Annotated in this window: 33 protein-coding genes, 1 tRNA gene and 1 CRISPR repeat array (1 of these 35 running past the window's edge); of the genes, 14 read left to right on the top strand and 20 right to left on the bottom strand. The window is 40.3% G+C overall.

Annotation, left to right across the window (positions count from 1 at the left end):
- A protein-coding gene (locus R3E32_13110; protein ID MEZ4885665.1) for a hypothetical protein crosses the window boundary here: on the top strand, nucleotides 1-21 show its 3' end. 294 nt of this gene lie to the left of the window's left edge; 21 of the gene's 315 nt are visible here — the last part of the coding sequence; the start codon falls outside the window, past its left edge; its stop codon occupies nucleotides 19-21.
- A gap of 315 nt (nucleotides 22-336) precedes the next feature.
- On the opposite strand, the gene R3E32_13105 is transcribed toward R3E32_13110, so the two are convergent.
- From R3E32_13105 to R3E32_13080, 6 genes are all read right to left on the bottom strand, one after another.
- Nucleotides 337-2,484 carry a xanthine dehydrogenase family protein molybdopterin-binding subunit gene (locus R3E32_13105; GenBank protein ID MEZ4885664.1) on the bottom strand — a complete coding sequence of 716 codons (2,148 nt, stop codon included), beginning with the start codon at nucleotides 2,482-2,484 and terminating at the stop codon, nucleotides 337-339.
- A 114-nt stretch (nucleotides 2,485-2,598) separates the two neighbouring features.
- Nucleotides 2,599-3,051, bottom strand: coding sequence for a (2Fe-2S)-binding protein (locus R3E32_13100; protein ID MEZ4885663.1), 453 nt, complete (start codon nucleotides 3,049-3,051; stop codon nucleotides 2,599-2,601).
- A 445-nt stretch (nucleotides 3,052-3,496) separates the two neighbouring features.
- Entirely contained in the window at nucleotides 3,497-10,678 is a 7,182-nt protein-coding gene (locus tag R3E32_13095; protein ID MEZ4885662.1) for a choice-of-anchor L domain-containing protein, read from the bottom strand.
- Between the two features lie 58 nt (nucleotides 10,679-10,736).
- Entirely contained in the window at nucleotides 10,737-11,753 is a 1,017-nt protein-coding gene (gene murB, locus R3E32_13090; GenBank protein ID MEZ4885661.1) for a UDP-N-acetylmuramate dehydrogenase, read from the bottom strand.
- Between the two features lie 256 nt (nucleotides 11,754-12,009).
- The gene (locus tag R3E32_13085) at nucleotides 12,010-12,459 is read right to left on the bottom strand and encodes a hypothetical protein (GenBank protein ID MEZ4885660.1); all 450 of its coding nucleotides are present in this window, start codon (nucleotides 12,457-12,459) and stop codon (nucleotides 12,010-12,012) included.
- 115 nt (nucleotides 12,460-12,574) lie between these two features.
- Entirely contained in the window at nucleotides 12,575-13,078 is a 504-nt protein-coding gene (locus R3E32_13080; GenBank protein MEZ4885659.1) for a hypothetical protein, read from the bottom strand.
- A gap of 270 nt (nucleotides 13,079-13,348) precedes the next feature.
- Here R3E32_13080 and R3E32_13075 point away from each other — a divergent pair, with 270 nt between their 5' ends.
- Complete coding sequence (locus tag R3E32_13075; GenBank protein MEZ4885658.1) at nucleotides 13,349-14,710, top strand: cytochrome P450; 1,362 nt, start codon at nucleotides 13,349-13,351, stop codon at nucleotides 14,708-14,710.
- Nucleotides 14,711-14,730: 20 nt separating this feature from the next.
- Here R3E32_13075 and R3E32_13070 read toward each other — a convergent pair whose 3' ends face one another.
- The 4 genes from R3E32_13070 to R3E32_13055 all read right to left on the bottom strand — a co-directional run bounded on the left by R3E32_13070 (nucleotide 14,731) and on the right by R3E32_13055 (nucleotide 22,255).
- Nucleotides 14,731-17,634: a glycosyl hydrolase 115 family protein gene (locus R3E32_13070; protein MEZ4885657.1), complete on the bottom strand. Its 2,904-nt coding sequence runs from the start codon at nucleotides 17,632-17,634 to the stop codon at nucleotides 14,731-14,733.
- 11 nt (nucleotides 17,635-17,645) lie between these two features.
- Nucleotides 17,646-19,580 (bottom strand): sialate O-acetylesterase, encoded by a 1,935-nt coding sequence (locus R3E32_13065; GenBank protein ID MEZ4885656.1) that lies wholly within the window; start codon nucleotides 19,578-19,580, stop codon nucleotides 17,646-17,648.
- 99 nt (nucleotides 19,581-19,679) lie between these two features.
- Nucleotides 19,680-20,513 carry a fumarylacetoacetate hydrolase family protein gene (locus R3E32_13060; protein ID MEZ4885655.1) on the bottom strand — a complete coding sequence of 278 codons (834 nt, stop codon included), beginning with the start codon at nucleotides 20,511-20,513 and terminating at the stop codon, nucleotides 19,680-19,682.
- 20 nt (nucleotides 20,514-20,533) lie between these two features.
- Nucleotides 20,534-22,255, bottom strand: coding sequence for an IlvD/Edd family dehydratase (locus R3E32_13055; GenBank protein ID MEZ4885654.1), 1,722 nt, complete (start codon nucleotides 22,253-22,255; stop codon nucleotides 20,534-20,536).
- A 160-nt stretch (nucleotides 22,256-22,415) separates the two neighbouring features.
- Between R3E32_13055 and R3E32_13050 the strand changes: the two genes are divergently transcribed.
- Nucleotides 22,416-23,039, top strand: coding sequence for a hypothetical protein (locus tag R3E32_13050; GenBank protein ID MEZ4885653.1), 624 nt, complete (start codon nucleotides 22,416-22,418; stop codon nucleotides 23,037-23,039).
- Here the strand turns inward: R3E32_13050 and R3E32_13045 are convergent.
- Nucleotides 23,036-25,357 carry a hypothetical protein gene (locus tag R3E32_13045; GenBank protein MEZ4885652.1) on the bottom strand — a complete coding sequence of 774 codons (2,322 nt, stop codon included), beginning with the start codon at nucleotides 25,355-25,357 and terminating at the stop codon, nucleotides 23,036-23,038. The genes R3E32_13050 and R3E32_13045 overlap by 4 nt on opposite strands.
- A 426-nt stretch (nucleotides 25,358-25,783) precedes the next feature.
- Here R3E32_13045 and R3E32_13040 point away from each other — a divergent pair, with 426 nt between their 5' ends.
- From R3E32_13040 to R3E32_13025, 4 genes are all read left to right on the top strand, one after another.
- Nucleotides 25,784-25,954, top strand: coding sequence for a hypothetical protein (locus R3E32_13040; GenBank protein ID MEZ4885651.1), 171 nt, complete (start codon nucleotides 25,784-25,786; stop codon nucleotides 25,952-25,954).
- Nucleotides 25,955-26,677: 723 nt separating this feature from the next.
- Entirely contained in the window at nucleotides 26,678-27,700 is a 1,023-nt protein-coding gene (locus R3E32_13035) for a DUF1028 domain-containing protein (GenBank protein MEZ4885650.1), read from the top strand.
- A 253-nt stretch (nucleotides 27,701-27,953) separates the two neighbouring features.
- Entirely contained in the window at nucleotides 27,954-29,195 is a 1,242-nt protein-coding gene (locus R3E32_13030) for a DUF1015 family protein (GenBank protein MEZ4885649.1), read from the top strand.
- Nucleotides 29,196-29,447: 252 nt separating this feature from the next.
- Nucleotides 29,448-34,499 (top strand): T9SS type A sorting domain-containing protein, encoded by a 5,052-nt coding sequence (locus R3E32_13025; GenBank protein ID MEZ4885648.1) that lies wholly within the window; start codon nucleotides 29,448-29,450, stop codon nucleotides 34,497-34,499.
- Nucleotides 34,500-34,912: 413 nt separating this feature from the next.
- Here R3E32_13025 and R3E32_13020 read toward each other — a convergent pair whose 3' ends face one another.
- The 5 genes from R3E32_13020 to R3E32_13000 all read right to left on the bottom strand — a co-directional run bounded on the left by R3E32_13020 (nucleotide 34,913) and on the right by R3E32_13000 (nucleotide 43,598).
- Nucleotides 34,913-38,386, bottom strand: a complete 3,474-nt coding sequence (locus R3E32_13020) for an FG-GAP-like repeat-containing protein (GenBank protein MEZ4885647.1) — start codon at nucleotides 38,384-38,386, stop codon at nucleotides 34,913-34,915.
- A gap of 105 nt (nucleotides 38,387-38,491) precedes the next feature.
- On the bottom strand, nucleotides 38,492-40,969 hold the full coding sequence (locus R3E32_13015) for an FG-GAP-like repeat-containing protein (protein MEZ4885646.1): 2,478 nt from the start codon (nucleotides 40,967-40,969) through the stop codon (nucleotides 38,492-38,494).
- A gap of 19 nt (nucleotides 40,970-40,988) precedes the next feature.
- Nucleotides 40,989-41,159 carry a T9SS type A sorting domain-containing protein gene (locus R3E32_13010; protein ID MEZ4885645.1) on the bottom strand — a complete coding sequence of 57 codons (171 nt, stop codon included), beginning with the start codon at nucleotides 41,157-41,159 and terminating at the stop codon, nucleotides 40,989-40,991.
- A 167-nt stretch (nucleotides 41,160-41,326) separates the two neighbouring features.
- Complete coding sequence (locus R3E32_13005) at nucleotides 41,327-42,919, bottom strand: carboxyl transferase domain-containing protein (protein ID MEZ4885644.1); 1,593 nt, start codon at nucleotides 42,917-42,919, stop codon at nucleotides 41,327-41,329.
- Between the two features lie 25 nt (nucleotides 42,920-42,944).
- Nucleotides 42,945-43,598, bottom strand: coding sequence for a TetR/AcrR family transcriptional regulator (locus tag R3E32_13000; protein MEZ4885643.1), 654 nt, complete (start codon nucleotides 43,596-43,598; stop codon nucleotides 42,945-42,947).
- A gap of 309 nt (nucleotides 43,599-43,907) precedes the next feature.
- Between R3E32_13000 and R3E32_12995 the strand changes: the two genes are divergently transcribed.
- From R3E32_12995 to R3E32_12970, 6 genes are all read left to right on the top strand, one after another.
- Nucleotides 43,908-44,273 carry a VanZ family protein gene (locus R3E32_12995; GenBank protein ID MEZ4885642.1) on the top strand — a complete coding sequence of 122 codons (366 nt, stop codon included), beginning with the start codon at nucleotides 43,908-43,910 and terminating at the stop codon, nucleotides 44,271-44,273.
- Nucleotides 44,274-44,277: 4 nt separating this feature from the next.
- A complete protein-coding gene (locus tag R3E32_12990) occupies nucleotides 44,278-45,144 on the top strand; it encodes an energy transducer TonB (GenBank protein ID MEZ4885641.1) in 867 nt (288 codons plus the stop codon).
- A 409-nt stretch (nucleotides 45,145-45,553) separates the two neighbouring features.
- Nucleotides 45,554-47,362 carry a tetratricopeptide repeat protein gene (locus R3E32_12985; GenBank protein MEZ4885640.1) on the top strand — a complete coding sequence of 603 codons (1,809 nt, stop codon included), beginning with the start codon at nucleotides 45,554-45,556 and terminating at the stop codon, nucleotides 47,360-47,362.
- A gap of 134 nt (nucleotides 47,363-47,496) precedes the next feature.
- Nucleotides 47,497-47,569: transfer RNA gene (locus R3E32_12980), tRNA-Phe, on the top strand.
- A 328-nt stretch (nucleotides 47,570-47,897) separates the two neighbouring features.
- A complete protein-coding gene (locus R3E32_12975) occupies nucleotides 47,898-48,788 on the top strand; it encodes an SDR family oxidoreductase (protein MEZ4885639.1) in 891 nt (296 codons plus the stop codon).
- A gap of 127 nt (nucleotides 48,789-48,915) precedes the next feature.
- Entirely contained in the window at nucleotides 48,916-49,911 is a 996-nt protein-coding gene (locus R3E32_12970; protein ID MEZ4885638.1) for an endonuclease/exonuclease/phosphatase family protein, read from the top strand.
- 270 nt (nucleotides 49,912-50,181) lie between these two features.
- Here R3E32_12970 and R3E32_12965 read toward each other — a convergent pair whose 3' ends face one another.
- The 4 genes from R3E32_12965 to cas1 form a co-directional block, all read right to left on the bottom strand.
- Nucleotides 50,182-51,192: a hypothetical protein gene (locus tag R3E32_12965; GenBank protein ID MEZ4885637.1), complete on the bottom strand. Its 1,011-nt coding sequence runs from the start codon at nucleotides 51,190-51,192 to the stop codon at nucleotides 50,182-50,184.
- 191 nt (nucleotides 51,193-51,383) lie between these two features.
- Nucleotides 51,384-54,428: a CRISPR direct-repeat array (repeat unit 37 nt; unit sequence GTCGCAATCCTAATTACACTGGAAATGGGGTTACTAC).
- A 157-nt stretch (nucleotides 54,429-54,585) separates the two neighbouring features.
- A complete protein-coding gene (cas2, locus tag R3E32_12960; GenBank protein MEZ4885636.1) occupies nucleotides 54,586-54,888 on the bottom strand; it encodes a CRISPR-associated endonuclease Cas2 in 303 nt (100 codons plus the stop codon).
- Nucleotides 54,889-54,916: 28 nt separating this feature from the next.
- Nucleotides 54,917-55,558 (bottom strand): hypothetical protein, encoded by a 642-nt coding sequence (locus tag R3E32_12955; protein ID MEZ4885635.1) that lies wholly within the window; start codon nucleotides 55,556-55,558, stop codon nucleotides 54,917-54,919.
- 14 nt (nucleotides 55,559-55,572) lie between these two features.
- A complete protein-coding gene (gene cas1, locus R3E32_12950; protein ID MEZ4885634.1) occupies nucleotides 55,573-56,583 on the bottom strand; it encodes a CRISPR-associated endonuclease Cas1 in 1,011 nt (336 codons plus the stop codon).
- A gap of 131 nt (nucleotides 56,584-56,714) precedes the next feature.
- Between cas1 and R3E32_12945 the strand changes: the two genes are divergently transcribed.
- Nucleotides 56,715-57,425 carry a CRISPR-associated endonuclease Cas6 gene (locus tag R3E32_12945; protein ID MEZ4885633.1) on the top strand — a complete coding sequence of 237 codons (711 nt, stop codon included), beginning with the start codon at nucleotides 56,715-56,717 and terminating at the stop codon, nucleotides 57,423-57,425.
- Nucleotides 57,426-57,671: the final 246 nt, after the last annotated feature.

The following is a 57,671-nucleotide window of genomic DNA, read 5'->3' as shown; positions in this document are numbered from 1 at the left end:
AATTTGAGATTAGATAGATGATAAAATGCTGTTTATAAAAGCATTAAGATATATAATTGTACTTTGGGAAATGAAAAAATAGGCACTAAATTTATAGTACCTATTTTTTTTTGAAAAAAAATATAAAAGTTGTTTACAAAAACTTATTCAATGCTATCAACATAAGTATCGTCCAATCGGTACAATCAATACCCTCAAAAATCTTTTTAGAAACCTCAAAAAAAACTAATTTCATAAAGTCACGACCCTCTTTTTAAGTGCTCTCTTTTTACTATTTTAATAGTTTCCCTTACGTACTCGGTCTAAAATAAACTCGTTTGGGAAACTTTTTTTTGTTTATCCCAACAACTCCAAATCCACAAAAGGCTGTGTCCTCATTCTTTTACCAGTAGCTTTGAAAACTGCATTTGCCAAAGCACCCGCAGCAGGTGGCAGTGTCGGTTCACCCAAACCCGTAGGCGATTCGCCATTATCCACAAAAAACATTTCTACCTTTGGTGCCTCACCCATACGAATCAAGCGGTAATTGTTGAAGTTGGTCTGCTGTGCTTCACCCTCTTTGATGGTCAACTTGCCATACATTGCATGACCAATTCCATCAATAATTCCCCCCTCTACTTGATTCTCAGCACCCGTAGGGTTCACCACAATACCGCAATCCACCGCACAATATACCTTTTCTAATTTGGGGCTGCCGTCTATCATTACCACCTCTGCTACTTCTGCCACATACGAATTATGAGAATAATAAGCACTCATACCCAAAAAGACATCATTTGCGCTGTTGTTCCAATTGGATTTTTCGGCAGCCAATTCCACAGTTTTTTTGAAGCGTTGTACATCGTAACCCACTTCTCCAACAGGTTCATTGATAGCTTTGTCAAACAATTGCAACCGAAAAGCCACAGGATCTTTTTCTGCTGCCAATGCTACTTCATCAATGAAACTTTGTTCTGCTGCTGCTAAAAAGTTGGCAACTGGTGCACGCCATGCAGCAGTAGTGACATTGGATTCAAGGTTGTGGGTTTCAGCCAAATAGTTTGGTACAGAAGCTGCGGGGAAATTGTTTTCACGAACCGTATTGTCCATATTGATTCCTGCGCCTCGAATGTGGTAGGCAGTCATATTGCCATTTTCGTCCAAAGCTGCACGAAACAGATATTTACAAGCAGGACGGTACATACCTGCACTCATATCATCCTCTCTTGTCCACTGCAATTTGATGGGGGCTTTGGCCAAACTCGAAATTTCAGCCGCTTCTTTCACAAAGTCAGGATACAATCGCCGTCCAAATCCACCTCCCATTCGTGTCATGTTTACGGTGATTTTGCTTTCGTCTATTTCCAGCATTTTGGCAACATCCCCTCTCGCCCATGAAGGAACTTGATTGGGACCTAACAATTCCACTCCATCTTCTCGGACATGGGCAAAATAGTTCATGGGTTCCAGTGTGTTGTGTGGAAGCAGTGGACATTCGTAAATCGCTTCTACGACTTTTGCCGCTTCTTTGAAGGCCTTGTCCACATTGCCATCCTTGCGTTTGGGTTCTTTTGCTGATTCTTTGAGCAAAGCAAGCATTGCAGCATCCTGACTTTCGCTGCTTTCTAACCCCTCAGCATTTTCCCATTCAACAACCAGAGCATCTCTTCCTTTTTTAACATTCCAAGTAGAATTTCCGACTACGGCAACTTTATCTCCAAAGGTAATCACCTCTTTTACCCCTTCAATTGCTTTTGCAGCCGTATCATCTACGGACTTCAATTTTTTGCCGAAAGGTGGGCGCACAGCCATGGCATATAACATTCCTTCTCGCTGAACGTCAATACCAAAAAGTGGTTTACCTGTCACAATTGCAGCATTGTCCACATTTGGATGCGAATGACCAATGATTTTGAAGTCTTTAGGGTCTTTCAAGGTCGCATCAGTAGGGGCTTCCATCACAGAAGCAGTTGCAGCCAATTCGCCATAACCGATGGATTTATTGGAGCTTGTATGGTGTACAGTTCCGTTTTCGGTAGTACATTCACTTGCAGGGACTTCCCATTGTTTTGCAGCTGTTTCTACGAGCATTTGACGAGCTGTTGCACCTGCTTTTCGGAGGGATTCCCAACCTTGTCGAATGGATTGACTGCCGCCTGCTACTTGACGTTCATACCAATCGGTGTTCAAAGGAGCTTGTTCTATCAATACTTTGAACCAGTCAGCATCCAATTCTTCAGCGACAATCATAGGCATGGAAGTTTTCACACCTTGCCCAATTTCGGGATTGGGTGACATAATCGTGATTGTACCATCTGTTGCGATTTTGATGAATGCATTGATGTCTGACCAATCTTCGGGGAAAAGTTCTTTTTTGGTGATAATAGCTGCCTTTGGATTGGTAGGAGAAGTACAAGCATTGAAGAGGTTGAAGCCTAAAATTAAGCCACTTCCTGCCAAAGTCGACGATTTGAGAAATGAACGGCGGTTGTATATTGTTTGCATTTTTTTGAAGATTATTTTTTTGTTTAAAACCAAGTGTAAAGCTCAAAGTACAACTTCACTGACTGTGAAATTCGATTTAATCGTGTTGAGAAATTAATAGCTATGCACTAAATGTTATTTAGCTGCCGTATGTATTGCCTTCCGTATCCGATTATAAGTGCTACAACGACAAATATTTCCCGCCATAGCTGCGTCAATGTCAGCGTCTGTTGGTTTTGGATTTTTCTTCAATAATGCTGCTGCACTCATTATTTGTCCAGCTTGACAATAGCCACATTGAGGTACATCTATTTCTTGCCAAGCCAATTGCAGAGGATGATCACCGTTTTCGGAAAGTCCTTCAATGGTGGTGACGGTTTTTCCTTCAATTGCAGAAATAGGCAATGAGCAAGAGCGAACAGGAACACCGTTGAGATGTACTGTACAAGCACCACATTGACCGATGCCGCAGCCATATTTAGTTCCCACCAATCCCACTGTATCACGCAGTACCCAAAGCAAGGGTGTGTCTGAACTTACTTCCACTTGGTATTTTTCACCGTTTACTTGAAGCGTAAAAGTTGCCATAAGATTTTGAATTGATTGTTGGTATAATTGATAAGATTAAGATATTTAGACTTTGGACGCAGGAGCAAAGATGCAAGAAGTAAGAGTTTAATTGGCTGACAATCAATCATTTATACTTAGTTGCATTAATTGATTAAGATTTTGATTATCAATTTTTATATCTCACATCTTGCTTCCTACTTCTTTCGTCCAAAGTCTAAAAGATATAGAATTTGTGGGAAAGGAGGAAATATTTAACAAAACTATGGGAATAAATTCCGTTCAAGCTCCAAATATTCCCTTCTTTAACTCCATTCGGGTTGTTTTGTTCTCAAAACTTGCTGTGAATTGAACACCAATAAAAAGAAAAAAGCGATTGAAGTAATGAAACTCCAATCGCTTTTATTTTATCATTCATCAGAAAACAAAAAATAATGCTTTTTTGCTTTCATCTTATACTTGAGGACTATCTAATCAATGTGATAGAACCTGCGAGTATTTCAACACTCTCTCTACCTCCTAAGCGGTATTCTACCACATAAGCATAGACTCCCAGTTCAGATGGTTCACCTTTGAACGTTCCGTCCCATCCTTCACCATCTACATTTGTTTCAAATACTTTCTCTCCCCAACGGCTGTAAATGCTGTAGTTGACCAACTCAAAGTTGAATCCAACAGGGAAAATCAAATCATTGAAATTGTCTCCGTTGGGAGAGAAGGAGTTCGGCATAACAATCGAGCCTGTAGGTTGGATGATTACCTCCACAAAATCCACATCCGAACAACTATCACTACTGGATAACTGATAAGTAGTCGTTTGAGTTGGCGTTACCAAAGGATTTTGCGAGTTAGCTTCTGTTGGGTCTAAGCCTGCTCTTTCTTCATCAAAACCTTCTGCTACTGTCCAAATATAACTGTCAGCAGTCAATCCACCACTACCTTCTAAACGAATACTTTCGCCTTCGGTGATGATAATATTTTGACCTGCATCCATATTGACATTTGGCATAACTGTAACGGTGATTTGCTCACTTGCTGAACCACACTCGTCGTCTGCACTCAAAGTAAGCGTAATTGTTCCTACTTCGGCTTCTGATGGACGATAGACGGTTTCTAAAGCACTATTGAGCGTGAAAGAACCCAAACCACCAGTCCAGTTGATATTGGCAATATCGCCAATACCAATGTTGGAGCCTGACAAAGATATGCTCTCACCAGGACAAACTGCATCTGGTTGTTCAATGAACAACTCGGCAGTAGATTGTTTCACATCCAAGTCGAAACTAGCAGATGGCGAACCACAACCTTCTACACTCATGGTAAGCGTTACTGTTCCTACATCACTTGGATCAGGTTGGTAAGCTGTCAGTAGGCTGGTTGGGTCGGTAAATGTACCATTACCAGAAGTCGTCCACATAATTCCCAAAGCATTCTCTGCTGTGGCAGTGCTGATATCAAACACAGCATTGGAGCAAGTTTCTCCCAATGCAGGAACAACAGCAGTAGCCAAAGGCTCTAAATCTACAAACACCTCAGCGGTAGATTCACAGCCATTTTCGTTGATAACCGTAACAGTGTAGGTAGTTGGTACAGTAGGTGTAGCCACAGGATTGGCAATGTTTGTATTGCTCAAAGTTCCTGTTGGGTCATCCCAAATATACTGAACACCTCCACTTGCAGCGAGAGAGAAATCATCTCCAATACAAATCAAACCAGGTTCACCTGCTGCTGCTTGTGGCAATTCATTCACTACAACAGTCACTTCTGTTTCGCCTGTACAACCTTGAGCATCTGTACCTACAATTGTATAAGTTGTGGTAACAGAAGGAGTAGCAATAACATTGTTTCCAGTCGTTGCACTCAAACTTGCGACATCACCTGTCCAAGTATAGTTTTGCGCACCAGCAACGGTCAACGTCGCACCCGCAGCATCACCAATACAAATCTCTTGGTCTGGAGCATCCAATAAAAGTTCTGTACTTACTGCAATGTTTACCTCAGCAGAAGCTGTACATCCATTGGCACTTGTACCGATAACCGTATAAGTCGTGCCTGCTGCTGGAGAAGCAGTAACTGTTCCTCCTGTAGTAGCACTTAGAGAGCCATCAGGATCAATCCATTCGTAGGTAGCAGCTCCTGTTGCAGTGATGTCCGTAGAACCATCTTGACAAATTTGTAGAAATTGAGGAACAATCACGTTTGGTTCTGCATATACTTCAATATCAATCGAAGCCGTTGCAGGGCAACCGTTGATATCGGTCGTAACGATATAGGTGTAAAGACCAGGGGTAAGAGGTTCAATGGTTACATTTGCACCTGTACCTGTTACACTTTCGCCTTCCCAAGTATAGTTGCCCGTACCTGTTGCAGTTAAAGTTGTATTTTCACCTGTACAGAAACCCAATTGTGCCGCATCTAATGACACCTGAGGCTCAGATACATTGATGGTGATTTGATCTTCAGCCGTACATCCATTCGCACTTGTTGCAATAACAGTGTAAGTAGTTGTTGCGGTTGGAGAAACGGTCAATAGTTCACCATCGCCTGTTACATCAGTTGTAGACCATTCAAAGCTCACCGCACCTGTTGCCATAATAGCTGTGTTTTCACCAAAACAAATGGTATCATCATTGGCCATCACACTCAATTGAATGGGTTCTTCCACTTCTACGGTTACTTGTGAAATATTGGTACAACCGTTGGCATCTGTACCAATTACATCGTAAGTAGTAGTAGTGGCAGGAGATACATTCAAGTTGTTTACAGGATTACCGTTCAAAGTCCATACATAGGTATCACCACCTATTGCAGAGAGTGTATGCGAATCTCCTACACAAAGTGTTGGCGCATCTACTGCTTCAATGGTTGGCAAATCGTTGATGACTACAGAGAAGGTAGTGCTACCAGAACAATCGTTGTTAGTACCTGTAAGCGTATAATTGTAAGTACCAGGTGTATTTACATCTACGACCACACTTCCGCCCGTTGTTGTACTCAAACCGGGGCCATCCCACTCAAATTGTGTAGCACCATTTGCATTTAGAGTAATGGTTTCTCCTACACATAGTGTTGGGTTGGCAGGATTTACAGAAATGTTCAAATCTGCTTGGATACTCAAAGTAGCTTGTGCTTGACCTGAACAACCTGCGGCTGTTGTACCTGTCACAGTGAAGTTTACAGGGTTACCATCTACTGGCGTAACTGTTACTTGGTCGCAAGAAGGCGAGTTGCAAGTAACAATATTGCTTGGATTCCATTGGTAAGTAGCTCCTACACCTGCTCCTGAAACAGACATATTGGTACTTCCTCCTGGACAAGCTGTTCCATCTTGCACTTGAAGTACAGGGTCTTGATTGAAGGAAACAGTAGCTACTGCTTCGTCCATACAGCCAAGAGGTGTTTCTACGGTTACAGAGTAGGTCATATCAATAGTAGGAGTGACGGTAGTTTGCCCTGTGTTGTTTTGTGCAATCTGATTGCCATTGCCATCATAGAAAGTGTAGGTGTTATTTGTATTTGTACCTGCTTGAAGTGTAACGGGAGTACCTGGACAAATAGCGTTAGGTGTTGCACTAAGTTGAGCTGTTGGCGGTTGAGCAACTTGAATAAAAACGCTTTCAAAAGCGGTACATCCATTGCTATCGGTAATCATTACGGTATAAACCGTTGTTTGATCTGGACTTGCATTCGGTGTTGCACTTGTTGCATCATCTAAGGTTTCAGCATTATCCCATTGATAAGTGGCACCTGCTCCACCGTCTGCAAACAAAGGCGTTTCTTCCCCTTCACAAATATCGGTATCCCCACTCGCATCAGTAATGGGTTGGTTTATTTGTAGTTCAGCAGTGGTTTCGGCTGTACAGCCATTTACATCTGTTCCTACAATATTGAAGGAAGCATTGGCATTTGCACTGATTTGAACTTGTCCGTTAGCGTTGCTGATAATTTGGAAAGCTCCTCCACTGATTTCTTCAAAGGTATAATTAGCTGCACCTACCAAGTTGTAAGTAGCTATCTCACCAGGACAAACAGAAGCCAATGGCGGATCAATGACAATGTTGATTTGAGGGAATACATTCACTGTCACGAATGCTTCATCTTCACAACCTTGTGCATTGACAATGTTTACAGAATAGGTAGTCGTAACCGCAGGGCTGGCAGTCACTGTACCCAATGTAGTAGAAGATAATCCTGTTGGTGGATCCCAAAGATAGGTTGCACCTGCACCACCGTCAACAGTTAATGTTGCAGGGTCGTCTGCTCCACAAGTAAACGGATCTGGTGGAAGTTGAACTTGAATAGTTGCTACTTCAACGGTAACACTTGAAGTAGCCGAACAATTACCGCTTGCATCATAACCCGTTACGATATAGGTAGTTGTTGCAGTTGGAGTAGCTGTTTGGTTGGCACCATTTGTTCCTTGAAGACCATTTGCTTGGGTCCATTCAAATGTAGCTATACCTTCGCCAGTTGCGTTTAACTGTACTTCATCTCCATCGCAAATTTGGGCAGCACTTGCATCTGCAGTTATATCTACTTCAATAACTTCAATGGTTGTTTGCAGTTCTACTGGACAATCCGTTCCAACTGTAAGTGTATAAGTAGTAGTAGCGGCAGGAGTAACAGTAAGAGATGTGCCATTTGATACAACTCCACCACTTCCATCTGTCCAAATCGTTGCAAAACCATCTCCTCCTTCAACTGTTACAGTCACTTCGTCGCCACTACAAGCGGCTACTTCTGGAACGAGATCTACTTCTGGGTATGGATTGACTTCAACGGTTACATCTTGCTGTACTTCACATCCTCCAATCACATCTCTTGCAATCAAAGTATATACAGTAGGCTCATCAATTGAAACCTCTGTGGTGCTGCTGTTAGGATTGGATAGACCTGTTGAAGGAATCCATTCGTATTCAAAATCACCACTACCTGCGCTTATGCTTGCAGTCAATGTTCCTGATTCTCCCGCACAAATGACAGGTGCTTCAATGGATAAATCAGGCTCTTGAATTACTTGTACAGTAAAGGTCGTTTCGCCTGTACAAATACCCGCTTCATCTGTACCAAATACAGTATAGGTGATTCCGTTGTTGACAGGATTTGGAATGAAAAGAGCTGAACTTGCTCCTGAATTAGCAATAAGAGATCCTCCTGATGGTGTCCAGGTGTATTTCGATGCACCAAAAGCATTGATAGTAAATGGGGTTAGATTAGCTAAATCAATACACAAAATTTCGGGAGCGTCAACTGTGAGTTCTAAATTTTCTCCAACTGCTACCGAGATAGTTTGCGGTGGAGTACAGCCTAATGGTGTTACTGCTGTCACTGTATAAGTAAATCCGTCACTTGGAGGAGTAGCAGTAACCACAGAACCATCGGCACTGTTCATTGTGAAAGCACCTGCTGGTTGCCAAGTAAATGTCACACCAGGAATTGGCTCAATTGCCAAATCAATTGAAGTGATATCACCACAGATAACAGGGTTTTCGGTAATGAATTCAATTTCACGAATAGGCTCTACGGGAGCCAATACGGAAATGGTATCAAAACAATTATTGGTTTGAGCAACTAGTTGGAAAGTAGTATTTGCGTCAATTACAGGGTTATAGGTTTGATTGGTACTCAATACATTGCCATCCATGTCTAACCATTGGAATTGTTGTCCACCTTGACCTACTAAGGTCGTTGTTTCACCTGCACAAACCGTTTGTACTGGATTGAAGGCAGCATCTACTTGATCTACTACTAAGGTGATTGTTTTGGGGTTAGGGCAGGCTACTCCCAATGCTGTTACGGTGTAGGTAGTCGTGACACTTGGGCTTACTTGAATGCTTGTGCCTGTTCCTGCGGACAAACCATTTGGACGTTTCCAGAGGAACGTAGTACCATCACCAGATGCAACAGATAATGTAGCAACATCGCCTGGGCATATTGGAGGATGTGGTTCTAGGTTCAATTCTGCTAAATCTACAGTTACTTCAACAGGGAAGGTTTCGGTACAGCCTGGTCCAGAGCTTATGATTACTTCATAGGTATAGGTTGCTCCATTGCTATTTGGCGGGGTAAATGTTGGACTAGCGCAATCTGTACAGCTTAAATTGTTTGCAACACCGCCACCGGGTGCTTGCCAATCATACGTAAGTCCGCCAGTAGCACTCAATTTTACGGTTTGATTGGCGCATATACTATATTCTGGAACTGCTGCAAAGTTGGCTGTATTTGGGTCGACATTGATGGTCGTAGATTCTTGATCTGTACAAATTGTACCCTCATAGCCAATAATAAAGGTATAAGTCGTTGTAGTATTAACAGTTGCAATAGGATCTAAACAGTCTGTACAACTTAATCCTGCGGCAGGTTCCCATCGAATAAAGAAACGATCTTGTTCCAAGTTGATACCATTGGATTCTTCTCCATGTAATTGTACTGGAGTACCTGGGTCGCAAATATCAATTGGTTCATTGACTACTGCTCTGATTTCATCATAAATCCAGAAGGTGTCCACTTGATAAGGGATAGGGCTACAAGAAGCGTAGAAAGCAAAGGTGATAAACTCATCGCCTTCGAGTGCGCCATCCACAATTGGGAAAATGTCTAACTGTGCTTCAGTTCCATTAGGTGGTATCATAACAGCACCTGCCGACAAGGTATAGTCACTAAAAAGTGTAGCTGTTCCTCCAAGAACTACGGCATCTGGATTATTAGGGTCTTGGTTTGTTACCAATTGAAGGGTGTAACCGTCTTCACTGGGGAAATCGGTGGAGAAAGTAACCGTACCCTTTCCACAGTTTTCTACTACAAAGTCCAATTCTTCGGTGGAAGAAATATTGGATACAGGAGGTTCTACGGCAAAGGCATTACTAATAAAACTTCCTTCTTCTAAGAATACACCTGAATCGAAAATCGGATCACTTACATCTGCAATAGCTAAAGTTAGGTGGTAGGTATTACAGGGAGTCACTTTGGCTTTTGCAGTCAATGTAGTGGTAAAACCATCGTATTGAATGAAACCATTACTCGGAATGCCAGGGGTGTTGGCAATGTAAAATTGACTATAAGCAGCAAAGTTTAGAAAGTTGATAGCTACAGGGATTTCAGGTGAGCCAGGAATAATGGCAATGTTTTTCTCAATGACCGATAAATCTTCGGGATATTCGGGAAGTCCTTCAATGAGGAAGGCAAATATATCATTGAATGAAGAACCCACATACTCAGGATATTCTTCTGAGCCGAATACGTAGTTGAATTTTATGCTATCTCCTTGTGGGACAAAATCAAATTCCAATACACAGGCATTGAATGTTCCATTGTAAGCTTGTGGAAATTCTTCAAGAGGCGCATATCCTGGGCCTCCATTTGATGATGATGCGCTACCAACAGTATTAGGACTTAGTGCTACGGCGGTTGAACCGCTTGTCAGTAGAATACCTGAATTCATAGAGAACCCAGCAGCAGTAGCTCCATAAAAATAACCTGATGCATTGTTTGGGCAAAGCATCTCTACATTGTCAATCTCCAAACCATAACCCACCAATCGCTGTGCAAGCGTATCGGGAAGGAGAGGAGGAGAATTGATTACCCCAATCTGTGCAAAAATTGGACTACACAACAAAAGGGAGAGTATTAGTGTATAAACTCTTTTCATAAGGAAAAATTTAGTGATATTAACAAATTTATAATATATTATCTTTTTTGATTAACGTTTAAATCATATTTATTTCTTGTTCTAAATCAATATTGAATTTTGATTTGACTGAACATTTAATATTTTTTGCCAAAGCTGCGATTTCTTTTCCTGTTGCATTGCCGTAGTTTACCAACACTAAGGCTTGATTTTTGTAAGATCCTGTTTGTCCTACTTTTTTGCCTTTCCAACCACATTGTTCAATCAGCCAGCCAGCAGGAATTTTTATAGAATGTGCATCTATTTGATAATAGGGCATTGAAGGATATTGATTCAATAACTTTTCAAAGAACGGAAGATAGACTATGGGATTCTTAAAAAAGCTGCCTGCGTTGCCTATTTTTTTTGGATTTGGTAGTTTTTCTTGCCGAATCATACAGATAGCGTCACTTACAGCTTTGATACTCAGTTCTGTAATTTCCATAGCCTCTAATTGCTGTCGTATAACCCCATAATCAAGTTTATATTGCGGTGTTTTGTGTAGTTTCAGCGTCACAGAAAAGACAAAATAGCAATCTTTCAGATCTCTCTTGAAAACACTATCTCGATAATCAAATTGACATTCTTCAGCTGTAAATCGGCGTATCTCGCCTGTTTTAAGGTCAAAAGCTTCTAATTCGCTAAAAACATCTTTTAGCTCTACACCATACGCACCAATGTTTTGAAGAGGAGCTGCGCCAACAGAGCCAGGAATTAAAGAAAGATTTTCGATGCCCGACCAATTTTGATTCACGCAGTAAGTTACGAATTCATGCCAATTTTCACCACCATAAGCCTTGACCCATACATGATCTTCGGTTTCTTTTACCATTTCGATGCCTTTGATGGCATTGTAGAGTAAAATTCCTTCAAAGTTTTGGGTGAACAAAACATTGCTTCCGCCTCCTAAAATTAGTTTAGGCGTTTTTGGATAAATAGGGTTGTTGAATAGGTTTTGAAGGTCAGAAAGTTCTGTGATACGGGTAAAATATTTTGTGGTCGCTGCAACTCCAAATGTATTGAGAGATTGTAGAGGTGCATTGTGTTCAATGGTCATAAGTGGTAATCAGCCAAGTTTAAACAATGATGTCAAACACAACAGTTTCTATAAAATTATCGTGTTTCCAGTTAATAGACTTGCAAATTACAAAATATGCTGCTTTTGGTGTGTATTTTTTACTGAATCTACCAAAATACTGCGCTATCCATGACATTTAGCAGTCACTTTGGTATAGCAGGAAGGTAAAATAAAAAGGCTTTCTTCGTGTTGGAAGAAAGCCTTTTGGTAAATATACTAATTGAAGTAATACTTGTTATTCAACTACTTCAACATCAGTAATGAAATAATTGGTATCACCTTGCCAAGAGAAAGCGTTCATTTTTTCTTTGTAATTTAAGCTAACTCTTTTTCCTTCAAACTCTTGTAGTTTTTTGTAAACTGCATCATCGTTTACCGAAAACTCCCAAATATCATTGCCTACAATGGCTGTCACATCACCTGCTGAGCCAACCCCGCCCAGATTTAACTGTCCTTCGTAGGTTTTGAAAATGAATCCTTTTTTGGAGATTTTGATAAGATATCCTGCTCGAGTGCCTTCGCTGTACGTCATGTTGGAAACACCTACAAAGGTGGCACTACCCAATAAAAGAATGAGTAAAAATACCCATCCCAATTTTTTAAAAAATGATTTCACTCCTCCTTTTTTTGCAGGAGAGGTAGCTTTGGTGTTGGTGGTGTTGCTATTATTTGCCGATGAACTCATTGATTGTCAATTTTTATTTTGAATAAAACACAAAGCAGCACTTTCTGCTTTATGTTTAGACGCTGTTTATCCATTTTGTAACGTAAAACTATTGCAAGTGTTCTGAAACCAACTATCATATAGTGATTTTCAATCTTTCCCCAGTTTCCAAATAATAATTGATGGATTCTTCCCAATCCTTCAACTTATATTGATACTTAGCATCCAATGCTTTTTGACCTCGTTTATTGCCTTTTTTGTTCAGTCCAATATATGTATAGGTCACCTCTGCTGCGGTTTTTGTTGGGTCAGTTTCCATGACTTTGCAGTGGACATGAATAGTCCAGACACGGTTTTTTGAAGAAACTGTATAAACTACTTGCTTGCTTTCAAGGTTCAAATAAGAAACTATCCAAAGAAAAGTCGTCTTCACATTTTTGAAGCTGTAGGTTTTGAAAACCATGTTTTCCTCCAAATCACCTGTTTCGCAATACACCATTTCTGGATTCCAGTTATGCGCCCATTTTTTTTCTTCAAATGGACCGAACAATGGAAATACGATATCTGGCAAGGCATGAAGGTAAATGGTTTCGGTTTGGGTGATGCGATTGGGGATAAAAAACTCTTTTTCTTTGCCCATAGTTAATGATTTATAGTATGTTGTGAAAAATTGTATTGATTTGATAATTAGGCAATATAGGCAGTTTTTCTGAAGAATACAAAAATAGAAAAACAAAAGATGGCTCAATAGCATTATCCCACTATGCAATGAATGAAAATTAGAAAAAGAATTGAAATGAAAAAAACGCTTCCCTATCAAACGGTTCGGAATTTTAAATCGGACTATGATTTTTGACCAGTACGCACAAAAAATAAATAGAGTTATTTCACCCTCCAACAAACATCTTCAATGACAACCCAAAAAGCAACTATTCCCATTTCTACCAAAAAATTGCCTGCACCAAAAAAGCACTGGCTTTGGAAAAATATGAAGGATTTTGCTCCAAATCCTTTGGCTTTTATTATGAAAAACGTTGCAGAATTGGGAGATACTTTTGAAGCTGAAATACCATCTCGCAAGTTTATCATGACTGCAAATGCCGATTTGATTAAGTACGTTTTGCAGGGAAACCACCGAAATTACCGCAAAACCAAATCTTATGATCAAATGAGGTTGCTTTTAGGCAATGGATTGGTGACGAGTAGGGGAGATTTTTGGCGAAAACAAAGGCGATTGGCGCAGCCTGCTTTCAACAAAAAGAACCTCGAAAATCTGTTTCAATCAATGGGTGCTGTGGTGACGGATTACATGAAAGAGTTGAACAACAAGCGTGGGCAAACCATAGATATTGCCCACGAAATGATGGCTATTACCGCCAAAATTGCGATTAAATCTTTGTTTAGCGCAGATTTGGACGGTGACTTATTGAAGGTTTATGACAGCATGACAGATATGCAGCGATATGTTGTTTTGCGGATTCACCAACCCATTTTTACACCTTTTTATCGCTTCAATGGTCGGCATAGTCGCTACGAAAAATCTTTTGAAGTGATGGACGGCATCATTCAAAATTTGATAAGAGAACGGCAAGAAAGTGGTGAATCAAAGGACGATTTGCTGCAAATGTTGATGGACGCAAGGTATGAGGATACGGGTGAAAAAATGGAGTACGAACAGCTTCGAGATGAACTACTGACCATCTTCAGTGCGGGACACGAAACTTCTGCCAATGCAATGGCGTGGACTTGGTATTTGCTCGTGCAGCATCCCGAAATTGTCGAAAAATTGAAGGAGGAAGCTCAAGCGATTTTGAATGGGCGATTGGCAACTTTTGAAGATTTGAAACAACTGACCTATACAAGACAGGTATTGGAGGAAGGGATGCGTTTGTATCCGCCTGCGTGGATTGTGGGCAGAGAAGCCATTGAAGCGGATGAATGGGAGGGTTTGGAGATAGAAAAAGACAAAAATATGCAGTGTTGTATTTATGCTTTACACCACAATGCTGCCTATTATCCTGATCCAGAAAAATTTGATCCCGAAAGGTTTACGCCCGAAAAGGTGAAGGCTCGCCCAAGTCATCACTATATGCCTTTTGGGGCTGGACCACGCTTTTGTATTGGCAATCATTTTGCGATGATGGAAATGCAGTTGATTTTGGCGGCAATGGTGCAAAATTTTGATTTTGAATTGATTGAAGGTCAAAAAATAGTTATGGAGCCTTTGATTACCTTGCGTCCTAAGTATGGAATTAAGTTGAAGGTGAAGTAGGTTTGACGAAAGGCAAAAGTTTACTCTACATACATGCTCTCTGGTGGGCCTAAGTAACTTTTGTTTGCTGTCTGATCAGTTGTTTCCAACACAATTTTTTGAAGCACAACACCTGCATCTACCATCCAAATTTTTAAGATATGATTGCCCGCAGTTTCAATTTGATGTTCTGAAACTGAATGGGTAATGGCATTTGCAACGGACTCTCCCCACCAACTTTTTGATACATCACTATGCATATTCACTATTTGTGGCGTTTCTCTATCAATGGAGACGGCATACTTCAAGCCATCGCTGATATTGCTGTGGTAATTCAAAGTAGGTGATAAAAAAGTCTTGACTTTGATTGTACCCGTTGAAGTTAGGTGAATATTATACTCCAAATGTGGAGTATCTTCCCCAATGTTTTGTGTCGGAGTAGTGACTGGAAAAGGAGTCATAGCAGAACCTGTTCTACCTAAATCGGGTATTTCGACCCAAGCAATATCAACTTTCTTTACATTGTTGGAAAAGCTGGAGGCTTCAATAGAAATATATCCATTGCTCTCCACAAAACCTCTGGCATCATTCGTGTTGGGATTGTGAGCGGTGAATAAAATTGGTACTTTTACCTTGTCCTCACTTTCCACATTTACAGCCGCTTGTATTGTTCCTTTTGGAGCTTTATCCCAATCAATGGAAACATAGTTTCGATGTTGGTCATCAACCTCACCCGCCTCTTGTTCGATTTTTATCCAATCTTCATTTGCCTTCATTTCGTAACTGAAAGCTGTTTTGCCTTTGTTGAAAACCTCAACATAGTATTTTTGACGGTGGTATTTGTCAAAATCTGGTAGCCTCAAATCTATGTCGAAAATGGGGTTGGGAAAATGAATAAGTGACCCTTCAACAGCTACGCCCATTTCACCTTTTTCAGGTAGTTCAATATCTGTCACTTTGGGCATATTATTATTGGGGGGTTGCTGCCAATAGGTGTATCCAATGTGGGTTTGGTCCATCATATGGTTCCACTTGCCATCTGCCATTATGTGGTTGTAATGGTGCGAAATCAAAGAGTCCTTCTCAAATAAATCTCTGACTCGCTGTGCTATATCATTGGTCAATGCACGACCTTGTAGAACGTACCACTTGTTTTTTGCAGCTGTTGTGTAGAGTTCGTTCAGATTGGCGCAGGCTTCAATAGGATGCAGCACCAATTGATAAAATGCGTCTTGGTACTCATTCGGCATTTTTTCGTTTAAGGCTTTCGCTCGTTCCGCCAGTTTGTTGTAGTCTGCCACCACAGTTTCTGCCTCATTGAAGTTCACCAAACTATAGGTTTGAGGCGATAACAGTTCGGGTTTTCTTCTAGCATTGTATTTGGTATATGTTGAAATCAAATCCGCAATCTCTGCAGTATGTTCTATTCCAAATTGGCGACCTACCCATGCTTCTGTATAGGCTTGTAGATCATCTTTGCCAATTGCTTCGGGATTCCACGCATAATCCAAGAAAAACTCAATCGGAAATTCCATTGGTTTGATGTCGCCCACATTGACGACCCAAAGACGGTCTGCCCCCATTTCGTAAGCCAAGTGCATTTGTTCCCAAGTTCGTGAAATAGGATTGGTGTTCACCCATTTATAGTTTCGAGGGCCGCCTACATAGTCAAAGTGGTAATAAATGCCATAACCTCCTTTCCGAGGCTTGGTATCTGGAGTAGGTAATTTTCGGATATTGCCCCAATTGTCGTCACACAAAAGCAAAGTCACATCGTCAGGTACACGCATTCCATTGTCGTAATAATCCATTACTTCCTTGTACAAAGCCCACATTTGCGGCGTTTGCTCGGTGGGTTTACCTGTTGCTTCTGCAATAATTTGGCGTTGGTCTTTCACGATGGTTTCTAAGAGTTCTATAGCCGTATTTTCGGTCATGGGTTCATCCCCATCGCCTCTCATACCAATGGATACAATGGTTTCTGTATCCCCCATTCGTTCCATGCCACCTTTCCAAAACTCCCGCAATCTATGTGGATTGGTAGCATAGTTCCAATCCCCTTCCCCAAATTCTTTCCATTCCGCATGGGCACGAGTCAATGGTTCGTGGTGTGAAGTTCCCATCACAATTCCGTATTCATTCGCCAATACTGGATTTTGAGGATCGTTAACATAAAACATTCTGCCCCACATGGAAGGCCACAAATAATTGCCTTTCATCCGTAAAATCAATTCAAAAACATGGTCGTAAAATTGGGCATTGAAGCCATCAAAATTTTCAAATGCCCAACCGGAAAGCGCAGGTGCCTCATCGTTGATAAAAATGCCCCGATACTTCACTTTGGGGGTTCCTTTGGTATGTGAACCACGGATGATATAGACGTTTTGTTTTTTCTTGACAGGAACATCTGCCCAAAAATACAAGGGTGAAACACCCATTTCATAGGAAATATCAAACATTCCGTAAATCGTTCCTCGTTTGTCACTTCCTACAATTACCAAAGCTTCTTCCACTCCTTCAATGGGGTTTTTGACTGTTTCAATCAAAAAGGTTTCCCATTTACCTTCAATGGAACTCACATCTATTTTTTTGTTGAAAATCAATTGGTCAATGATTGAACTTTTGCCAATCGTTCCCACTAAAACTGCTGTACCATTGGAAGGTAAAGTATGGGTAATTAAATCGGGTTTCACAGACGTAACTCGCTCAATATCTTCTTGAAACATTTTTACGACCCGTAATACTCCTTTGTGATCTTCGCTACTCACATAGATTGGGGTGGCGTTTTTGTCTACTAAAAGCGCAAAACCATTGTCGGTAGAAACTATTGAATTGGTTGAAAATGCCATTGAAGTGGGCAGGGACGAATTTTTGCAGGAAAAACCCACCATAAAAAAAAGTAATGCAAGTAATAAAAATCTATGGTTGATTTGCAAGGAGTTCATGTTGTAAAAGTTTATTTTTCAGTGGTGAAAGGCGAAGCAGGGAGACCGTTTTTGTTGTAGAAATTGGCGTATTGTGGGTTGTCTGCCCATGCATATCGGACTGCAATTGGATGAGTAACTTCTTCACTCGAAACAATTACTTTGTCTTTTTTAATCATTGCTTTCGCCCAAACGAATTTCCCATCTTCCCCTGCAATGGCAAACTCCTTCAATCCATTACCACCTTTCGCCATTAAGCCATTGCCAACATGGTCAAAAGACAAGATGACTTTGTTCTTTTTGATTTTCATAGAATGGTAACTTGGACCAGAATACACCACTTTTTTGTTACCGTACGCCACTTTTTGGGCGGCTAATGCCAATCGTTTGCCGACATCTTTTTTGTTCAAGGGGTGAATGTCGTTCCATTCGCCAATATCAATCGTGACGGCCATTGCAGTATTGGGTATTTCCAATGTTTGCAGTTGAGCATTCCTCAAAACCGCCCAATTACTTTCTGAAGGTTGGTCTTTTGCCTCCATAAAATTGGTAAGTTGCACCAGTAAAAAAGGAAAATTCCCTTGTTGCCAATTTTCTCGCCAATCGTGTATCAGTGTAGTAAGTAAGTCTTTGTATTCTGAAGGTTGGCTTGTATTGGATTCTCCTTGGTACCAAATCACCCCTTTGATTCGGTACTTCAATAAGGGATGTAGCATGGCATTGTATAAGCCCACAGGTTTCCATCGAATGAAAGTTTGTGGAGCTTTTGGAGGCATTTCTGCACCCAATCGGTAATTCCATTCTCCTTTCAAATCAACTGCTTGATCTTCAATTCGTATCTTGTACTCTTTGTCTAAAACAAAACCGCCATTTCCGCTTTCGTTGATGATCCGAACAGTCATGGTATTGATGCCTTCTTTCAAAATATCAGCGGGAATTTGGTAGCGTCTTGGTGGATATTGGTACCCTGTTGTTCCTACAAAAACACCATTCACATACACCGAATCCGCATCTACAATTCTGCCAAGTGTCAATTGTGCAGTTTTGCCGAGCATGGATTTGGGTACTTCAAAGTCTTTTCGGAACCAGACTACCCCGTTTTTACTGCCCAATTCGGTATCTTTCCAATAACCTGGCACTTCCATATTCGACCAGTTTTCTGTGTTTACTTCATTTGCGTACCACGGCAAATCAGGGTTTTGATAGCCTTTATCCGATTGGCGAAGTTGTGTGTGCCAATCTGACCAGTTTTTGTTGTCTTGATCTTGGATTTCTTTGATTAATTCATCACTTTTGAATTTTTGGACTTCTTCCCAATGGTGTGGAAATGCTTTGATGGCATCTTCACTGATCCATGCCTGAGCAGGAGAGCCACCTAAACTTGTGTTAATCAGGCCTATCGGAACATTGTATTCGTGGTATAAATGCTCGGCAAAGAAGTAAGCAACGGCCGAAAATTTCACTATATTTTTTCGATTTACTTCTATCCATTTGCCGCCATTTAGGTCTTTATGAGGCGTTTTGAAGTCGTAGGTTTTGGGAACTTCAAAGTAATGAATGTTGGGATTGTCAGCTTCTGCAATTTCTTTTTCGTAAAGTGGCCTTGCCCTTTCCATCGAAATTTCCATATTGGATTGTCCTGAGCACACCCAAACATCTCCAACCAATATATTTTTGACAATCAGGGTATTGCTGCCTTCAATTTTTATGTCATAAGGTCCTCCTGCCTGCAAATCTGACAAAATCACCTCCCATTCACCCGATTCATTTGCAGTTGTAGTATGTTCAGATTTGTCCCAAGTAAGAGTGATTTTTTCTCCAACATCTGCCCAACCCCAAATGCTGACTTTTGCATTTCGTTGCAATACCATTCCATCGCTTACCAATTGAGGCAAGGTAATATCTCCAAAAAGCGGTAGCGAAAACAGGATTAAAAATACAAAGTTATAAAATGATTTAGTTTTCATATATTTAATTCGTTATTTGTGAAAGAATTCATTTTTTTCTGAAATTCATTATTACACAGCCGAAGGATTTTTCTGCAATAACATTTTATCCTCTCAAATTCATTTTACATAATTGATTAGTGTACCGATTTGGTCAATCGAAATTTGGATTTCATCCGCACTTTTTAAGGTAAATTCACTGGTCGGTACAATACCTGTACCTGTCATCAATAGACTGCCATGCGGAAATGAACATTCTCTATAAAGATATTCCACGAGTTCTTGAGGTGTGCGTTTCATTTGTTGGATTTGAATATTTCCTTCAAAAATAATCTCTTCTATTCGCTTGATTTTCATTTTAATAGAAGTGTCATTAGGCAATGTTTGGTTGGTCACGTAAATACACGGCCCCAATGCTGCACAAGCATCATAGGTTTTGGCTTGTGGCAAATAAAGTGGATTTTCTCCTTCAATGCTTCGGGAACTCATATCGTTGCCGATGGTATATCCTACAATTTTGGCATTGGAGGTGATGACTAATGTGAGTTCAGGTTCTGGCACATTCCAAGTTGAATCTTTGCGGATGTGTACTTGGCCACCTGATGGAACTGTTCGGTGGGCGGTAGCTTTGAAGAACAATTCTGGTCTGTCCGCTTCATAAACTCGTGCGTAAAATGTTCCGCCTCCTGCTTCTTTGGCTTCTTCTTGTCGCCCCAATTTGCTGTTGAAGTAGGTTACGCCACTTGCCCACAATTCTTGACTTTGCATCGGAACTAGTAAATAGTTGTCAATGATTTCTTGGGCATTTTTGATTACAGGTGTTATTGCTATTCGTTGATGGATTTTTTGCAGTAAATCGTCATCGTTGATGAAATTATCCCAATTTTCATCAACCAAATAGAAGGAATGGGAGGATTCAATAATTATTCCTTTTTGAGTATTGTAAATCTTCATGGTACTTGTTCTCTTTTTGTTTAATGCAAGTCTCTCTCTACCTTAGAGCCTGAACCACCGACCAATATATCTAAATCTGCTCCTAGGTCTGCTTGTTCTACATGGTCTAAATAAATACGCACATAACCCCTTGTTGCTAAAGGTTCGGGAGCTATCCATGCGGCTTTTCTTTGAGCCAATTCTTCGTTGGAAATATTCAATTGTAGGAGGCGAGTGGGAACGTCTAAGGTGATGGAATCGCCATTTTGGACGACTGCCAATGTACCTCCAATGGAAGATTCAGGTGAAATGTGTAGGACAACTGTTCCGTAAGCTGTTCCACTCATTCTGCCATCCGAAATACGTACCATATCTTTGATACCCTTCAAAATCAGTTTTTCGGGTAAATCTACATTACCAACTTCGGGCATTCCTGGATAACCTTTCGGTCCGACTCCCTTCAATACGATTACACAAGTTTCGTCAATGTCCAACTCAGGCAGGTCAATTCGGGCATGGTAGTCTTCCATGCTTTCAAAAACAACGGCTCGACCTGTATGCTGCATCAATTTTGGAGAAGCTGCGGAGGGTTTTATCACTGCTCCATTTTCACACAAGTTTCCTTTGAGAACAGCAATTCCAGCATTTTTTTGAAAGGGATGGTCAATACTTGAAATGACTTCTTGGTTGTAACATGGGGCTTTGGTGTAATTTTCTCGGAGAGTTTTGCCATTAACAGTCAGAATGTTTTGGTGCAGTAAATCACCTAATTCTTTCATGACCACAGGCAATCCTCCTGCATAAAAAAAGTCTTCCATCAAGTATTTTCCAGAAGGCATCAGATTGACAAGCAAGGGAATACTGCTACCAATAGAATCAAAGTCCTCTAACTTCAACTCCACACCTATTCTTCTCGCAATGGCTATCAAATGGATGATTAAATTGGTAGAACCACCAACGGCTGCATTGGTGACGATGGCATTTTCAAATGCTTTTCTGGTCAATATTTTGGAGAGAATCAAATCTTCTTTGACCATTTCAACGATGCGGCGGCCTGATAGTTGTTGCATTACTTTTTTTCGGGAATCAGCTGCTGGAATAGACGAAAAACCTGGGAGTGTCAGCCCCAATGCTTCAGACATAGCGGCCATTGTTGAAGCCGTTCCCATGGTATTGCAGTGGCCAATGCTTCGTGCGGCACAGACTTCGGCTTCCAACAAATCCGCTTTATCAAAGTTCTCTGTTTTTTGTTTTTCTTTTATCATCCAATTAAATGAACCTGAGCCGATTGTTTCTCCTCGAAAGCGACCATTTAGCATCGGGCCACCTGGTACTACAATGGTGGGCAAATCCACACTGCAAGCCCCCATGATGGTTGAAGGAGTGGTTTTGTCGCATCCTGTTAGCAATACGATTCCATCTAAGGGGTTGGCTCTGATGGATTCTTCTACATCCATACTTGCTAAATTGCGAAACAACATGGTAGTGGGGCGCATAATGGTTTCGCCTAATGACATGACTGGGAATTCAAGTGGAAATCCGCCTGCTTCTACAATGCCTCTTTTGACGATTTCAGCCACATCTCTCAAATGACCATTGCAAGGGGTGAGTTCTGACCATGTATTGCAGATGCCAATGACAGGTTTTCCACGAAAGTAGTCGTCGGGGTAGCCTTGATTGCGTAACCAAGAACGGTGTACGAAGCCCATTTTATCGTTGCCGCCAAACCATTCTTGGCTGCGTAGTTTCTTTTCTTTGTTCATAGAGTTGTAGGAAGCTAAAATTAATGCAATCGATTGCGTGACTAAATGTAAATATATTCATTTTTGGGGAAGGGGCAAAAAAATAAATTAGAAAAGCCTTTGGTTTATTGGTTGAGGAACCAAAATAAGGAGGAGTTGTTTTCTTTAAAAGAGAAGGAAGATGCATAAATTTAGTGGTGGGATGTGGACTATAAAAAAGCAGATAATCACTCCAAATCAGGTACTTCAATACCAAATTCTGCAAGATGGAAATTTGATGTCTTTTGAAGAGGTAATTTATCATTGGGGGAATACGCCGATATTCCGAAGTTTTTACAATACCATTTTGGTAAATGCGCCTTTTGAAGCCTTTTTTTGGGAATTGCCGCCTATGACTGCCCACAAATTGAAGCAAGATTTTGAATTTGTATTGGTCAATAGCGGTACATTGAAGAATATTCGAGCAGATGAAAGGGCGTTTCAAGAATATTTTAAGAAACACTCTCGTAATGAGATTTTAACCTTCCCAAATCTAAGTGGTGATGCACAGCTGATAGTTCCTACTCCTCAAATAGCATTAGAAAATTATGCTCATTTGGCGAAAGTGGTGCGAAATGTGCCTGATAGCCAATTGGATGAGCTTTGGATGAGGATAGGGGAGGAGTACGAAAAGGCATTGAAGAAAAGCCCAAAGCCGAAGTGGTTGAGTACTGCGGGTTTGGGCGTTTCGTGGTTGCACATACGGATTGATTCCAGGCCTAAGTATTACCGATATAAACCTTACAAGGAATGGTCAAAGGATTAGGCTTGCTTTTTTGCTTCCAATATCGGCTGCATCAAATAAAGTGTTCCTAAAGTCATCAGCGACAAGGCCAAAATCAACAATCCCCATTCTGAAAGAGTAGGAACGCCTGTGACAGGACATCCTGTACTGCAAACGGATGGATTGAGAGGGGCAGCAGCAGGAACATCTCCATCGACAGGTGCATTTCCTGTAATTGCACTGCCTGTGAATGCGTAAGAAGACGGGCGAACTTGGCCGTTGTTGGCGAAAGTGCCGTCGTGAGTATTGTTACCTGTAAATGCTGTGGTGAGGACTCCATCGTTGGTAAGCGTACCCGAAGCAGCTATTTCGATTTGGTGTTGGCTGAAGATGTTGATGATTCCACAAGTGCTGTTGTTGAGTTCGCTGTCTATATATATAGCTTGGTCTGTACTCGCTATCGCAAGAGTTATATCTATCATGCTGTTGTTCTCAAAAACTCCATTTGGAATTCCAATACCCAATCCTACTTCTGTTAGAGTCAATGTACAGTTATTGGTGAACTTTCCACCTTTTTGGTCAATACCTATTGCCACATCATCAATAGTGAGGTTGCGGTCATTGGTGAAGCTAGCCCCAGATTGTAGATCCACGCCCGCATCCACCGCAGTGTTTACAGTGATAGAACCATTGTTTAAAAAATCACCGCTATCGTTGTCTATGTCCATGGCATCATCGCCTGTGTTTTCGATTAAAATGCTTGCACCGTTGTAATTCGTAAAACGGGTAGTGATTCCATCATCGTCCTCGTCCAAATGAATGCCATCGTTCAACACATTATTAATTTCAATGCTGTTGTAATTACTAAAAGTGGAGCCACTCAATACGATTCCATCATAGGCATCTTCGTCGGCAGACTCGTCTATTACGATTGTTCCTTGATTGCTAAAAGTAGAAGCAACGTCGTCCAATGAAATCATGCTGATTGCAGCATCATAAGTACCTTTAATGGTTATCATTCCCATATTGACCACTGCCGAACCTTCTAAGTCTATGCCATCATCTACCGAATCAGTGATGGTGACAATGCCTGCTGCTCCAACGGTCATTAGCGAATGAACCGTTAAATCAATGCCATCGTCAAAGGTATCCAAGATTTCCAATGTGCCGTTGATGGTCAAAGAAGCATTTTCCTTCAATTTAATGCCATCCAAACAAAAGCCATTGTCGATAGTCAGTGTTGCGCCATCGTCAATTGTCAAAGAGCTTCCCAATTCGAGAAACACCTCCAATGCTTCTTCACTTCCTCCATCAATCGTTACATCTGCATCAATCGGAATCACTACCCTATCTCCTGCAACGGGTTTGGTATCATCACTCCAATTGGCAGCATCACCCCAAGTAGTGCCGTCGCCATCGCCATCCCAAAGTTTCACAAACATCGAAGTGACTGTACCTGTGCCATCTGCATTTCCAAACACTATCTCGCCATCTTCCAATTCTGTCCAATAAAGTTTTCCACCTGCTGCATCCAAAGCCAAATGACGAGGGCCAAAAACACCATCATCATAATCAAATAAAACGGTGGGTGTAGCTGTTCCGTCCAAACTGCCAACAATGATTTCGTCATGAATTACATCTGTCCAATAAATCAAACCATTGGCAACATCAATGGCAATACCGTGGGGGAAAGTACCTGGCCCCAAATCGTAAATCGGTGTTGGTGAGCCTGTCCCGTCTATGTTCGCTTCAAAAATTCTTCCTGTGGGATTAGGAGGGCTAAAGTCTGCCCAATACATTTTTCCCCCTGCAATATCTATTTCAAGCCCTCGTGGTCCTTCTACCCCATCTCCATTCAAAAATAGAGGATTGAAAGTAGAAGCAGTATTATCGCCCTGCACAATGGCTTGATTGATAACTTCTCCCCAATAAAGTTCGCCAGTTGTGGGATTCACTTCAATGCCGTTTGGAGCAGTCAAACCATCAACAGTAGTGCTGTAAAGAGGATTTGGTGCGCCTGTTCCTGAACCTTGTATGGGGCCAATAAAAATGTAATCATCATCAAAAGGGAAATTGATTTCTGTCCAAAAAATATCGCCATTGACTACATCAATCGCCACATCTCTGGGTTCTCCTACGCCATCAAAGAAGTCAAATAAAATGGTGGGTGTGCCTGTGCCGTCCAGATTTCCACTCCGAATTTGTTGGTTTCCGATTTCTGACCAATAGATTAAATTATTGGTCACATCAATGGCAATTCCGCTGGGCGAATCAAAACACTGAGCTTGAAGCGGTGACAAGTGTAGGCTGCTCAGTACAGTGAAAACAAAAAGAATGGATTTGAAAGAGAGGTGTTTCATAAGATAAAAATTTTTAGAGATAAAAAGTAGGTCATGAGAATAGTCTAAAGAAAAGTAAATGGCTTGATAGCCTAAGTATCTCTACAAAAGGTGGGGGAAGAGAAGAAACCTCAAAAAGGTAAAATTACTTTTCACTATTTCTGCTATTCAAATATACGAAAAACTATTGGATTGGTTATGAATTAAAATAAATGTATAAATAAATATGTAAAAAACTTTGATAAACAAATGGCTATGAAAATATTTGTTCAGTAAGTAATTTTTTAAGCCAGATGGTTATGTGAATAGCTTTGAGTGTTAATAGCAGTTAGTAGGGATTTGTAACAGTTGTGAAGCCATTTTTTGTAGTATAAAAGCGAAAATCACATTATTTCAAGATTTGACCAATCGTTTCTTCATTTCCCCATAAATCCCCACAAAACTTCGATGGTTCAATGGAAACTCCAAAAAGACGTGCATCAAACTGATGAAAATCAAAAAATAAGTCCAGAAGATTCCTCTATCAAAGGAGGGGGATTATTAAGTAGATTGGTCGGTGAATGTCACCATTTCTCCAATTTTTATGGTGGTTTTATTGGCTGTAAAACTGGCAGTTAAATAGGATGGAATTATTCCTCCAAATAAAATATTGGAACTTCCGAAAAACAAAAAGAAAGAATAATGTAAGATAGATTTTTCATAGAATATTGATTTAATGTGATTTTTGAATCAAAAAATTAATCTTTGACTATGTTAGTAACAAACGTACAGATTTTCTATGAATATATACAGTGGGTGGACTATTATATTAGTATTAAAATTTTGAATTGTAGAACTTGAACTAATAAAAACAAAATCAAACAATCTTCTCCAAAAACTTCAAAAGAGATGTAAAATCATGTTCTTGTTGCAATTGCCGATTGTTGAAGTTTGGATTTTCGGTCACTTCAATATCCATCTACTCCAGTTTCTGAAAAGCCATTGTAGTCTCAATTGGCTAAAATTCAACCTCTTACAAAACCAAACCTTGCGGTTTTTCTTCAATTACATCCGCTTCAATCTGCAAATTTTGACTGTCGTTCTAAAGTTGGACAAAATAGGGTTGAAATTTGAATATTGAAAACATCAATATGAAGACTGAGTATTGAAAAAAGTAGTATTTTAGCCAAAAAAAGGACATGCTGAATAGCTGCATAAATGATATAACAAGACAGGAACATTTACCATACTTGTAAGTTTAGTGCAAAATCTGCATCTTACTTATTATAAATAATTTATGTTTAATATATTTTATGGCTTTTCGTTCATTCTAAGAAAATGTTATCACAAAAATTTCCTCCAATGAAATACTTATACCAACTTCTAGCTTTCTTACTCCTTTCGACTTCAATACTTTTCGCACAAGATACTTTTTCGATTGTAGCCGTTGATACTGAGACAGGTGAAGTTGGGAGTGCAGGAGCATCCTGTTTAGACGATATTCAGTTCCCAGGCTCAGGAGGAGTTTCGATTATTTGCAGAGTATATCCAGGGCGAGGAGCCATCAACACACAGGCTCTTTGGAACGCAGCCAACCAAGAAAATGCGGGACAGCAATTATTAGAAGGAAAATCACCTCAAGAAGTTATCACTTGGCTAACTGCCAATGATGTAGAAAACAACCGCCACCAAAGACAATATGGGATTATTGATTTTGACGAAAATGGTGTTCCCAGAACAGCAGGTTTCACAGGACAATTCACCACAGCCTATAAAGGTCATATCCTCGGTGAAAACTATGCCATTCAAGGAAACATACTTTTGGGCAAACAAATCTTGGACTCCATGGAGGTACGGTTTAATCGAGCAGAAGGTAGCTTAGCAGAAAAACTCATGGCAGCCCTTCAAGGTGCAAATGTACCTGGTGCTGATAAGCGTTGTTTAGAAGAAGGCGTATCTTCTTTGTCTGCCTACATTAAAGTCGCCAAGCCTACTGATTCAGAGTCAAACGTTTATTTAGACATTGTTGTACCCTTCACCGATTTTGGAGTCGAACCCATTGACGTGCTACAAGAAGCCTTCAACGAATGGCTAAACCCCACCGATGCCCCCGAACTGCAATTGCCCGAACCCACCATTGTCCGTATTCATCCAAACCCCATTAACAGCCAAACTGTTTTTGAAATAGAAAACCCCAATTCTATTGCACCTTATGTTGTCCAAATTTTTGATGCATCAGGTAAACAACTGCAAAAATTTTACTACAATCCATTAGATACCCAATTGACAGTAAAACAATTGGGCGGCAAAAGTGGTGTATATTTATACCATGTTTGGCAACAAGATAAATTGGTGGCAAAAGCGGAGTTTTTGATAGCAGATTAATTATCAAGCCTTTCTCCTATTGTCAGATAGGCATGTATCAAAATTTTCTCATTCTGGCATAAGATTCTTACAAAACAACCTATTTCAAACTGCAAGTATTTTTAAAAGAATAAATAAATTCTTTTAAATCAGAGTAGTAAGGAAAAAGTTTGTGTTATCACGCAATAAATGAATTTGAAGTTTCCTCAAAGGCGGTCATCATCATTCCCCAATTATTCCCTACCTTTGCAGGTATAATAAAATAGTATTATTTATGGCAACAATTAAGGCATTTAGAGGATATAGGCCTGCAAAAGAATTGGCGGTAAAAGTCGCATCACGTCCTTATGATGTACTCAACAGAGAAGAAGCAGTAGCAGAGTCCAATCCATATTCTTATTTACACATTACCCGTTCAGAAATAGATTTACCAGAAGTGGATAATCCTTACGATAAAATCGTATATAAAACGGCAAAAAAGAACTTTGAGCAGTTTGTAAAAGATGGAGTGTTGAAACAAGATGGAGTAAACTGTTTGTATGTCTATGCCCAAACAATGAATGGCAGACAGCAAATAGGTTTGATGACCTGTACGAGTATTGAAGATTACCAAAACGACATCATCAAAAAGCACGAATTTACCCGCCCTGTCAAAGAGCAAGACCGCATCAATCACATTGCAACTACTAGATTACATTCAGGCCCCGTATTGATGGCTTATCCACAAGTAAACGCTATAGATGCAGTCATGGAACAAGTGACCCGCAGACAAACACCTGAATACGACTTTACAGCGGAGGACGGGATACAGCACACCCTTTGGGTCATTGATGATGTGAGTATTATACAGACTTTGGTAGATTTATTTGATTCCGAAGTTGAAGCCATCTACATTGCAGATGGACACCACCGTGCCGCATCTTCTACCAAAGTAGGATTACAAATGAGAGAAGAAAATGAAAACCATACAGGAAAAGAAGGGTATAACTATTTTCTTTCTGTTTTATTTCCCGACAACCAGCTGCAAATCATAGACTACAATCGTGTGGTGAAAGATCTAAACGGTTTAAGCTCTGATGAATTTTTACAAGAAATCGCCAAAAAATTTGAAGTAACCGAAATGGGCATGGCGCAAGTAAAACCCAAACAACCCTACACTTTTGGAATGTATTTGGAAGGAGAGTGGTACGAATTGAAAGCAAGAAAAGGAACTTACAATACCACAGACCCTATCGAATCTTTGGACATTTCAGTACTTTCCAACAACCTTATTGCACCGATTTTGGGGATCAAAGACCAACGAACAGACGATAGAATTGACTTTGTAGGAGGGATTCGTGGTGTGAAAGAATTGGAAAAACGGGTAAATAGTGGGGAAATGCAAGTGGCTTTTTCGATTTATGCCGTAGGTATTCAACAATTAATTGATGTCGCAAACTCAGGAAATGTAATGCCTCCCAAGACTACTTGGTTTGAACCCAAGCTGAGAAGTGGATTGGTTACACATAAGTTTTAATTTATCTGAATTAAATATATAGTTTAGTATATTTTTTTATGTTTTTTTAATCTGTTAGATATTTTAATGTCTAACAGATTTTTTTTGCTTCAAAAATGTCATTCTTCTTACTATTTGCTTTCGTTTTAGATATTTACCTATATCAAAAGAGTTTTTTTTTTTCATAGGGCATAATCCAAAAATCCAAAAACCTCGTAGCTATCAATCAACGGCAAAACAAACTATTCAATTAATTTCTAAAATCCTTTTCCTATGAATCGAAATTTTATGTCTAAACTTTTATTAACGTCCCTTTTTATGCTTTTGGGGACCTATACGCTGTCCGCAGCATCCTTTGTGGTGACAAGCACAGCCGATAGCGGAGCAGGAACACTCCGACAAGCAGTTATTGACGCTTTAGCCAATGCAGATGTTACGGATGATATCACTTTCGATGCTGCTACAGATGGAGCAGCCATTGTGCTTACTTCAGGTGAAATCGCTATCTCCATACCTTCAACAGAGGATCTAACCATTACAGGTAACGGTCAATTGGTAACACTAATTGATGGAAATGCCAATGGTAGAATATTCAATATTAGTGGTGGGGGTATAGTCGTTCTTGAAAGTATGGATATCTTCAATGGGGCAGTTGCCGATAATGGTGGTGCTATTTTAGTGAGTGGAAGTACTACTAATCTAACTATTGACGATGTAGCTATCCTTGAAAGTACTGCGAGCGGTGCTGCCTCAACAAATGGAGGCGGTGGTATCTACAATGATGGAGCTACTGTAACTATACAGAATTTTTCTGGTGTTTTTGATAATGTGGCAGATGGAGCATCTGGCAGCGGAGGGGGAATTTTTAACGGAGGAACCTTAATCGTTACCACAAGTGACATTATTGGCAATGTTGCCAACCGTGCAGGGGGGGGGATTGAAGCTACAGCAGTATCGTCCACTACTTTAGATGATGTTTTCTTAAACGAAAACAACGCAGGAGTTGCGCCTGCCGTAGCCGCACCAGGAAATGGTGGCGGAATGCACATTACTGGTGCTGGTACTTTAACCATAACAGGAGGAACCGTTAATGACAACACTGCATCTTTAGAAGGTGGTGGATTGTGGAATGGTTCAGGAACAATGACCGTTGATGGCACAACGATTGACGGCAACACCGCAAGCGGTGGAGCAGCAGCCGATGACGGTGGTGGTGGAATCTTTAACAGTGGTGGAACATTGGATGTTGACAATGCAACCATTACCAACAACATAGCAGACGGCGCACTTGGTAGTGGAGGTGGAATCCTCAACTTTGGCGGTACACTAACCGTAGATGATAGCGAAATTTCAGGCAATACATCTGTAAGAGCAGGTGGTGGTATTGAAGCTACTGCTGGTACTACCAATGATTTAACCAACGTAACTTTAGATGGCAACTCAACAGCTATGTCACCAGGTAATGGTGGTGGAATGCACATCACAGGTGCAGGAGATGCAAACATTGTAAGTGGTACAGTAAGCGGAAATACTGCATCTGCCGAAGGTGGTGGATTGTGGAATGGCGCAGGAACAATGACCATTGACGGAACAACGATTGACGGAAACACTGCAAGTGGAGCAGGTTCTGATCAAGGTGGTGGAGGAATCTACAACCTTTCAGGTACTGTCGCAATCTCGAATGGCGCAATGATTACCAACAATATAGCTGATGGTGCTGCTGGTAGTGGTGGAGGAATCTTGAACGATGTTGGTGCAACATTGACGGTAAATGACAGCGAAATATCTGGTAACACATCTGTCAGAGCAGGTGGTGGAATTGAAGACAATTCTGGTGCAGGTTTGGGAGTAGAATTAACGAACGTAACTTTAGATGGCAACTCAACTGCAATGGCCCCAGGTAATGGTGGTGGATTACACATCACAGGCGCAGGAGATGCAACTATTGTAAGTGGAACTGTAAGTGGAAATACCGCATCTGCCGAAGGTGGTGGATTGTGGAATGGTTCAGGAACAATGACCGTTGACGGCACAACAATTGACGGCAACACCGCAAGTGGTGCTGGTGCCGATCAAGGTGGTGGTGGAATCTACAATCTCTCAGGCCTTGTCACAGTTTCAAATGCCATGATTACCAATAATGTAGCAGATGGTGCTGCTGGTAGCGGTGGAGGAATCTTGAACGATGTTGGTGGTGTTGTGGATGTAGATGGCTCAACAATTTCTGGCAACGCATCTGTCAGAGCAGGTGGTGGAATTGAAGACAATTCTGGTGCAGGTTTAGGAATTCTCTTGACCAATGTAAACTTAGATGACAACTCAACTGCAATGGCCCCAGGTAATGGTGGTGGATTACACATCACAGGCGCAGGAGATGCAACTATTGTAAGTGGAACCGTAAGTGGCAATACCGCATCTGCCGAAGGTGGTGGATTGTGGAATGGCGCAGGAACCATGACAATTGACGGAACAACGATTGACGGAAATACTGCAAGTGGTGCTGGTGCTGATCAAGGTGGTGGAGGAATCTACAATCTTTCAGGTACTGTCGCAATTTCGAATGATGCCATGATTACCAATAATGTAGCGGATGGTGCTGCTGGTAGTGGTGGAGGAATCTTGAACGATGTTGGTGCAACATTGACGGTAGATGACAGCGAAATATCTGGCAACACATCTGTCAGAGCAGGTGGTGGAATTGAAGACAATTCTGGTGCAGGTTTGGGAGTAGTATTGACCAACGTAACTTTAGATGGTAACTCAACTGCAATGGCCCCAGGAAATGGTGGCGGAATGCACATCACAGGTGCGGGTGACTCCAACGTAACAGGTGGTACAGTTAGTGGCAATACCGCATCTTTAGAAGGTGGTGGATTGTGGAATGGCGTAGGAACCATGACAGTTGATGGAACAACAATTGACGGAAATACTGCAAGCGGAGCAGCCCTTGACCAAGGCGGTGGCGGTATCTTCAATGCTGGTGGTATTGTAAGTGTTATAAATGCAACGATTAGTAACAATGTAGCGGATGGTGCTGCTGGTAGCGGTGGAGGAATCTTAAACGATGTAGGTGGAATATTGACGGTAGAGGACAGTGAAATTTCAGGCAACAGTTCTGTAAGAGCAGGTGGTGGAATTGAAGACAATTCTTCAGTAACGGCTGGTACTGTTACCCTCAACAATGTAAATTTACTCGGAAACAGTACAGGTTCTTCACCTGGTAATGGTGGTGGATTACACATGACAGGCCCTGGTACTTCAATGGTGACAGGCGGTACAGTAGATGGAAATACAGCTGCTGCCGAAGGTGGCGGACTGTGGAATGGTTCAGGAATGATGACCGTAGATGGCACAACTGTTACCAACAATATAGCAAGTGGTATGGCAGCCGATAATGGTGGTGGCGGTATCTTCAATGCTGGTGGTATGCTAAGTGTTTCGAATGCAACGATAACTGGAAATATGGCAGACATGGGTTCTGGCAGTGGTGGTGGTATCTTTAATGATGCTTCTGGTACATTGACCGTTTCAGATACGGAGATTTCTGGTAACAGTGCATTGCGTGCAGGAGGTGGCATTGAAGCTACAGATGGTACAATGACTTCCTTAACCGATGTTGTTTTGAATGGCAATATGGCAGGTTCTGCACCTGGTAATGGAGGTGGAATGCACATCACGAATGCAGGTAATTTGACGATACTAAGAGGAACTGTGAATGGCAATACTGCTGCAAGAGAAGGCGGTGGATTGTGGAATGGTTCTGGTACAATGACCCTTACGGATGTAACTGTGGATGGGAATACGGCAAGTGGCCCTTCTGGTGATGACGGTGGGGGAGGAATCTTCAACAACGGCGGAACATTGGAAGTTACTACTTCAACGATTTCTAACAACATAGCAGACGGTGCTGCTGGTAATGGTGGTGGTGTTCATGTCAATGGTGGAAGCGCAACGATTCAATACAGTACTATTTCAGGCAACTCTACGCTTGGAAACGGTGGAGGTACTTTTGCCGTAGGCACACTAAGTCTTAAGTCTGTAACAGTTACAAACAATACCGCTACTAACAATGGTGGTGGAGTTGCACAGTCTTCTGGCACAGCTACTTTGAGTAGTACCATTGTTGCAGCTAACACATCTTCAGATGTAGCAGGTATGGGTACATTCAATTCATTGGATTACAACCTTATTGGAGTAGATGGTTCAGGACTATTTACTGCCCAAGCAAATGATTTGGTCGGTACAAGTGGAAGTCCTATTGACCCATTCTTGAATGTATTGGCAGATTATGGTGGATTGACTTTCACCCATGAATTGTTGTGTGCAAGTCCAGCAATTGACGCAGGTGACCCTGCTGACAATTCGCCTGACCAACGTGGTATTGCTGTCACAAGCGGCCAAAGAGATATTGGTTCATTTGAACGAGATATTACACCTCAACCTAATTTGGCTGGTACAGGTCAAGTATCTAACAATAGCGGTACAGGTCAAAGTGTATATGTTGCAGAAGTTTGTGGAGGAGTGATGCCTTACAGTGTAGAATTGATTTTCTCTGGCGGTTTTGCTTCTGTTCAAAGTTATCCATCTGATGATGCAGGTTGTATCAATTACCAAGTTGTGTATGGACAAGGTGTAGAATTTACATTGACGGTGACAGATGCAGAAGGTTGTAGCAACAAAAACGTGGTCTTTACCAACGATGGTGTAGAAACTGATCCGTTGCCACAGATTTCGGACGTGACTACTGTTCCAGAGAATTGTTATCAAGTAGATGCTAGTTTTACGATTACCGTAGAAGGAGGGGACAATAGTTGTGGAATATATACGTACAACTATTCAGGGCCGACAAGTGGTAGTAGTGATTTTACTGCACCAGCTGATGACGCTTCTGCCGATTTTACTATCACAGGAATTCCATCCGGTACTTACGAAGTAATTGTTACAGATTGTGCAGGAACTACTGTAGTTAGAGAATTCTTCGTTGGCCGCAATACTGGCGGTGGCGGTAGAAGAGGTGGATGTAGAGGCAAGATTGCCAAAGCAGATATAGATGGTGAATTGTTTGAAGGAGTGAAAGTTTATCCAAATCCTTTTGCAGCATCAACGACCATCGAATTTAGTTTGGTAGAATCTACAAACATAGTGGCCGCTGTTTATACAATGGACGGACGTGAAGTAGCAAGGGTTTTTGACGGACAAGCCGAGGCGGGTCAAGTGTATCAATTGCCTTTCAGCTCAGAAAGTTTACCTACTGGAATGTATGTACTCCAAATCACAACGGATTCAGGAACGATACATCACGAAAAATTATACATTGCTAAGTAAAACGGCAATGACATAAATATGAGTTATACAGATTGAAGAAATCCTCAGTGGCCACAAGCTACTGGGGATTTTTTATTATCTCCTACGTTCAAGTTTTTTTTAGTGATTTGACAAAATATGTGAAATGAGACTTCGGTAGTTTATCCTTTGAAAAGATTACATCGGGATTTTATGGAGGATTAATTTTTTTTACGAAACCAAACTACCGAAGTCTTTATATACTCCATAAAATTGTTTAGACTTTGGACGAAGGAGCAAAGATGCAAGAAGTAAGAGCTTAATTGATTAATAACCAATTATTTACACTCAATTACGCCGATAGGTTAAGATTTTGATTATCAACTCTTTATATCTTACATCTTACTTCCTACTTCTTTCGTCCAAAGTCTAAAAAATTGTCTAATAATCGTTTTTTATTCCACCATCACCTTCCCACTCCCCAAAATCCTATTCTCATCCGTCAAAATCCGAAACAAATACACCCCACTCGCCAAATTCCCTCTCTCCAAATCCACGTTACCATTCTCCAAATCTAATTCCTTCAATTTTCTGCCGAGAATGTCCATTAGCTGCAATTGGTAATTGCCTTGTGGTAAACCCTCTACTTCAATGGTGGTGTGGGTAGAAAAAGGGTTGGGGAAAATCAATATCGAATATCCATTATCCAATACCTCAATATCCGTTTCGACCTGTTCAATCAAGGTGATTATTGCAGTATTGGTGATGATTGGAGGATTGAAGTCAAAAAAGATAGAAGCGGTATTGTCGACCTTCGTTTTGTCGCCCACATTTGCCAAAGAAGCAATGGCAAAGGTCACAAAACCATGACTTTCTACTTCGTTGGTGGTACTGTCGGGCAGCATAATATCGTCAAAATAGAAAGTCGCTAGGCCTGTTTGACGGTTCAGTACGGTTCGGTAGTCGTGGCTTGCAGTGATGGGACGGAAAGTTGTCCAATCCAGTTTTTTGTCCAATAGGTCTTCTATTCTGATATTGAAGGCGGTGTCGTTTCCTGTGTTTTGGAAGCGGACGGTGTAGTAAATCGTGTCTTTGATGTAGGCAAATTCGGACTGTCCTAATAGGTTGGAGCGAACGAGTTTGTCGTTGGGGTCGTAGGAGCAGAGGAGTTCGGAGTTGTATTCATCGGTGAGAGGGTAGTGACTGAGTTGGTCGTTAATGAAAAAATGTAGCGTTGTTTTGACATTGAGTATTTCTCCGATATGAGATTCGTCAGGTGTCTGAAAGTGAATTTCTATTCTGTCATTTTGACTTGGATAAAGATCTTCAAAATTCCAAATCCATTTACCTTCCTCTATTTCATCGGGTTCTGGATTGGAAGATACAAAAGCCAGCAATTCGTCGACTTCTAAGGAAATAGTTCCTTTGGCAATAGCTGTACCTGTATTTCGATAGTCCAGCCAATAAGAAACTTCGCTGTTGCAGCGAGTGGGATTGCCTAATAAGAATGGGCGTACTTCTGTCTTGTGTCGTTGGGGAGCAAAACCAAAAAGATAAGGATTGGCAGTTTCTTCTTGGAGTAAGTTGATTTCGTAGGATTCATCCGCACTGGTCAGTTTCCAGATTCCAATCGATTCGGTTTGCAGTACATATTCGTCAGGCGATACAATGTAGGTAAAATTGCCATTAGATTTGGAGAAGGTGAGGTTTTCATTGGGAGATAAAAGAATGGGGTGATTAACCAACGGAGGCTCATTGGATTCTCGAAGTCCATTTTCGTTCACATCAAAGTAAGTGAAACCGACAATAGGATGTTTATCTTGGTCTATTGTATTCTCATACCAAACAAGGGTTTTGATAAAATTCCCTGTACTCAATACATCCAAATCGCCATCTAAGTCCAAATCCACACTATGAGCATAATTACTCGTAATGTTGCTAATTTTCAATGGTGTATCAAATACTCCCAATTCTGTTTGAATAGTGATGTACAGGGCAGAGTTAATAGTTGTATTGTACAATATATCGAGAAGCTTATCGCCATTGATGTCGGTAAGACCTACAATCTTGGACGAAGAACCATTTTCAAAAACCGTAACAGGAGCAGACCAATTACCCATTCCATCGTTTTTTGCAACTCGAATTTCTTCAAGAAAACTGCTAGCAAATATTATATCCAAATCACCGTCTAAATCCATGTCAATTACAAAGTCAGTGGAAATAGCTCCAATATCTTCTGCAATGATACCTTTCGCTTCAAATACGCCTTCTCCATTGTTGGAAAACCATTCAATTCTGTCTTCCAAAGTGGTTGTTCCTGCAATGACATCCATCGTTCCATCTTGATTAATATCTGCAAGTTTGAGAGCTTCTATTTGTCTAAAATTCTCTGTTATCAAACGAGATTCTCCAAATGCAGCACCACCTTTATTGGGAAACCAAAGGATTTCATTATCTGTATCATTCACAACCACAATGTCTAAATCTCCATCTTTGTCCAAATCTGCAACGTCCAGACTTTCTACCCAATACAAATCCTCCACAATGATTATTTCTGGATCAAAACCTTGACTGTTTCCTGGAAACCATGAAAGTGTTTCGTAAGAAGATGTAATCAAATCTTCATAACCGTCCGAGTCTAAATCTTTGATGATAACATGAGAAACACTTGTATGATAAATAGGCTTCAATGCACCAAATTGCTTATTCCCTTTATTTTCATGCCAGCTCAAAGGACTGATGTTCAACACATCCAAATCTCCATCCTTGTCCACATCCATAGCAAAAGGTGTTTTGGGATAGGGGGTTTCGGTAGTAATTCTATTTTCTGTACCGAATGCATTGTTGCCATCACCAGCGTTCCATGCAATCGTACTGCTTGAAGCCGAACTCCAAAGAATATCCAGTATTTGATCTTGGTTGAGGTCTGCAGCTAAAAGCCCAGAAGAAAGAAAACTACTTGATGTAATAGGTTCATGCGTGGTAAATGTGCCATTTCCTTCGTTCAAAAAATAGTGAATATTATTTTCAGAATCAGGGCTTACAAATACATCTATATGCCCATCTCCATTCAAATCTGCGGTTGAAACGTATTTAGCCCAAGGTATAGAAGCATTAATAATTTGCTCATTTCCAAAGCTTCCATCACCTTGATTCGATAGCCAAGACACTTTAGTTGCAATAAAATCGGTGAAAACAATATCTGTCCAACCATCTCCATTCAAATCTGCCATAGATGATTTCCCTAAGAAAAAGCCTACATCTATTAATTCTTCGGCTTGAAAAACACTCGCTCCCATATTCTCATATTTTATGAGTTTGTTTTTGCTTAAATCCAACGTAATTACATCCGTGTCTCCATCCTTGTCAAAATCGGTAAGTGCAAAGTCACTCACTCCGCCACTACCACTGATTGTTTTGCGTACAAAACTTTCTGTACCATTGTTTTGGTGCCAGAAAATGCCGTCTCCAGCTATTACAATATCCAAGTCTCCATCACCTTCCATATCTGCCGACATGATTTTTGAAGGATCTTCAAAACTATCAGGAATGACGACCTCCTCTGTGAACACTCCATTGCCATTGTTGACATGCCAAACAATTTTATACCCACCAAGACCTCCAGCTATTACATCTATATCACCATCTTTATCAAAGTCAAGGGTAGTCAATATTCTTGGTTGGATTAAAGAAGATGGTATAACAATTTGAAAATCAAAGACTCCATTTCCTTCATTCGGATACCAAGCCAATTTGTTGTCTTTCGACGAAACAGACAAAACATCTAAGGCTCCATCACCATCTATGTCTCCTACATCAATTCCTTGAACAGTATTGGCACGAAGCGTTAACAAATGCTCTGTATATTGACCATATACCAAAGCTATGTTTAAGAAGAAGGATAGGTTGAAAAGTAAAATATTTTTCATTGAAAAGTTATTAAGGTTAAAAAAAGAGTATTTATTCAAAGGGGGGGAGGTTACTATAAAAGCTGCTATATTAAAGACGACTAAACGGCAAAAAGTAAACACCCATCACTCCACCAACACCTTCCCACTCCCCAAAATCCTATTCTCGTCCGTCAAAATCCGAAACAAATACACCCCACTCGCCAAATTCCCTCTCTCCAAATCCACCTTTCCATTCACCAAATCCAATTCCCGAAGTTTTCTGCCGAGAATGTCCATTAGCTGCAATTGGTAATTGCCTTGTGGAAGTTTGTTGACTTCAATGGTGGTATAGTCTGAAAAAGGATTGGGATAAATCAATATCGAATATTCATTATCCAATACTTCAATATCCGTTTCGACCTGTTCAATCAAGGTGATTATTGCAGTATTGGTGATGATTGGAGGATTGAAGTCAAAGAAATGATAGGATTTGTTGGCTACTTCTGAATTTTCCTCCACTGTTTCCAAGGATTTTACCCCATAAGTAATATACCCACTACCCTCACGTTTATCGGAGTTACTGGCATATAAGTTGATATCATCAAAATGAAAAATTAAAAAACCTGTTTCGGTGTCAAGTGTAGTCCTAAAATTGTGGCTCGCAGATATGATGTGAAAACTATCCCAATCTAAATGTGTATCAAGTGAATCTTCAATGCGAAGATTTGAAGCTAATTCCTCATTGATATTGTAAAATTGAATAGTATAGGAGAGTGCATCTCCAATATAAGCCATGCCTTTATCAGTTTCTAAGTTTGTTGTAACACTCTTAGAATTAGACTCAGTTGTTGAACACAATTCTATAGCCAACTCCGTAGCATCTGAATCAATTATTTGCTGATTTTCATCTAAGATATTTACTTCGCCTTCCATTATTAATGTATCTCCCAAATGTTCAAAGCCCGGAGATAATGTATTTACTTCAATCGTAAATTTTTGATTGGGAGCTAAGTCCGAATAATTCCAGACTAACTTATAATCTTCTGAGATAGTAGGTTCTGGGGCAATATCTAATACTTGTAGAGTTAAAGAATCTATCCGCATGGTCAAAGTACCATTAACCTCTGTAGTTCCTGCATTAAAGGCACTTAACCAGTATTTGACTAATCTATTGCATTGAAAATAAGAACTGCTCAAAGAAGCCACTATTTTATCTTGCGTTTTTTCAGGCTTGAATCCAAAAAAATATGTAGGGAGGTCTGTATCCTTATCCAATGTAATAGAAAAAATAGTAGAATTAGAAGTAAGTTCCCATAATGGATTGGGTTCATAGGTTAGTTCATAATCACCATATTTAGCGTGGAAAAAAGCATTACCAAGATTATCTGATACTGTTGAAGCGACACAGGAGGGACTCACTTTGAAAATTTGATTGGGCAGAGGTTTTTCCTGTAAATCATACACTCCATTTTCATTGTCATCAATAAATGCGAAGCAGTTGATGTATCCATGATTAGCAAGGTTTTCATACCAAACTATTTTTGTATCTCCTGAAGTGTTTGCTAAAATGTCTAAACTTCCATCATTGTCTAAATCAATAGCTTGGACAGAAAAGACTTGGTCGTTCCATTGAGTAATAATTTTTTGAATACTAAAATTTGCTACTCCATCATTTTCATACCAAGCTATTTTTGAATCTTCATACGAGGCGGAAACGATATCTATATACCCATCCTCGTTTAAGTCTCCGAAGGATAAACCAAAAACATCCTCTACTTCCTCTGAAATGACTATCGAGCCACTAAACTCTTCATTGCCCATGTTTTCATACCACTTGATGTCATAACGAGAACCAGAAATAATGTCCAAGTCCCCATCTTGATCAAGATCTTCAGTATAAATAGAGAATATGTTTTCTGTGTTAGACACTAAAAGTTTCTGCTCACTAAAAATTCCACTTCCATCATTTTCATTCCAAACAATTCTGTCATCAAAGGGTGAAGCAGAAATAATGTCTATGTCACCATCTTTATCCAAATCAGTAGATAAAAATGTGATTGGATTCATAGTTCCCAAAGGAAGTCTCATCTCAAGTCCAGTGAAATTTCCATTGCCGTTATTTTCATACCAAACAACATAACTTTGATTGGCCGCAGCTACTACATCTAAGTCTCCATCTTTGTCCACATCTTCTGCTGCTATTTTAGTGATATAGCCTTCTGTGTGTGCCAAAGTGATTCTGCCACTAAAAGTATTATCTCCTTTGTTTTTAAGCCAAACGATTTTTTCGTGATGATTAGAAATAGAAATTATATCAATCCAACCATCGTCATTCAAATCTGCTAAAATAGCATCGGGAATATCATCTAAAGGTGTATTGACAATTTTCTGTTCACCAAATATCCCTTTTCCCAGATTTTCATACCATGAAAGCTTGTAATCAATACTGCTGGCAGAAAAAACATCTAAATCTCCATCCTTGTCAAAATCAACTGCTTGAACAACTCCAGCAAAGGCGGACTTCTTCGAAATAACCTTTCTTAGACTAAATACATCTTGTGCAAACACTTCGTTAATTAACAATAAGAGACAAAGGGGTAAAAATAAATTAATTTTATTCATGTTTATATATAATTATTTTTTAGTTAACAATCATCTTCCCTCTCCCCGAAATCCTATTCTCATCCGTCAAAATCCGAAACAAATACACCCCACTCGTCAAAATCCCTCTCTCCAAATCCACTTTACCGTTCTCCAAATCTAATTCCTTCAATTTTCTGCCGAGAATGTCCATTAGTTGTAATGCTCTCATAACTTCAATATTTAAAAAGACGAATAAATCAAAATAAGCACATCCCTGCAAATGAGCATTTTTCAAAACAAATATATTACAATTTTAATTCATTGCCAAATAAAAAAGCCAACAACACGTTAAATGTTATCGGCTTTAAAAATAAATCAGTCTCAATCACCACCATACTACATCCTCCAAACACCATATCCCTCCGATCCTTTAATGGGCTGATTGTAAAGCACAGCAAGCGAAAAACCCAAATAATTTCTCGTTTCTCGTGGGTCAATAATGCCATCATCCCACAATTCAGAAGTAGAATACCAAGCCGAAGACTTCGATTCAGCCTCTGCAATCAACATTGCCTTAATCATAGCACCCTGTTTTTCATCGTATTCCTTCCCCAACGACTTAGCCGAAGCACGCTGCACAATCTCCATCACCCCCGCCAATTGTTCCGAACCCATCACCCCAATTTTGGAGTTTGGGTAAGCAAACAAAAATCGAGGATTGTAAGAGCGTCCATTCATCCCATAATTACCTGCGCCATAAGATGAGCCAATCATCAAGGTAATCGAAGGCACTTCACTATTCGACACCGCATTGATAAGTTTCGCCCCATTTTTGATAATACCACCCTCCTCATACTCCTTTCCGACCATATACCCTGTTGTGTTTTGCATAAAAATCAAGGGAATATTGTTCTTATTCGAGAGTTGAATAAACTGCGCTGCCTTATTAGCCGATTCCGAAAAAATCACCCCATTGTTGGCAACAATCCCCACTTTGTAGCCATGAATCTTTGCCCAGCCTGTCACCATCGTACTACCATACTCCGCCTTAAACTCCGAAAAACGAGAACCATCGACCACCCTAATAATCAACTCACGAACATCAAAAGGCGTTTTCACATTGTCAGGTACAACCCCCAATATTTCCTCTGCATCATAAAGCGGCTCTTCAATTGGAGCATTAGGAACAAAATGCGGTTTGCCCACATCCACAATCTCCATCAATTCCCTCGCAATCCGAATACCATCCAATTCATCTTCTGCCAAATAATCACTCACCCCCGATATACGACTGTGCATTTCTGCCCCCCCCAATTCTTCATCCGTTGCCACCTCATTCGTCGCCATTTTGACGAGTGGAGGCCCTGCCAAAAACACCTTTGCAGCCTGTTTCTGAAAAATTGCAAAATCCGACATGCCTGGTACATAAGCCCCTCCAGCAGTCGCATTGCCAAATACTACCGAAATAGTAGGAATCCCCATTTTGGAGCGGCGGCTAATTTCTCGAAAAGATTCACCCCCATAATTGAAGATTTTGGCTTGGTCGGGAAGGTTTGCGCCACCACTTTCCACCAAATTGATGGTAGGCAGCCTATTTTCTCTCGCAATTTCTCCCAAGCGGAGGCTCTTAAAAACCGTTGCAGCATCCACCGAACCGCCTTTTCGGGTGCCAACATTGGAGTTAATCATGCACAGTTTACCCGCTACCAATCCAATTCCTGAAACATTCGTTCCTCCCGCACCAAATCCGCCTTTTTGCTTCATTCCTGCAAGGGGCAACAGTTCCAAAAACGGACTATCCTTGTCCAATACCAATTCGAGCCGTTCTCTCGCCAAAAATTTACCTCGTTTTCTGGCTCGTTCAATGTGTTTTTCTTGACCTTGAAAACGGCTTTCTTCCAAGTGTTTTTCGAGTTGTTCGACCAATTGAGTCATGCCTGCAAAATTGGCTTTGAACTGCGAACTGTTGGGGTTGATGTTTGATTTCATAGTATGTATGAGGGGTTAGTAAATTCTAAAACAATAGGTTATTCACTTCAAAGGGTTCTCCCATGCTATTGTAAAAATCTTCTCCAAAAAAGGATTTGAACGATTCAATGCCTTTTAGGGTGAAATGAGGTAGAATCAAACTCCAAACAACCTTCATCACTTCGTCCCTTTTTTTCACCTTTCTGATGGTTTGTTGAGGCAACCCAAAGAGGGCCAATGTCCAGATAGATAGACTCAAATTGTAGTACGCTCCTGCAAATGGTTCGGGACGCATGTTGCCGAGCTTGATGGCAAAAGCAATGGCAGCATGGTTGTCTTTAATAGTAGTCAAACAAAATTCCCTAAATTTTTCCTCCAAGATAGGGTGCGTAATAACGTGTAAGTCATTGAAGATAAAAGCATATTCTTGTTGAAAAGAATAATACAATTTGGTTTCATTGTAAATGTTTTCAAAAGAAGGAAAATCACGCCTTTTTTGGCGTTCTACTTCAATTTTTTGCCACATTTCTGTAGAGATTACCTGCAATAACGCATCTTTGGTAGGAAAGTGATACGTCAAATTACCTCTGCTTATGCTTAGTTGTTGTGCTATTTCGTGAAGCGAAATAGCACCAAATCCTTGCTCATTGAATAGACGAATAGCCGTTTCAATAATTCTATTTTTGGTTTTCTTTTTCATTTCGACAACAAAGGTAAGTGAAATTAGGCGTTTTTGACTAAAAATATTTTTTGAACTTTGATGTTTTGGAGAAAGTTCATTTCGAATTTGTTTTTGTTTCAGAAAAAAAACTATCTTTGGCGAGTAATCTTACTGAAGTATGTAGCGCATGATTTTTTTCGGGTGATTTTCAGGTTCCCCCAAAAAACAATGAGTCCACAAAGAAAAGGTTACATCATTGTCAGTATTACATAAGTATGTTTAATTGTGAGTTAGGAAAAATTGATTTTGTAGAGGACTTCAATAAATAGCTACTATCATTTGATAAATATGAGTGAGAAACTATGGCGCACAGCAGCAATTGTATGGATGATAAGCATATTTATCTTGTCTGTGATGACCGCACCGTCACTACCCCATTCAGAATGGTTGGGTTTTGATAAAATTGCTCACTTTGGATGTTATTTATTGTTGACATGGTTAATATTGGGTGCTTGGCGGAATGATTTTTTTTCTATCCAAAAAAAATACATCATTGTAATTATTTGTGTATCAATGTATGGAGTGGGGATTGAATTTATTCAAGAATTTTTACCTGAAAGATATTTTGAAGTTCCCGATATTATTGCTAATATTATCGGCAGTTTCGCAGGAGTTATTTCTTACCCACTTGTTTCTTTAGTTGTAAAAAGATAAATGTATGTTAGAATTTTTCACCACTAGTCCTATTCTTTTCATGTTGTTCCCAATTGTGGGGACTATATTGGCGTACCTCCTATTCAGTCTAATGTTTAGGAAGTCTCCGGATGCTATAATGGCAGCCAACGAAGCCAATAAGCACAAATCTTATTTGAAGAAGTATCCTGAAGCAGATACCAACAAAATGTCTTCTACTTTTACGCTTGCAGGATTGGCGATTTCTATCATCTTTGTTTTGTATGGCTTTTCTTTGCACGAAAAAGCACAAGAAGTGATGGATTTGGGAGATGTATTTGTTCCCGATGAAATCGAACAATTGCCGCCTCCAAGTCAGCAGCAACCACCACCACCACCTCCTCCTCCGCCACCACCACAGTTAGAAGTTGTAGAAGATGAAGAGGTTTTGGAAGATGAGCCTGAAATCATGGAACAAGAAATCGAAGAAGACACTGAGGTCGAAAACATTCCTGATGAAGTTCCGATGCCTGTTGAAGAGGAAGAAGAAATAATTGTTGAACAGAAGGAAGAAAAACCAGAAGAACCTGAAATCTTTACAATTGTAGAAGACATGCCAGAATTCCCTGGAGGGCAGGCAGAACTCTTCAAATTTATTGGAAAAAATGTCAAGTATCCTCCAATGGCACGTGAAAACGGCATTGAAGGTACAGTATATGTGGGATTCGTAGTGATGGAGGATGGCTCTATCAAACAAGTACAAATCAAACGTGGTTTGGCAGGCGGTGGCGCAGGTTGCGATGCCGAAGCTATTAGAGTGGTGAATGAAATGCCTAAATGGAATCCTGGTAAACAAAGAGGTAAACCTGTACGTGTGGCATTTACTCTTCCAATCCGTTTCAAATTGGAGTAATTATTCAATCAAAATACAACAACTACAAACAATTATGCTTTATTCCAAGGGCTGTGCAGTTTCGCACAGCCCTTTTTTTGTGAACATCTTCAAAAAAACTTCTTAGGTTGCAAAGTATAGGGCTAAAAACAAAACAATCTTTGCTTTATTTACCTTATTGATGATGGTACTACTGTCAATCAATCGCAGAAACTATCTCGGAAAAATAAATAGATGATTCTGAAATCATTTTCGATAACCCAATTGACTACCTACTAACGTTATCCTAAATAACCATCAAAATATCTAACTGAGATAAACGTTGATAGAAAGAACAATATAGTTCCTTAGGCTTTTTAACCTTCATTAAGATAAAATCAGAAATATCATTGCTAAATTACTGCAATGAACAAATAAACGGACAAACTATATGAATCGCATTATTTTTATTGCCGTATGGATGTTGTTGAGCAGCGTTGGAGTATATGCCCAACAAAACAACCAAGATTTTCGATTGGCATTTGAGTACTACAAAAAGGGAGAGTATGATAAAGCTGTTGTGTTGTATGAAAAAATTTATAAAAATGGAGGAAGTGAGGGTGTTTACCGAAATTACTACAACTGTCTGCTGGCATTGAAGAATTTTGAAGAAGCAGAAAAGGTCATCAAAAAACGCCTCAAACGCTACAAAGACAATCCTGGATTGTATGTGGATTTAGGTTTGTTGTACAGGCATCAACAGTTGGAGGACCAAGCCAAACAAGAATTCGAAAAAGCAATTGATGTAGTGACTGTTCAAACAGTTGGGCAATTGTCCAACGTTTTTTCACAAGCAGATGAATATGATTACGCAATCGCTACCTTAAAGAAGGGGCAAAAACTACAAGGTGATGAGAAAGCCTATGCTGCAGTATTGGCGCAATTGTATGCCAAAAAAGGGGATTATGCAAAAGTCATAGACAGTTATTTGGACTATGCCGTATCGGAAGCTAGCAATATTCAAACTGTACAATCCTCACTGCAAAGAATTATCAAGCAGGATGCCTACATGGAAGAACTCCAAACCCAGTTGTATGGTCGAATCCAACAAGATGCCAACGAAGTGATTTATCCTGAATTGCTTACATGGACTTTTATTCAACAGAAAGACTTTGAATCGGCACTCATACAAGCCAAAGCACTGGATCGACGATTCGAAGAAGATGGCGACAGGATTATGGATTTGGCACGAATGGCAATCAAAGAGAAAGACTACAATGCAGCTATTGAAGGATATCAGTATGTGATTGACAAAGAAATCACCAGTCCTATGCAAACCTTGGCTAAAATCGAACTATTGAAAGCAAGAAAAAGCAAAGTGACTGAAACCAATAGCTATACACAAGATGATATTGAACATCTTCGACAAGACTACCACAATTTTTTGGATAAATACGGACGAAATGCTACCACCACACGCACCATGCGTGATTTGGCGCATTTGTATGCTTACTATGTCAATGATTTGGACGAAGCCATAAAAATAGCAGAGGAGATAGTGAATATGTCCGCTGCTGAAAAACGCTTGAAAGCAGAATCTAAATTGGACTTAGGTGATTATTACTTGATGCAAAACGATATATGGGAAGCTACACTGTATTATGCTCAAGTGGACAAGGATTATAAGGAGGATAATTTGGGGGAAGTTGCCCGCTTCAAAAATGCCAAATTGAGCTACTACAATGGTGATTTTCAATGGTCGCAATCTCAACTCAATGTATTGAAGGCTTCAACTTCAGAATTGATTGCCAACGATGCCTTGGAGTTATCCGTTTTCATTACCGACAATATGGGCTTGGACACTTCAACCGTAGCGATGGAAATGTTTGCGAGAGCGGATTTGCTGATTCTCCAAAACAAACAGCGACAGGCGTTTGTCACTTTGGATTCGATTGACCAAGTTTTCAGAGGTCATGCTTTGGCAGACGATGTATTGTTTGCGAGGGCGCGGGTACACATCAAAAAGCGGGAATATGAAGCTGCTGTAGGATATTTGGAAAAGGTATTGGAGGATTTTGGAACAGATATTTTAGCAGATAATGCCCTGTTTACTCTCGCCGACATCTACGAAAATCACCTCAACCAAAAAGAAAAAGCAATGGAATACTACCAAAAAATCTTATTGGAACAACCGGGGAGTCTGTTTATCGTTGAAGCCAGAAAACGGTTTAGAAAACTAAGAGGGGATATGATTAATTGATTTTAGGAATCCTCTAGGAACTATTTTGACCGAAATGTTGGTTATGATTCTAACTTCAAAAAAACTATCGAAAAAAACGCCTTCAATATTGCAAATAATAAAAAAGACCTTATCTTTGCGGTCGCCTAACGGATGGTGCGGTAGCTCAGTTGGTAGAGCAATGGACTGAAAATCCATGTGTCGGCGGTTCAAGCCCGCCCCACACCACAAAGAAAGACAATAACCTCTTACAAATCAATGTTTTGTAAGGGGTTTTTTCTTTTAGGGGTCGGCTTATATACCCCTAATACATCACTTGGTTTGATTACCGCCGATTCGATTGTCTGTTCTTCGTCTATTGATACGAACTATACCGTTTCAATTCCCCTTCATTAGTCAATGCATTTTTCTTCAATATTTGTACTTTCTCCACTATTCTAATCCCAAAGTGAAGGTAATAGTTTCAAAAATGCCAAGTCTGGTTCTTTTTATTTCATTGGAAAATCGCACCAATTTCTAAATTGAAATTTGTACTTTGCACCTGAATTTCAACTATATGACCTACTTCAAAAACAACCATTATTGGGCCATCATCTTAGGTGGCTCTAGCGGTATGGGCTTGGCAACTGCCCAAAAACTTGCTTCGCAAGGCATGAATATCTGCATTTTGCACCGAGACAGACGCAGTCAAATGAAAGCCGTTGAAGAAGCCTTTGCAGAAATAAAAGCAAAAGGGGTGAAACTGCAAAGCTACAATGTAGATGCCACTCGTTTGGATAAAATGGCAGAAACCATCCGAGACTTCAAAGCCCAATTGCAGCCCAACGAAAAAGTGCGTTTGTTGCTACATTCCATCGCAAAAGGCAATTTGAAGCTGATGGTTCCTATCAAAAAAACGGACTCTAATCCTTCAAAAAATACAGATTCTGAAACCGAAAAACTCCTACACCAACTCCAACAAAACATTGAAGCCTCGCATGAACATCATCCCGACGCTCTTTCTCGTCAAGATTTCAACCATACACTCGAAGCTATGGCATTGAGTGTATACGATTGGGTAAAGGTGGTTTGGGAACAAAATTTATTTGCAGAAGATGCCCGAATTATTGGTTTGACCAGCGAAGGAAATCAAAAAGCATGGCGAGCGTATGCCGCAGTTTCGGCTGCAAAAGTAGCCTTAGAGGCAATTTGTCGGTCAATCGCTTTGGAGTTTGCCCCCTATGGGCTTCGCTGCAATGTGGTGCAGGCAGGAGTCACCGATACGCCTTCTTTGCGGATGATTCCTGGGAGTGATGCGATGAAAGCACAATCCAAATTTCGGAATCCTTATGGGCGTTTGACCACCCCCGAAGATGTAGCCAATGTCATTTATTTGCTTTGTAGGAAGGAAGCTGCTTGGATAAATGGTGCGATTATTCCTGTGGATGGAGGAGAGAGGATTTGTTAATTGGAAGTTCAAATCAAAGTCAAAGCACAAATGCAAATGGGAACTGGCAACCCATCAATTCATTGTTGACACAGCACTATACAACGGAAGTTTTCAAAACCTCGGTCATCTTAAAAATCAAGACAAAATGAAATCGAAAATCTTTTTTTGGTGTTGTTTGCTAAGTATTTATGTGCTGTTTTTGGGTCGAAACAATGTCTATCTCGGCAGTGCCTTGTACTTTTTGGAGTATCCGTTGATTTTGGTGGGGGGATGGATGTTTTGGCGACAATGGAAAAGTGGCTGCCCAAAGAAAGGTTTGCAAATTGTTTTGTTACTGGGTGTATTGCTTTTGATGGGAGATGCGGTTTACCTGTTCTTCAATAAGAAAAGCCCTATGACTTCAAAAATACCTCCAACCGAAAAAGTAGTGGTCATCACCTACAACCTACTTTTTACCAATGCCAGTCCCCAAATTTCACTGCAATTACTTCAAAAACAACCTGTTGATGTTCTTGCTTTGCAGGAAATCACGCCCAAATGGGAACAGCTATTGAAGTCCAATTCTTTTATCCAAAAAACCTACCCTTACCAAAAAAACTATGCCGATGAACGGACGCATGGGTATGGCATTTTCTCCAAATACCCTCTCCAAAATGTGGAATACCTCAACAACGATTCAGGGCGACCAATTGCCCAATGTTTTGAAATCCTGCATCCGACCAAAGGAAAAATATATATCTGCAATGCTCATACAGCTTCTCCTGCCATTGCTTTTCACTCACCCGAATCCTTCCCGATTGCCTACTACAAGGTGGCAAATTTGCGAGCGAAACAATGGCAACAAATCACCCAACACATCGACCAAAAAGCGACCGACATTCCGAATCGTATGATTTTGGGCGACCTCAATACACCTGATTTTGAGCCTTTGGGTTATCGCCAAATACAGCAACAGTATGTAGATGTTTTTGCAGAAGTAGGCAGTGGTTTTGGCTTTACTTTTCCGAGAGGACGACTACCTTACCCTGTTTTTCGATTGGATTATATTTTGACACAGGGTTCATTGCAGCCCATTGAAGCGGAAGTTTTGGAGAAAACGGGTTCTGATCATTTTGGGGTGAAAGCAGTTATGGGGTTTTAGGTACTTGAGGTCAATTTTACCGAAGATGTATAGCCAATGTCATTTATTTGCTTTGCAGGGAGGGATAGCGATTAGTCAAATTTGAATTGATGGGTAGATTTTGCACGTTCAATTATCCTGACTTGCAGGTGATAAGGACAATTGAATAGGCGACCCATCAATTCAATGTTGACACAGCACTAGACAACAGAAGTTTTCAAAACTTCCGTTGTCTAATGAAATCTTCAAATTGCCCTCTATCGCTGCAATGATCACTTTTTGTTTTCTGATTTAGATAGTTCTACCGCTGCCAAGATTTTTTGGTAGGAGATGTAGAACACCCATTATCATGAATGATAGAGCCAACACAATCAGTCCCCATTCTCCAATAGTAGGAATAACCATCTCGCAAGGTTCATCAACATCAGCACCATTGTTGTTGCAGTTTCCTGTGTTTCCAGATATATTGGAAATCCCCCCTATTGTTCCTCCATTTAATACCTTAAATAAACCACAACACTCTGCCAATAAGCTATTGTCCTTAACCACCAAGTTATTCCCAACATTGGATAAATTGGATAAACCATCAATGTTTTGAAGCATAGTGTTATCTTTAATACTGAGATTATTACCAACGCTGTTCAAATTTACGAGACCATCGACATTTGTTAAACTTAAATTTTCTTCGATTGCCAACCTACCAGATACACTCACAATTCCATTCAAACCATCTATGTTTGGTAGAGAGGAATTGTCTTCCACAATTAAATTGTTGCCAATTGAAGTGACTCCAGATAGTGCCGTAATATCTATTAAATTTGCATTGTCATTAATGATGAGGTCATTCCCTACAGAATTTAGACCTGATAAGCCATTCAGGTTTGCCAGGTTGCTATTATCATCAATATTCAAGTCTCCTCCAATAGTAGTAAGGTTAGAAAGTCCCATAAGATTCCCCAGATTTGGATTGTCATTTACCAAAAAGGTTCCCGTAATATTTTGTAAACTTGATAATCCACTGACACTATTTAGATTTTGATTTTCTAAAATCTCAAAATTTCCTCCAATGTCAGTTATACTAGCCAAGCCATCCAGATTAACAATATTGTCTAATCCGTTGTCATCATCCTGAATAATTAAATTTCCAACTACATTATCACAAGGCCCATGAGTCGCTTGAAAGTTATCTATTTGATTTTGAGTAGTTAATGTAATGTCGTTTGGAGAGCAGTCTTGTGCGAAAATTGGATTGAAGGTGATAATTACTAATCCAATGAGCATAAGAGAGTGTAATTTTTTCATATTAAAATTATTTACATTGTTTTAAATGGACTAAAATTAGCTATTTTATTCCTTTTATGACGATTTTTCGCTAAAAATTATTTCCATTCGTAGCCCCTGAATGAATTCTATCTGTGCCTTTAAGTTTTTGACAAGTTCTTGGAGTATGAAACTTTCAAGGCTTTCAGCATGAAAGCCAACATATTAGACAAGTCGCAATCCTAATTACACTGGATATGGGGTTACTACTAGAATTAAAAGAGGAGCAGAACGATTCCCTAAGAGGTCGCAATCCTAATTACACTGGAAATGGGGTTACTACACACTATCTACACAGTTAGACAAAAATTCTCTGATGTCGCAATCCTAATTACACTGGAAATGGGGTTACTACGATTTTAAAATTATATACGATTCATTAAGAAAAGCGTCGCAATCCTAATTACACTGGAAATGGGGTTACTACAAGTTAAGTGCTACGTCTCAGAGAGAGGAACGTAGTCGCAATCCTAATTACACTGGAAATGGGGTTACTACTGGATGAATCATAAATCCAGAGGCATTGGCCGTGATAGTCGCAATCCTAATTACACTGGAAATGGGGTTACTACGAAAAACTTTCAAAGGTGGTGAGTCTTCCACAGGAAGTCGCAATCCTAATTACACTGGAAATGGGGTTACTACGTATAAACATAAATGGACATTCATCCTCATAATTATTGTCGCAATCCTAATTACACTGGAAATGGGGTTACTACATGATAACATATTCGTAAACCATGTCGAGTATGTTGTCGCAATCCTAATTACACTGGAAATGGGGTTACTACATGACAAATATGAAAGTATAGCAGTTGTTACCCAAGTAGTCGCAATCCTAATTACACTGGAAATGGGGTTACTACGAAAAGGCTTGAAAATCGAATTTATTTAAAATAAAATGGTCGCAATCCTAATTACACTGGAAATGGGGTTACTACAAGAAATACAAGAATTTTTTTTCAAAATCAAGGATTGTCGCAATCCTAATTACACTGGAAATGGGGTTACTACAACCAATTTAATTTAATAAGATGAAAAATTCAAAGGTCGCAATCCTAATTACACTGGAAATGGGGTTACTACAACCAAATATACGAAGCCGCCAAAAAAATAATAGACAAAAGTCGCAATCCTAATTACACTGGAAATGGGGTTACTACGAAAACGACGTACAAGGAATATGCAATCCAATAGAACGGTCGCAATCCTAATTACACTGGAAATGGGGTTACTACCTGCCCAATTCTTCCTCTCCATTTTCTTTATAAAAGTGTCGCAATCCTAATTACACTGGAAATGGGGTTACTACAAAGTTGAAGAAAGCCCGCTCTTTTATCGGGTTGTTGTCGCAATCCTAATTACACTGGAAATGGGGTTACTACCTGCCACAGAAGCGGGCACTGTAAATCACCTAATAAGCGTCGCAATCCTAATTACACTGGAAATGGGGTTACTACCTTTTTTGGAGGGCTTCGCTGTTTTACCGTTACCATGTCGCAATCCTAATTACACTGGAAATGGGGTTACTACGCATAGAACTTAATTTGGAGTACGAAGACTTCGAAGTCGCAATCCTAATTACACTGGAAATGGGGTTACTACTAGCATTAAGTTTTAATCTTTCTTTCGCTCAATTTGAGTCGCAATCCTAATTACACTGGAAATGGGGTTACTACTGTTTGAAATAATAACAAGGAAATTAGAAGATTGTAAAAAGTCGCAATCCTAATTACACTGGAAATGGGGTTACTACAAACTGCTTGTAAAGTCTTGTATGTGTAGTTAATGTCGCAATCCTAATTACACTGGAAATGGGGTTACTACGTCATTGGTGGATGGTGGAGGTACTAATGTCATTGGTCGCAATCCTAATTACACTGGAAATGGGGTTACTACGTTCCTGTAACCATTGCTGAAGAATTGGTTGAAAAGTGTCGCAATCCTAATTACACTGGAAATGGGGTTACTACTAGATATGTTGTTGGTAAAAGTGCAGTCTGAGATAGTCGCAATCCTAATTACACTGGAAATGGGGTTACTACACAGGAATAATTACACCAACTTTTGAAGCAAACCAAGTCGCAATCCTAATTACACTGGAAATGGGGTTACTACTCAAAGTGATTTTTCGTCATTTGGTAAGGTTTTTCAGTCGCAATCCTAATTACACTGGAAATGGGGTTACTACTGTTCGCAACCGGGGCCAAGACGTCCACTCATTCCAGCGTCGCAATCCTAATTACACTGGAAATGGGGTTACTACCTACTGAATTAAAACTGTGCCATTCCTCCACGAACTCGTCGCAATCCTAATTACACTGGAAATGGGGTTACTACACATTGGCTAAAACCCCTTGGTCAACAATAAAAGGGTCGCAATCCTAATTACACTGGAAATGGGGTTACTACTTATTATCAATAATAAAGCAATAACAAACGGCTTTAAGGTCGCAATCCTAATTACACTGGAAATGGGGTTACTACAAAGAATTAATCTTTAAAGACATTTCATCTCGCTATTTGTCGCAATCCTAATTACACTGGAAATGGGGTTACTACTTATTCCTAATCAAAATTATTTCTTTTTCGTAGTCGTCGCAATCCTAATTACACTGGAAATGGGGTTACTACCAATATTTATAAAGCCGCCAATTATCCACCATACATGTCGCAATCCTAATTACACTGGAAATGGGGTTACTACTGGAACTAATAGAGCAAAATATAAATTACTAATTCTGTCGCAATCCTAATTACACTGGAAATGGGGTTACTACCGTTTGTGACTGAAATAAAAAGCATATACGAAGATTAAGTCGCAATCCTAATTACACTGGAAATGGGGTTACTACAAAAACAGACATTGTTAACTACAGATAACTTACTTACAGTCGCAATCCTAATTACACTGGAAATGGGGTTACTACTTTTATAGCGTTTGGCTATCATTTCGTAATTTTGAGTCGCAATCCTAATTACACTGGAAATGGGGTTACTACATGGAGAAACTTTGTAATCAATACGATTCCAATTGCTTGTCGCAATCCTAATTACACTGGAAATGGGGTTACTACCCAATTATTCCTCCCCAGTAGAGCATAAACATTTGTCGCAATCCTAATTACACTGGAAATGGGGTTACTACATGATATTACCACCAAGTATCTTTCTTTCTTTTGTCGCAATCCTAATTACACTGGAAATGGGGTTACTACCCTGTTGCGATATAATATTTAATAAATTAACCCTTAGCGACTTATGAGAAATATGCAATAAATCACAATATGATGACATTAACTACATATTTCTATAAAATCTAATGATGTCAAAGAGCTATTCAAGCTTTGCAGCCCAACACCACAAATATACTCATTAAAACAATTTATTCAAAGGTTTCTCCAAACTTTTTTTCACACCCACATTCTCCCCCACCCAATGCAGCTTCCCCATGTATTTTTCCTCCACCGCCATACACAACACACTGTCCGTCTGCTCACCCACCCCCTTCATCACCTTCACAAGCGCATCCCTCAGCCGTTCAATCTCCTTAGGAGCAAAATCAGGTGCAAAAAAGACCGAATACTGAACCCTTTTGCACCCAAAACGCTCCAAAGTTTTGCTCACCTTCAGGCGCAGCTTATCCTTGCCAATATCATAGCTAATAAAATAATTCATATACTCCTCCCAAACTAACGGTTAAACACTAAAAAAAGCGATTGCCCTGCATGATTTTTTGAATCGTAAACACCGTCATCACACACACCACAAAAATGGTCATCAACTGATAAAACGTATCCAATCGCAGCAGCCCATTGTTATTCTTCAAGTTCTCCTTCCGTTCCTCATTCACCGCCGCCAAATAACTCATCTCCTCACTGTCCAGCGGGTCAGGATGATCCAAATGCCGCTGCGTAGCAATCCGCTCAATCGTTCCATCCTCCTTCTCATACAGCCAAAAACGCACTCCGCCATGCCCACTACACGCCCCACGACCACCTTCCTCCTGCATCGAATCATCCATACACATAGCCCCCACGCGTCGACCTACACCCTTGAAATTCTGATTCTTGCGTTGATACTGAGTCCCCTTTTCCCCCTTCCCCTCCGAAGTACGGCGCACATCATCCCAGCCATCACCATCCACATCCTCCTTTTTTTTCTCGTCCAGTCCATCATCCAACAAGTCGAAGTCATCAAAACCATGCTTCTCATCAGGAGTCTCAATAACCGTAGGCAAATTGCCATTGTCATCCGTAGTCACAGTAGCATCATTTTGTGCCTGAACCTCAAGAGAAGCCATCCATCCCAAAGCAAGCACCAATAGTAGTTGTAAAGAAAATCTCATAAGGATTAATTTTTTTAAGAAGGTTTAAAATTTTTAAGCAACAGTGCAAATCGCTGTGCATCCAAATCAATATGCGTAATACGTTTTCGCACCTGATTCTTATAACCAATCTTTTGCTGCATAAAGTTCAAAAAAAATGGAATAACAACACTTTTTCCAGCACTTTCCAACCAAACCCCCTTATCCTCCGATTCCGCAAACGCATCCTTCGACAATCTACCCTCCCTACACAAGTCCACCGCCACCTGTTCAGCCCAATGCCGATACACCTCAATCATATCAAACACCATCGTCGTTTTCTGATACTCATCCGCATGCAAAATCCCCATATACGGATCCACCCCCGCCTTCATCAGTGCCAATTCCACCATCGAATACAACATCCCATACAAATAATTCAACAAACTATTGAACGCATCAAAAGCAGGTCGTCGGCTTCGCTTCCGAAACTGATACACAGACGGAAGCGCACACGACAAACACTGAAAATAATGCCTCGAAGCAATTCCCTCCCAACCCCGAAAAGTCGCTGCAATCTTCTCCACCTCATACCCATGTTGCTCAGGATGCCACTCCTCCAAACCCTTCTGCACCTTCCCAAACACATTCGTAGCCGTATAAAAAGCCTTGTGAAACTCCAGCGAACCATTCAACTCCAAAGCCAACTGCTCCAAAAAAAGCTGCTGCTGCAAAATCTTCTGCAAAATATGCTGTTGAACCCACCTCCAACCTTCAATATGCGTTGTAAACAAAGCCTGCTGTTTGCGAATCGTAGCAATCGACCCAAACTGACCACTCCAAACCTGCCCCACCGATCGACCAATTCGGTCAATCAAAACCATCGGAATCTGATGCTCCAAAGCCAACATCATCGCATCCACACTCACACTCACGCCCTTCGTCAAAAAAACCGCATGAACATCCCTCACCGCAATCAGTTCCACCTCACCATGCTTAGGCTTCAACCAAAACATCTTGTTTTTCACCCCCAAAAACGCCCCAAAAGAATCCAAATAAAGCTGCATAAAAGTATCCTTGCATTTTGTTCAAACACCAAAACAAAATACAGATACAAAAAATTCACAAATCTCATTTAATTTCTGCAATTTCGCACCTCAAAACCTCAAAACCTCAAAACCTCAACACAAAAAAAACAATGACCAAACTTCGATACTTCTGCGTCACCTTCAATGCCCAAATCCAACCATGGGAAATCCCCCTATTTCGAGGAGCCATCATCCAAAAAGTAGGCATGGAACACGAATGGTACCACAATCACGACAACAATGCGCCCCAAAAACCCGCCTTTCACTACCGCTACCCCTTGATACAATACAAAACCAACCACAAAAAACAACCCATGATACTCTGCCTACACGAAAGCATCGAAGACATACACGCCTTCTTTCGGCAGCAAGATTGGAGCATCGAACTAAAAGGCAAGCCCATCAAAATGAGCATAGAAGAACTCAACCTCCAAGAATTTGACCTAAGAGTGAATCCCCAAAGCGACACCTATCAAATCCAAAATTGGATAGCCCTCAACCAAGACAACTTCCGAGAATACCACGCCATACGTTCCCTCACCCAAAAAATCCTCTATCTCGAATCCAAACTCACAGGACACATCCTCGCCTTCGCCACAGGCGTAGATTGGAAAATCGAAGACCGATTGCAAGTAGAAATCACCGAATTGCTGGGCATGAGAAACGCCAACTTCAAAGGTCAGCGCATGGAAACCTTCAGCCTCCGCTTCAACTGCAATGCCTTTCTACCCAACTACATCGGCTTAGGCAAAGGCAGCAGCATGGGCTTTGGGGTGGTGAAAAAGCGATACAAAGGAGTCAAAGAGAGTCGATATGAGTGAAAAGCAGTGTAGAATTACAATGAAATAAAGCACCCCGCCCATAAATGCTTAGCCAACTGCCATCATAAAAGAAACAACACTTACTCACCCAACCCCTACACTTACTCATTCATCCTTTTTTGCCCCTCCATCATAGCATATCTTTGGCTTAGAAACAAGAACCCAAAAGTTTTCAAAACTTTTTGGTTCTGTGACAATTTTTGTGGAAGCAATAAAGACTTCGGAAGTTTCATTTTATAAGAGGTT

The organism is Chitinophagales bacterium (genome assembly GCA_041392475.1).
In the GTDB taxonomy this organism is placed as follows: domain Bacteria; phylum Bacteroidota; class Bacteroidia; order Chitinophagales; family UBA2359; genus JAUHXA01.
This window is presented reverse-complemented; position numbering and strand designations above follow the sequence as displayed.

Excerpts from the sequence above, each read along its gene's own strand:
- R3E32_13045 (MEZ4885652.1), bottom strand. The coding sequence starts at position 25,357 with ATGAAACACCTCTCTTTCAAATCCATTCTTTTTGTTTTCACTGTACTG.
- R3E32_13000 (MEZ4885643.1), bottom strand. The coding sequence starts at position 43,598 with ATGAAAAAGAAAACCAAAAATAGAATTATTGAAACGGCTATTCGTCTA.
- R3E32_13015 (MEZ4885646.1), bottom strand. The coding sequence starts at position 40,969 with ATGAATAAAATTAATTTATTTTTACCCCTTTGTCTCTTATTGTTAATT.
- R3E32_12990 (MEZ4885641.1), top strand. The coding sequence starts at position 44,278 with ATGTTAGAATTTTTCACCACTAGTCCTATTCTTTTCATGTTGTTCCCA.
- R3E32_13010 (MEZ4885645.1), bottom strand. The coding sequence starts at position 41,159 with ATGAGAGCATTACAACTAATGGACATTCTCGGCAGAAAATTGAAGGAA.
- R3E32_13075 (MEZ4885658.1), top strand. The coding sequence starts at position 13,349 with ATGACAACCCAAAAAGCAACTATTCCCATTTCTACCAAAAAATTGCCT.
- R3E32_13040 (MEZ4885651.1), top strand. The coding sequence starts at position 25,784 with ATGGTTCAATGGAAACTCCAAAAAGACGTGCATCAAACTGATGAAAAT.
- R3E32_13020 (MEZ4885647.1), bottom strand. The coding sequence starts at position 38,386 with ATGAAAAATATTTTACTTTTCAACCTATCCTTCTTCTTAAACATAGCT.
- R3E32_13105 (MEZ4885664.1), bottom strand. The coding sequence starts at position 2,484 with ATGCAAACAATATACAACCGCCGTTCATTTCTCAAATCGTCGACTTTG.
- R3E32_13025 (MEZ4885648.1), top strand. The coding sequence starts at position 29,448 with ATGAATCGAAATTTTATGTCTAAACTTTTATTAACGTCCCTTTTTATG.
- R3E32_12975 (MEZ4885639.1), top strand. The coding sequence starts at position 47,898 with ATGACCTACTTCAAAAACAACCATTATTGGGCCATCATCTTAGGTGGC.
- murB (MEZ4885661.1), bottom strand. The coding sequence starts at position 11,753 with ATGACCATTGAACACAATGCACCTCTACAATCTCTCAATACATTTGGA.
- R3E32_13070 (MEZ4885657.1), bottom strand. The coding sequence starts at position 17,634 with ATGAACTCCTTGCAAATCAACCATAGATTTTTATTACTTGCATTACTT.
- R3E32_12955 (MEZ4885635.1), bottom strand. The coding sequence starts at position 55,558 with ATGAGATTTTCTTTACAACTACTATTGGTGCTTGCTTTGGGATGGATG.
- R3E32_13005 (MEZ4885644.1), bottom strand. The coding sequence starts at position 42,919 with ATGAAATCAAACATCAACCCCAACAGTTCGCAGTTCAAAGCCAATTTT.
- R3E32_12995 (MEZ4885642.1), top strand. The coding sequence starts at position 43,908 with ATGAGTGAGAAACTATGGCGCACAGCAGCAATTGTATGGATGATAAGC.
- R3E32_13055 (MEZ4885654.1), bottom strand. The coding sequence starts at position 22,255 with ATGAACAAAGAAAAGAAACTACGCAGCCAAGAATGGTTTGGCGGCAAC.
- R3E32_13050 (MEZ4885653.1), top strand. The coding sequence starts at position 22,416 with ATGCATAAATTTAGTGGTGGGATGTGGACTATAAAAAAGCAGATAATC.
- R3E32_13060 (MEZ4885655.1), bottom strand. The coding sequence starts at position 20,513 with ATGAAGATTTACAATACTCAAAAAGGAATAATTATTGAATCCTCCCAT.
- R3E32_13035 (MEZ4885650.1), top strand. The coding sequence starts at position 26,678 with ATGAAATACTTATACCAACTTCTAGCTTTCTTACTCCTTTCGACTTCA.
- cas1 (MEZ4885634.1), bottom strand. The coding sequence starts at position 56,583 with ATGCAGCTTTATTTGGATTCTTTTGGGGCGTTTTTGGGGGTGAAAAAC.
- R3E32_12970 (MEZ4885638.1), top strand. The coding sequence starts at position 48,916 with ATGAAATCGAAAATCTTTTTTTGGTGTTGTTTGCTAAGTATTTATGTG.
- R3E32_13100 (MEZ4885663.1), bottom strand. The coding sequence starts at position 3,051 with ATGGCAACTTTTACGCTTCAAGTAAACGGTGAAAAATACCAAGTGGAA.
- R3E32_13085 (MEZ4885660.1), bottom strand. The coding sequence starts at position 12,459 with ATGAGTTCATCGGCAAATAATAGCAACACCACCAACACCAAAGCTACC.
- R3E32_13095 (MEZ4885662.1), bottom strand. The coding sequence starts at position 10,678 with ATGAAAAGAGTTTATACACTAATACTCTCCCTTTTGTTGTGTAGTCCA.
- R3E32_12945 (MEZ4885633.1), top strand. The coding sequence starts at position 56,715 with ATGACCAAACTTCGATACTTCTGCGTCACCTTCAATGCCCAAATCCAA.
- R3E32_12965 (MEZ4885637.1), bottom strand. The coding sequence starts at position 51,192 with ATGAAAAAATTACACTCTCTTATGCTCATTGGATTAGTAATTATCACC.
- R3E32_13030 (MEZ4885649.1), top strand. The coding sequence starts at position 27,954 with ATGGCAACAATTAAGGCATTTAGAGGATATAGGCCTGCAAAAGAATTG.
- R3E32_13065 (MEZ4885656.1), bottom strand. The coding sequence starts at position 19,580 with ATGAAAACTAAATCATTTTATAACTTTGTATTTTTAATCCTGTTTTCG.
- cas2 (MEZ4885636.1), bottom strand. The coding sequence starts at position 54,888 with ATGAATTATTTTATTAGCTATGATATTGGCAAGGATAAGCTGCGCCTG.
- R3E32_13080 (MEZ4885659.1), bottom strand. The coding sequence starts at position 13,078 with ATGGGCAAAGAAAAAGAGTTTTTTATCCCCAATCGCATCACCCAAACC.
- R3E32_12985 (MEZ4885640.1), top strand. The coding sequence starts at position 45,554 with ATGAATCGCATTATTTTTATTGCCGTATGGATGTTGTTGAGCAGCGTT.